This window comes from Collinsella aerofaciens (assembly GCF_018785245.1).
Lineage (GTDB): Bacteria > Actinomycetota > Coriobacteriia > Coriobacteriales > Coriobacteriaceae > Collinsella > Collinsella aerofaciens_AD.
In genome coordinates this window covers 1-50173 of the sequence record NZ_WQPL01000017.1, presented here as the reverse complement: position 1 = coordinate 50173, position 50173 = coordinate 1, and the positions used below count along the sequence as shown (strand labels likewise).

General features: G+C 60.8%; 46 protein-coding genes. 19 read left to right on the top strand and 27 right to left on the bottom strand.

Annotation, left to right across the window (positions count from 1 at the left end):
* Window positions 1–118 precede the first annotated feature (118 nt).
* The gene (locus GPK39_RS03920) at window positions 119–1057 is read right to left on the bottom strand and encodes a radical SAM protein (protein WP_138374925.1); all 939 of its coding nucleotides are present in this window, start codon (window positions 1055–1057) and stop codon (window positions 119–121) included.
* 525 nt (window positions 1058–1582) lie between these two features.
* On the opposite strand from GPK39_RS03920, the gene GPK39_RS03915 reads away from it, so the two are divergent.
* Window positions 1583–2782 (top strand): MraY family glycosyltransferase, encoded by a 1200-nt coding sequence (locus GPK39_RS03915; RefSeq protein ID WP_195235025.1) that lies wholly within the window; start codon window positions 1583–1585, stop codon window positions 2780–2782.
* Between the two features lie 159 nt (window positions 2783–2941).
* On the top strand, window positions 2942–3991 hold the full coding sequence (gene trpS, locus GPK39_RS03910; RefSeq protein ID WP_022094797.1) for a tryptophan--tRNA ligase: 1050 nt from the start codon (window positions 2942–2944) through the stop codon (window positions 3989–3991).
* A 336-nt stretch (window positions 3992–4327) separates the two neighbouring features.
* Here the strand turns inward: trpS and GPK39_RS03905 are convergent, their stop codons facing one another.
* The 6 genes from GPK39_RS03905 to GPK39_RS03880 all read right to left on the bottom strand — a co-directional run bounded on the left by GPK39_RS03905 (window position 4328) and on the right by GPK39_RS03880 (window position 10783).
* Window positions 4328–4651, bottom strand: coding sequence for an MGMT family protein (locus GPK39_RS03905; protein WP_171021528.1), 324 nt, complete (start codon window positions 4649–4651; stop codon window positions 4328–4330).
* A 76-nt stretch (window positions 4652–4727) separates the two neighbouring features.
* Complete coding sequence (locus tag GPK39_RS03900; protein ID WP_138374923.1) at window positions 4728–5582, bottom strand: DegV family protein; 855 nt, start codon at window positions 5580–5582, stop codon at window positions 4728–4730.
* A gap of 119 nt (window positions 5583–5701) precedes the next feature.
* Window positions 5702–6151 (bottom strand): MarR family winged helix-turn-helix transcriptional regulator, encoded by a 450-nt coding sequence (locus GPK39_RS03895; protein WP_022093866.1) that lies wholly within the window; start codon window positions 6149–6151, stop codon window positions 5702–5704.
* A 168-nt stretch (window positions 6152–6319) separates the two neighbouring features.
* Window positions 6320–7039, bottom strand: a complete 720-nt coding sequence (locus tag GPK39_RS03890; protein WP_215673939.1) for a B3/B4 domain-containing protein — start codon at window positions 7037–7039, stop codon at window positions 6320–6322.
* A 223-nt stretch (window positions 7040–7262) separates the two neighbouring features.
* Window positions 7263–8933, bottom strand: a complete 1671-nt coding sequence (gene pckA, locus GPK39_RS03885; RefSeq protein WP_215673937.1) for a phosphoenolpyruvate carboxykinase (ATP) — start codon at window positions 8931–8933, stop codon at window positions 7263–7265.
* A gap of 278 nt (window positions 8934–9211) precedes the next feature.
* Window positions 9212–10783 (bottom strand): L-lactate permease, encoded by a 1572-nt coding sequence (locus GPK39_RS03880; RefSeq protein WP_215673935.1) that lies wholly within the window; start codon window positions 10781–10783, stop codon window positions 9212–9214.
* 180 nt (window positions 10784–10963) lie between these two features.
* On the opposite strand from GPK39_RS03880, the gene GPK39_RS03875 reads away from it, so the two are divergent.
* Window positions 10964–12544, top strand: a complete 1581-nt coding sequence (locus GPK39_RS03875) for a lipopolysaccharide biosynthesis protein (RefSeq protein WP_423237416.1) — start codon at window positions 10964–10966, stop codon at window positions 12542–12544.
* 57 nt (window positions 12545–12601) lie between these two features.
* On the opposite strand, the gene GPK39_RS03870 is transcribed toward GPK39_RS03875, so the two are convergent.
* Entirely contained in the window at window positions 12602–13441 is an 840-nt protein-coding gene (locus GPK39_RS03870) for a metallophosphoesterase family protein (RefSeq protein ID WP_215673932.1), read from the bottom strand.
* 253 nt (window positions 13442–13694) lie between these two features.
* Here GPK39_RS03870 and GPK39_RS03865 point away from each other — a divergent pair, with 253 nt between their 5' ends.
* Complete coding sequence (locus GPK39_RS03865; RefSeq protein ID WP_215673930.1) at window positions 13695–15296, top strand: potassium/proton antiporter; 1602 nt, start codon at window positions 13695–13697, stop codon at window positions 15294–15296.
* A gap of 41 nt (window positions 15297–15337) precedes the next feature.
* Here GPK39_RS03865 and GPK39_RS03860 read toward each other — a convergent pair whose 3' ends face one another.
* Window positions 15338–15589: a hypothetical protein gene (locus GPK39_RS03860; protein ID WP_252204654.1), complete on the bottom strand. Its 252-nt coding sequence runs from the start codon at window positions 15587–15589 to the stop codon at window positions 15338–15340.
* Between the two features lie 54 nt (window positions 15590–15643).
* Here GPK39_RS03860 and GPK39_RS03855 point away from each other — a divergent pair, with 54 nt between their 5' ends.
* The 6 genes from GPK39_RS03855 (at window position 15644) to GPK39_RS03830 (ending at window position 22357) form a co-directional block, all read left to right on the top strand.
* On the top strand, window positions 15644–16000 hold the full coding sequence (locus GPK39_RS03855; protein ID WP_215673928.1) for a nucleotide pyrophosphohydrolase: 357 nt from the start codon (window positions 15644–15646) through the stop codon (window positions 15998–16000).
* Window positions 15993–17735: a DUF2075 domain-containing protein gene (locus GPK39_RS03850; protein ID WP_215673926.1), complete on the top strand. Its 1743-nt coding sequence runs from the start codon at window positions 15993–15995 to the stop codon at window positions 17733–17735. Before GPK39_RS03855 ends, GPK39_RS03850 begins: the two co-directional genes overlap by 8 nt.
* A 140-nt stretch (window positions 17736–17875) precedes the next feature.
* A complete protein-coding gene (gene serC / locus GPK39_RS03845; RefSeq protein ID WP_215673924.1) occupies window positions 17876–19000 on the top strand; it encodes a 3-phosphoserine/phosphohydroxythreonine transaminase in 1125 nt (374 codons plus the stop codon).
* Between the two features lie 72 nt (window positions 19001–19072).
* Entirely contained in the window at window positions 19073–20236 is a 1164-nt protein-coding gene (locus tag GPK39_RS03840; RefSeq protein WP_215673923.1) for a phosphoglycerate dehydrogenase, read from the top strand.
* Window positions 20237–20455: 219 nt separating this feature from the next.
* Window positions 20456–21634: a M20 family metallopeptidase gene (locus GPK39_RS03835; RefSeq protein ID WP_252204652.1), complete on the top strand. Its 1179-nt coding sequence runs from the start codon at window positions 20456–20458 to the stop codon at window positions 21632–21634.
* Between the two features lie 39 nt (window positions 21635–21673).
* Entirely contained in the window at window positions 21674–22357 is a 684-nt protein-coding gene (locus GPK39_RS03830; protein ID WP_215673919.1) for a DUF1015 family protein, read from the top strand.
* A gap of 129 nt (window positions 22358–22486) precedes the next feature.
* Here the strand turns inward: GPK39_RS03830 and GPK39_RS03825 are convergent, their stop codons facing one another.
* From GPK39_RS03825 to GPK39_RS03815, 3 genes are all read right to left on the bottom strand, one after another.
* On the bottom strand, window positions 22487–23122 hold the full coding sequence (locus GPK39_RS03825; RefSeq protein WP_215673917.1) for a histidine phosphatase family protein: 636 nt from the start codon (window positions 23120–23122) through the stop codon (window positions 22487–22489).
* A 17-nt stretch (window positions 23123–23139) separates the two neighbouring features.
* On the bottom strand, window positions 23140–23682 hold the full coding sequence (locus GPK39_RS03820; RefSeq protein ID WP_215673915.1) for a histidine phosphatase family protein: 543 nt from the start codon (window positions 23680–23682) through the stop codon (window positions 23140–23142).
* Window positions 23683–23764: 82 nt separating this feature from the next.
* Entirely contained in the window at window positions 23765–24436 is a 672-nt protein-coding gene (locus GPK39_RS03815; protein WP_215673913.1) for a nitroreductase family protein, read from the bottom strand.
* Between the two features lie 264 nt (window positions 24437–24700).
* Between GPK39_RS03815 and GPK39_RS03810 the strand changes: the two genes are divergently transcribed.
* Window positions 24701–25303, top strand: coding sequence for an HdeD family acid-resistance protein (locus GPK39_RS03810; RefSeq protein WP_215673911.1), 603 nt, complete (start codon window positions 24701–24703; stop codon window positions 25301–25303).
* Window positions 25304–25786, top strand: coding sequence for a YaiI/YqxD family protein (locus GPK39_RS03805; protein ID WP_215673909.1), 483 nt, complete (start codon window positions 25304–25306; stop codon window positions 25784–25786). It begins immediately after the preceding gene.
* Between the two features lie 105 nt (window positions 25787–25891).
* Here the strand turns inward: GPK39_RS03805 and GPK39_RS03800 are convergent, their stop codons facing one another.
* Window positions 25892–26992, bottom strand: a complete 1101-nt coding sequence (locus GPK39_RS03800) for a putative manganese transporter (protein WP_215673907.1) — start codon at window positions 26990–26992, stop codon at window positions 25892–25894.
* 172 nt (window positions 26993–27164) lie between these two features.
* Between GPK39_RS03800 and GPK39_RS03795 the strand changes: the two genes are divergently transcribed.
* From GPK39_RS03795 to GPK39_RS03775, 5 genes are all read left to right on the top strand, one after another.
* Entirely contained in the window at window positions 27165–28133 is a 969-nt protein-coding gene (locus GPK39_RS03795) for a 3'-5' exonuclease (protein ID WP_006235437.1), read from the top strand.
* 350 nt (window positions 28134–28483) lie between these two features.
* Window positions 28484–29674 (top strand): hypothetical protein, encoded by a 1191-nt coding sequence (locus tag GPK39_RS03790; RefSeq protein WP_215673905.1) that lies wholly within the window; start codon window positions 28484–28486, stop codon window positions 29672–29674.
* A gap of 419 nt (window positions 29675–30093) precedes the next feature.
* On the top strand, window positions 30094–30459 hold the full coding sequence (locus GPK39_RS03785; protein WP_055285819.1) for an ArsR/SmtB family transcription factor: 366 nt from the start codon (window positions 30094–30096) through the stop codon (window positions 30457–30459).
* A gap of 63 nt (window positions 30460–30522) precedes the next feature.
* Entirely contained in the window at window positions 30523–30741 is a 219-nt protein-coding gene (locus tag GPK39_RS03780) for a cation transporter (protein ID WP_215673904.1), read from the top strand.
* Between the two features lie 100 nt (window positions 30742–30841).
* Window positions 30842–32794: a heavy metal translocating P-type ATPase gene (locus tag GPK39_RS03775; protein ID WP_215673902.1), complete on the top strand. Its 1953-nt coding sequence runs from the start codon at window positions 30842–30844 to the stop codon at window positions 32792–32794.
* A 283-nt stretch (window positions 32795–33077) separates the two neighbouring features.
* Here GPK39_RS03775 and GPK39_RS03770 read toward each other — a convergent pair whose 3' ends face one another.
* The 9 genes from GPK39_RS03770 to GPK39_RS03730 form a co-directional block, all read right to left on the bottom strand.
* The gene (locus GPK39_RS03770) at window positions 33078–33467 is read right to left on the bottom strand and encodes a metal-dependent transcriptional regulator (protein WP_215673900.1); all 390 of its coding nucleotides are present in this window, start codon (window positions 33465–33467) and stop codon (window positions 33078–33080) included.
* A 213-nt stretch (window positions 33468–33680) separates the two neighbouring features.
* Window positions 33681–34451, bottom strand: coding sequence for a Cof-type HAD-IIB family hydrolase (locus GPK39_RS03765; protein WP_215673898.1), 771 nt, complete (start codon window positions 34449–34451; stop codon window positions 33681–33683).
* Between the two features lie 6 nt (window positions 34452–34457).
* Window positions 34458–36317 carry an ABC-F family ATP-binding cassette domain-containing protein gene (locus GPK39_RS03760; RefSeq protein WP_215673896.1) on the bottom strand — a complete coding sequence of 620 codons (1860 nt, stop codon included), beginning with the start codon at window positions 36315–36317 and terminating at the stop codon, window positions 34458–34460.
* 204 nt (window positions 36318–36521) lie between these two features.
* Window positions 36522–37394 carry a phosphate ABC transporter ATP-binding protein PstB gene (gene pstB, locus GPK39_RS03755; RefSeq protein ID WP_215673894.1) on the bottom strand — a complete coding sequence of 291 codons (873 nt, stop codon included), beginning with the start codon at window positions 37392–37394 and terminating at the stop codon, window positions 36522–36524.
* On the bottom strand, window positions 37391–38317 hold the full coding sequence (pstA, locus tag GPK39_RS03750; protein WP_215673892.1) for a phosphate ABC transporter permease PstA: 927 nt from the start codon (window positions 38315–38317) through the stop codon (window positions 37391–37393). The genes pstB and pstA overlap by 4 nt, the downstream gene beginning before the upstream one ends.
* Window positions 38310–39218, bottom strand: a complete 909-nt coding sequence (pstC, locus tag GPK39_RS03745) for a phosphate ABC transporter permease subunit PstC (RefSeq protein WP_117735919.1) — start codon at window positions 39216–39218, stop codon at window positions 38310–38312. Before pstC ends, pstA begins: the two co-directional genes overlap by 8 nt.
* Before the next feature lie 26 nt (window positions 39219–39244).
* Window positions 39245–40183, bottom strand: coding sequence for a phosphate ABC transporter substrate-binding protein (locus GPK39_RS03740; protein ID WP_215673890.1), 939 nt, complete (start codon window positions 40181–40183; stop codon window positions 39245–39247).
* 432 nt (window positions 40184–40615) lie between these two features.
* Window positions 40616–42052, bottom strand: coding sequence for a M20 family metallopeptidase (locus GPK39_RS03735; protein WP_215673888.1), 1437 nt, complete (start codon window positions 42050–42052; stop codon window positions 40616–40618).
* 55 nt (window positions 42053–42107) lie between these two features.
* Window positions 42108–42770 (bottom strand): HAD hydrolase-like protein, encoded by a 663-nt coding sequence (locus GPK39_RS03730; RefSeq protein ID WP_252204650.1) that lies wholly within the window; start codon window positions 42768–42770, stop codon window positions 42108–42110.
* Between the two features lie 156 nt (window positions 42771–42926).
* Between GPK39_RS03730 and GPK39_RS03725 the strand changes: the two genes are divergently transcribed.
* Window positions 42927–43787: a DegV family protein gene (locus GPK39_RS03725; protein WP_215673886.1), complete on the top strand. Its 861-nt coding sequence runs from the start codon at window positions 42927–42929 to the stop codon at window positions 43785–43787.
* A gap of 93 nt (window positions 43788–43880) precedes the next feature.
* Here GPK39_RS03725 and GPK39_RS03720 read toward each other — a convergent pair whose 3' ends face one another.
* The 5 genes from GPK39_RS03720 to GPK39_RS03700 form a co-directional block, all read right to left on the bottom strand.
* Entirely contained in the window at window positions 43881–44189 is a 309-nt protein-coding gene (locus tag GPK39_RS03720) for a type II toxin-antitoxin system RelE/ParE family toxin (RefSeq protein WP_035137310.1), read from the bottom strand.
* Between the two features lie 2 nt (window positions 44190–44191).
* Window positions 44192–44491 carry a type II toxin-antitoxin system RelB/DinJ family antitoxin gene (locus tag GPK39_RS03715; protein WP_215673884.1) on the bottom strand — a complete coding sequence of 100 codons (300 nt, stop codon included), beginning with the start codon at window positions 44489–44491 and terminating at the stop codon, window positions 44192–44194.
* Window positions 44492–44604: 113 nt separating this feature from the next.
* Window positions 44605–45363, bottom strand: a complete 759-nt coding sequence (locus GPK39_RS03710) for an LOG family protein (protein WP_215673882.1) — start codon at window positions 45361–45363, stop codon at window positions 44605–44607.
* A 213-nt stretch (window positions 45364–45576) separates the two neighbouring features.
* Window positions 45577–46716 (bottom strand): tRNA guanosine(34) transglycosylase Tgt, encoded by a 1140-nt coding sequence (gene tgt / locus GPK39_RS03705; RefSeq protein ID WP_055285790.1) that lies wholly within the window; start codon window positions 46714–46716, stop codon window positions 45577–45579.
* 422 nt (window positions 46717–47138) lie between these two features.
* Window positions 47139–47939 (bottom strand): SDR family NAD(P)-dependent oxidoreductase, encoded by an 801-nt coding sequence (locus GPK39_RS03700; protein ID WP_195544915.1) that lies wholly within the window; start codon window positions 47937–47939, stop codon window positions 47139–47141.
* Window positions 47940–48233: 294 nt separating this feature from the next.
* Between GPK39_RS03700 and GPK39_RS03695 the strand changes: the two genes are divergently transcribed.
* A complete protein-coding gene (locus tag GPK39_RS03695; protein ID WP_215673880.1) occupies window positions 48234–49997 on the top strand; it encodes a coiled-coil domain-containing protein in 1764 nt (587 codons plus the stop codon).
* Window positions 49998–50173: the final 176 nt, after the last annotated feature.

Sequence of the window (50173 nt, the reverse complement as noted above, 5' to 3'; positions counted from 1 at the left end):
CCCCATCATCGCGGTCTATGGGGTCAACGATATGGCACCGTGGGGACACATGTATGTCAATCCTGGTCTAACAGAGCCTTTTTTAATCCCCGTCCCAGAAAAATCATCAGCGTGCGCTCTACTTTGCGCTGGTGAGGACGCCGGTGGTGTCGAAGGCGGGGGTGAAGCTCTCGTCTACCGCGCCGCCCTCTTGCCAGAACATTGTCGTAAAGCCCAGGTCGTCGGCATGGTCGAGCACCTGCTCGTACTCCTCGCGCGTCACGGCGCGCGCCAACTCGCCGCCCTGCTCGCGCATGAGCGCATTGGGCGTGTACTGGTTCATGACCGAGATCGGCACGTCGCCCACCGTCTGCCACACCAGGTCTAACACGCGGCACGAGTCATCCGCATGCCCCGGCAGCACCAGGTGGCGTACGATGATGCCGCGCTTCATGAGCCCGTCGTCATCCACCAGCTCTCCCCCGCGGCGATCGATCTCGCGCGCCATCTGGGCCAGACCCGACACGGCCACACGCGGGTAATCCTTTATATGGGAGAGCGACTGCGCAAGCGCCGCATCGGCATATTTAAAGTCGGTGAGCCACACATCGACCAGGTCGCCCAGCGCCGCCACGGCACTCGCGCGCTCGTAACCACTCGTGTTGTAGACGATTGGGATAACCAGTCCGCGCGCCCGTGCCGCGGCAATCGCGGCAGGCAACAGGTGCGCATAGTGCGTCGCCGTCACCAAATTGATGTTGTTGGCACCCTGGTCCTGCAGTTCCAGCATAATCTCGACCAGGCGCTCAGGCGAAATCTCAAGGCCAAAATTGCCGGTCGAGATCTCGTGGTTCTGGCAGTAGATACATTTGAGCGAGCAGCCGCTAAAGAAGATCGTGCCCGAACCGGCCTCGCCCGAGATAGGCGGCTCCTCCCACATATGAAGCGCGGCGCGGGCCACCTTGAGCGTGTCGTTAGCACCGCAGACGCCGTGCGCGCCCTCATCGCGCGCCGCACCGCAACGGCGCGGACACAAATGGCAGGCGGGCGAAAAAAGTTCGGTCAACGACGTCGGCATAAAACCATGCTCCAAAACAACGATTCAGCAGCTCAAACGTAAAGGGATCAACCCCACAGACGGCTCGAGCCCAAGGCGCCGTAATCGTCCGACACGATTTTTGTAATGTCAAGACTGGAATCGATAAAGTGCCGCTTTATGATGTAGGTATTCCGCCCCCCGCGGAGCAACTGGGTGAACCGTCGCGTTTATTTAGGGAGCCCACACAGTCGTACCTAGTACAGGTATCCTTCGTTGTTAAGGACGCTGGAACAGTCGATGAGGGCACCCACCTGTTTTAGGTGGGTTCATTTTCGTAACGTGGGGGGTGGTTTTCTTTTGCCGAAAATCACCATTACAGTCCATATGGATCCCCGCCGGCATCCCGACAAGCCATCGACAACATCCCAATATCTGGTAAGCGCGTGATTATCGCTGCGTGCAATTCCATGTACCCCCCTTGATCGAGTATTATGGTTCGGCTATGCCCTTTGCGCATGGCGTTCTTCTGACCTTTTCCTTCGACGCTTGGCGGTTTTTAGATTCATGGCTTCATCCCCGAGCTACATACCGTACCTATGCGTGGCAGCGGCGGCCTTTATCACGACCTTCCTCGCGGTGCCCCTGGTCAAGCGCTTGGCAATTAAGCTCGATGCCGTCGACTATCCTTCTAAGCGCCGCATCAACACCAAGCCCATCCCGCGTTTGGGCGGAACGGCGGTGTTTTTGGGCCTGGTCGTCGCCTGCACTGTGCAAATCCTAGGCACCTGGTACCTGGGTTGGCCGCCCGTTTTGGTGCCCCACCCCCGTCTGCACATCAGCTACCCCATGCTGGCGCTCTCCTTTACCGTCATCTTTGCGACCGGCGCTATCGACGACGTCTTCCAGCTCACGCCCAAGCAAAAGCTGGCCGGACAAGTCCTCGCCGCGCTTATCGCCTGTATCGGCGGCCTAAAAATCGGCGTCATCGTCAACCCGTTTGCCCCCGGCGAGATCATGCTCGGATGGCTCGCCTACCCCATCACCGTAATCTATCTGGTGGCATTCACCAACATCATTAACCTCATCGACGGCCTCGACGGCTTGGCCACGGGCATCTGCGGCATCGCGTCGTTCACCATGTTTTCGATGGCCGTTCTCTCGGGCCGCATCGACGCCGCCGCGCTCTCCATTGCGCTCTTTGGCGCCTGTCTGGCCTTTTTGCGCTACAACTTCAACCCCGCAAGCATCTTCTTGGGCGACTCGGGGTCGCTGCTTCTGGGCTTTGCGCTGGGCTCCATCTCGCTGCTCAACGTGAGCCGCACCGCCGCACTTACCTCGCTTATCATCCCGCTCATCGTTGCCGGCGTGCCCATCATCGACACGTTTAGCGCCATTGTGCGCCGCAAGCGCGCCCACATTAGCATCGGGCAGGCCGACAAGGGCCACATCCACCACCGCCTGATCCAAGAAGGCTACAACCAAAAACAGGCCGTGCTGCTCATCTATGCCTGGTGCATCATGCTTTCGGCCGGCGCCGCCGCGATTAACCAGGTCGAGGTGCCCATGCGCGTACTCATCTTTACCGTGCTCGCCATTGGCTCGGCGGCCTTTGCCAAGCATCTGCATCTGTTTGAGCCCGTGCTGCGCCACCATTACAACAAGCGCACGCACGAGGACGAGCTCGTCACCCCCGACGACCCCGCTTTTAAGCAGGAGGAGCAGGCAGCCGAGGAGCGCAAAGAAGAGCGCCACCACAAGCTCTAGGGCAAGCTGCCAAGGATGTGCCAAGGCACCGTTGGCCAAGCGCGGCCGCGCCGCACCCACCGCACAAGCCACCCCTCTCCCGCCCCTCGCCTACTTACGTCCCGCCCCTCCAATAAACGCGTTATCATCTTGACCCATGAACATACGTTAGGAGCAATCATGCCAAACGAGAACAGCTACGAAGTCGCGCTGCAAAAGAGCAACGCCATTCGCGAGGGCCTGGCCAATACGCCCGAGAAGTTCACCATGCTCACCGGTGATCGCCCCACCGGCCGTCTGCACCTGGGCCACTACTTCGGTACCCTCAAGGGCCGTGTTGAGCTGCAGGACATGGGCGCCAAGACCAACGTGCTCATCGCCGACTACCAGGTCATCACTGACCGCGACACCACCGAGCACATCCAGGACAACGTGTACAACATGGTCATGGACTACCTTGCCTGCGGCATCGACCCCGACAAGACCATGATCTACGCGCACTCCGCCGTGCCCGCCGCCAACCAGCTCATGCTGCCGTTCCTGTCGCTGGTGTCCGAGGCCGAGCTGGCGCGCAACCCCACGGTCAAGGCCGAGATGGAGGCCTCGGGCCACGAGCTTACCGGCCTCCTGCTCACCTACCCGGTGCACCAGGCCTGCGACATCCTGTTCTGCAAGGGCAACGTGGTGCCGGTCGGTCGCGACCAGCTGCCGCACATCGAGCTCACCCGCACCATCGCCCGCCGCTTTAACAACCGCTACGGCAAGGTGTTCCCCGAGGTCGAGGCGCTGCTGTCCGAGACCCCGCTGCTGCCCGGCCTGGACGGCCGCAAGATGAGCAAGAGCTACGGCAACGCCATCAATATTTCGATGACCGCCGAGGAGACGGCCAAACGCATCAAGAAGAGCCAGACCGACTCCGAGCGCATGATCACGTTCGATCCCGAGAACCGCCCCGGCGTGTCCGGCCTGCTTTCGACCGCCGCCATCTGCACCGGTCGCTCCGAGGTCGAGATTGCCGAGGAGATCGGCATGGGCGGCTCCGGCCAGCTCAAGAAGTACGTGACCGAGGCCGTCAACGAGTACTTCGCGCCGATCCGCGAGCGCCGTCAGCGCTACGAGAACGATCTGGACTATGTAAAGGACGTCCTGCACGAGGGCAACCGTCGCGCCAACGAGATCGCCGATCAGACCCTGGCCGAGGTTCAGGACGCCATGGGCATGGTGTACTAGGCAAAGCGCTTTCGCACAACATAGACGGTGAGATTAGATTTCTCCCCGAAACAGGAACAGGCCCGCTGGCAGTTAGTTGCCAGCGGGCCTGTTCCCGAAGTACACCGTTGAATCGCACAGAGGGGAGGAATGCGAATCAAACTCAACAGGGCAGGCTTTTTCATCGCCTATTGCCTGCTCCGTTGCTGAAACCAATATAGTTCACCATGGTTTACTTTCTAGCGTCAATATGCACCGCCATAGCTTCTCCATAAGTTAACCCAGGTAAACCTGCAACGGAAAACCACCACAAAGGGGACAGGCACCTTTGTGGTGGTTTTGGCCACGGTAGAGCCGCTAGAGCCCTACTGGCCAGCGACAGGCGGCCAAGTCGACGTGCATGGGATCGGTAAACGTCACGCCCTCCCCCATTAAGAGCTCACGCTGGGCATCGGGGCCGCCAAACGCAAAGCCCTCGCAAATGCGACCATCGGCAAACACCACACGATGGCAGGGAATCTGACCAGGGCGCGGATTGCTATGCAGGGCATACCCCACGTACCGCGCACTTCGTGGACGACCGGCAAGCAGCGCCACCTGACCATACGTGGCGACCATCCCCTCGGGAATCTGCTCGACCACCTCGTACACACGCTCAAAAAAGCCCTCAGACGCCAACATGCGCTCCTTTCAACCGGAACCAGCATAAACCACCACAAAGGTGCCTGTCCCCTTTGTGGTGGTTTTGACCGGATAGTTAGTTGGCGGGGCGGAAGAAGGCTACGGCTACGGCGCCGGGACCCACGTGGGTGCCGATGGTGGCGCCAATGGTGTGGATGGGCAGCTCGTTCTCGGCATGGCCGGCCCACAGCGCGGCGCTGTCCTCGATATACTTCTTGAGCACCGCGTCCGAAAGACCCGTATAACCAAGCGCCAGCGGCATGGAGAAGTCGACGCCGCCAGCCTGCTCAACCTTCTGGTTCAACAGGTTTCGACCGTTCTTGGAACCGCGCGCCTTGCCCAACTGCACGATGAGGCCGTCCTCGGCGGCCACGACCGGCTTCACGTTGAGCAGCGTACCCACAGCGCCCGCCGCAGCAGACAGGCGGCCGCCGCGCACCAGGTATTCCAGCGTCTCGAGCAGGCCGATGACGACCACGCGGTCACGAACGGCCTCGACGGCCGCCGCAATCTGGGCCGCACTACGGCCCTCGTCCACCAGGCGCAGCGCATACTCAACCAGCACGCGCTCGCCCAAGGTCACGTTATTGCTGTCCACAACGAACACGTCGCCGCCCGGCGCCTCGGCAAGTGCGGTACGGGCGCTCTGATTGGTGCCCGAAAGCTTGGCGCCCACGGTAATAATCACGGCCTCGTCGCCGGCCTCACGCGCTTCGGCAATTGCCTGTGAAAAGGCATACGGGTTGACCTGACCGGTCTTGGGCAGCTCATCGCGCTCCACGAGCATCTCGTAAAAGCGCTGGTGATCGATGTCGACGCCATCCATATACACGTCGGAGCCAAAGGTGACGGACAGCGGCAGAACACGTAGAGCGGGGTGCTCCGCCGGAGACATATCGCTGGCGGAATCGGTAATAATGCGGACGGACATAGCGAATCCTTTCTTGCGCAGATCTCGCGCAGGGAATTTTGACAACAATGTCCCGACACGGCGTGCGCGCTCAAACGGGACGATGCAGTTGTTAATTGGAAGCAAATGCCTTGGCGGCCTTAGATCTCGCGCAGGGTGTTGAGAATCGTACGCAGCGACGCGTACATCTGCTCGCGTTGCTCCACGCCCATGGCCTTACCGGTGGTGTCGAGCACTTCGCGAATGATGCGATCGGCCTCGCTCATGCTCTCGCCGCCCAGGGCAGTCAGGCGCACCGGGGCACGGTACTTGACGGCCGCATCACCCGAATCATCGACCTCGACGTAGCCGCCCTCCTCCAGATGTGCCAGCGTGCGCGAAACGGCGGCACGGGTAACGCCGGCCATGCGGGCGAGGTCGGCGCCGGTCAGGCCGTCCTTGCTGCGCTCAAGATAGTACAGGCACATGACGTCGGAGCCCTTAAGGCCGAGCCTTGCGCCTTCGGACGTCTTGATGCGCTGAATCTCCTTGTAGAGCCCGCTGATCAGTCCGACAAAATCCTCAAAACGTGTCTCGTCGTTCTGCTGCATGGGAGACGACCGCCTTTCGCTTGCATGATGCTAACGGGTTAACATCTTAACCGTACCCAGCGGACGCCAGCCCTGCGTGCCTCATTTGTTGACCCATCAACATAAAAACCACCACAAAGGACAGGCGCCTTTGTGGTGGTTTTGGGCATCAATAGGTTCTAGGCGCCGCTACAGCTCCACACAGGGATTGTCGCGGGTCACAAGCGTCTTAACGACAACCGTCGCTCCCAGATAGCGCTCAAGCAGCTCGGCCAAGCGATCGATGGCAGCCTGGCAGTCCCCCATTCGCTCGGGCTCTACGCACTCAATCGCCAGGAATGCGTCGGCCGAATCGTCGGATAGAGCCGTTCGAACGCCATCGCGCCAGTTCCAGCAGCGGCACACGGCGCCCGCATCGTCAATGTAGGCGAGCTCGCCGGGCAGCGTCGGGTCATCCGCTTCCTCGCCAAGTGGCAAGAACGCATCGCCACCGTCGGTCACCTTCAAGCGAAAATCTCCCTCAATCGCATGCAGGTCCTCGCCGCCAACGGGCAGCGCGTAGGACAGCGACACCGTGTTATAGATGTCCACCGCCGGCGTGATGTGGCCCACCGGCTTCCCTTTGAGCACGCGTTTGAGCAGGTTCTCAACTGAGCAACGCGCGCCCTTCTTGGTCTTGAACAGCCGGTACGCGTCACGCCAAGCCTTAACCGGCGCATTCTCGCTGATGGTATCACTCGTCAGGTGGCGTTCCGCATCGATGTTGGCGCGATCGAGCAGCGCCGCAATCGCGTCCACGTCCTCTTGAGGAATCTGAGCCGCGGGCTTCATGCCCTTCACAACCACAACGCCGACCGCTGCCCGCGGAAACAGCTCCCAGAATGAATCCTCGGCAATAAAGCTCTTCATACGCTCTCCCTTCATCGTGCGCGCCCGAGCGAGGGCACCTAAAAAGCGCCCTTACGACGGCCACCTTCAAAGTCCTACGGTGCCGCCACAAGAGCGCTTACGCTGCCCCCATCCGGAGAAGGGGGCGATATGTCAGGCGTATTGTAACCTGAGTCATCCGCGCGAGCAAAACCACCACAAAGGTGCCTGTCCCCTTTGTGGTGGTTTTGGGTCTGAGGCGACGCTAGTGGCGGAGCCCCAGCAAGCCGCGGCCGCGATGGCGGGCGTCGGCGGACACCTGGGCGTGCGGACCGGCAGCCTTGACGGACTCGGGCAGGTGCGAGTACTTCTTCTCGAAGTTCTCCTCGAACATCACCGCCAGGTTGTGCGCTGCCTCGTCGTAGCGCGCGGTGCTCTGCCAGTACTGGCGCGGCACCAGGATGCCATCGGGCACACCGTGGCACGTAGTGGGAATGTCGACATTAAAGATATCGTCGTGCACAAACTCGCTGTCCTCGATGGTGCCGTCGAGGGCGCGAGCGACCAGTGAGCGCGTGTAGGCCAGCTCGATGCGATGACCCACGCCGTAGCCGCCGCCAATCCAGCCGGTGTTGACCAGATAGACGCGCGTGCGGCCGTCGGCGATACGCTCACCGAGCATCTTGGCGTAGACCATAGGATCGAGCGGCATAAACGGCTCACCAAACAGCGAGGAGAACGTGGGCGTGGGCTCGGTGACGCCGACCTCGGTGCCAGGGATCTTGGCGGTGAAGCCCGTCACAAAGTGATACATGGCGGCGTCGGCCGTCAGGCGCGAGATGGGCGGCAGCACGCCAAAGGCATCGCAGGTCAAAAACAGCACGACGCTCGGGGTGGTGCCCATGCCCTTGGTCCACGCGTTGGGAATGTGCTCCACAGGGTAGGCCACGCGCGTATTGTGCGTGATCGAGACGTCGTCGTAGTTGGGCTTGCGATTCTCGTCGAGCACCACGTTTTCGCAGATGGCGCCAAAGCGGACGGCGTTGAAGATCTCGGGCTCGTGGAACACGTCCAGGCCCTCGCACTTGGCGTAGCAGCCGCCCTCGACGTTAAAGATGCCCATGTCGGACCAACCGTGCTCGTCGTCGCCGATCAGCAGGCGCGTGGGGTTGGCCGAAAGCGTGGTCTTGCCGGTGCCCGACAGGCCAAAGAAAATCGCGGTCTCGTGCGTGACGGGATCCATGCTGGCCGAGCAATGCATGGGCAGTACGTCATCCTCGACGGGCAGCAGGTAATTCATGACGCTGAAGATGGACTTTTTGATCTCACCGGAGTAGCCGGTGCCCGCGACCAGAATCACGCGCTCCTGGAAGTTGATGACCACGGCGGCGCTGGAGTTGAGGCCCTTGATGGCAGGGTCGCACTGGTAGCCGGGTGCCGCGAGCACGCAGAAGTCGGGCTCGCCGGTGCGCGCGATTTCACGGGCGAGCGGACGGGCAAGCATTTGCTTAATGAAGAGTGCCTGGCTGGCACGCTCGCAGGCAACAAGCAGGCGACGCGTGTGGTTGCGGTCGGCGCCCGCCATGCCGCGCGTGACGAACACATCGCGCTCGTTGAGATAGTCGACGATGCCGGCTTTGATGACCTCGTAGCTTTCGACGGACAGCGGGCGGTTGACGGCGCCCCAGGCAATCTTGTCGTGGACATCGGGGGTGTCAACGATAAAGCGGTCGTTGGGCGAACGTCCGGTACGCTCCCCCGTCTCGATCACCAGCGCGCCGTTGGATGCCATGCGGCCTTCGTTGCGGCGGATGGCATGCTCGACGAGCTCGGCTGCCGGCAGGTCAACCAGCAGGCGGGGCTGGTTCTCAGCGGGGTCTTCGACCAGCGTAATGCCAAAATTGGACAGAACTTCTGCAGGGGTAACACCAGGCATGGGGCCTCCTTTAAAAACGCGGCACGTGGACGCGGCGCGCACTTTACTCACGTAAAGCCCGTTGTACCCGATATGCAAAAACGTTTTTGCGGCAAGGGCGGCAAGCCCGCCCAACGGTCAAAAATCGCAGGCAAGCGGCCCAGTCATTGGGGACGTTCTTAAACGACTAGTCATTGGGGACACTCTTGAACAGGCAACATTCAAGGAGCGTCCCCGGATGCCGGCACTTAGGGACGTTCCCAAAGTGCCGGCACATAAGGAACGTCCCTAAGTGCCGACTACAGCGGCAGGTTTTGGCCGAGCATGGCTATGACGCTCATGAGGACCAGCATGCCGGCAGCGTAGGGTAGCACCGCGCCCAGGAGTTCGGCATCCTTACCGCGCACGTGCACGGCGGCAAGACCAATGGCGAGGGTCTGCGGCGAGATCATCTTGCCGGCGGCAACGCCAAGCGCGTTCAGCGCAACCATCCAGTAGTCACTCACGCCCAGCGCGGTGGCAGCCTGGCTCTGGATGGGGCCAAACAGCATGCCCGAGGACGTGCCCGAACCGGTCACGAAAGCACCGACCGCACCAATCCACGGAGCCAGAATCGGGTACAGACCGCCAGCGACCGCAATGCAAAATGCGCTGATTGACGAAATCATGCCGGCATAGCCCATCACCTTGGCGCAGCCCAGCACCGAAAGCATGGTGATAACCGTCGGCATCATCTGCTTCACAGTCGCGGCCAGCACCTCGCCCATCATGCGCGGCGAAGCGCCCTGAATGGCACCGCCGACAAACGCCGCCAGGAAAATCCAGGCGCCTGGCGTGTTGATCCACGAAAACGTAAGCATACCGGGATTCTCACCGCAATACACCTGCACATGGCTCGCAAACGGCGCGAGCGCAGCATGTACAGCGGGCACCAGATTAGACGTGCCCAGCAGCAACACAAAGATCAGGATGAAGCACGACCAGGCCGAAAGCGCCGACTTAACGGTGAGCTTCTCCCCCGCCTCGATATTCATGTGAAAGCGTGCGTCCAGATGCCCCGACTTCTCGGCACGCATGGCAAGTGCAGCTGTCAGCGCGAGCGAAACGATGGATCCTACGACCACGGCCAGCTCGGGGCCCACAAACATGGCAACGACCAGAGCCGCGCCGACAAACGACACGCCGGAGAGCAACGCCACGCCGGCAACACCGTGCAGACGCTCGCCCACACTCGCGGCATTGCCCTGGTCATCGGCAACACGGCCCGCAACCAGCACAATAAATAGCGGCATCACCACAAAGAACGGTGCGAGCTGCACCAGCTGAACGGTCGCTAGGTGAAGGGAATCCAAACCCACCAGGTCGGCAACGGACACCGTGGGGATGCCGATGGAGCCGTAGGGCGTGGGCACGCCGTTGGCCAGCAGGCAGATGAGCACGGCAGGCACGGCCTCAAAGCCCAGGCCCGCGAGCATGCCGGCGGGAATGGCGACAGCGGTACCGAAGCCGGCCATGCCCTCCATAAAGCCACCGAAGCACCAAGCCACGAGCAGCGCCAGCAGACGGCGGTCGCTGCTGATGGAGGTGATCATGCTGCCGATCACGTCCATGGCGCCCGTACGAACGCACAGGTTATACGTGAACACCGCGGCGATGATCACCAGGACGATGGGCCACAGAGCCATCAAAAAACCTTCGAGCGAGGCGGTCGCGATCTGCGCTGCCGGCAGGTGCCACCATGCGAAGGCAAGCAAGCACGAAAGGACAAACGATCCGATAGCGGCCTTCCAAGCTGGCCATTTAAAGCACAGCAGCATCACGACCAGCCAAATAATCGGCACAAGAGCCAGTAAGAATGCGGCGACGTCCATAGGTAGAAGCTCCTTGGTACCGCATGGGCGGCATCGGGGGTGTCACAAAACTTCAACAGGATACCGCACGTTTACCGACAAATTACAGCCGCCCGCCGAAATTATTGAACAATCCGTTCAAAAACACGAACGAACACCGTCGCGTCTATACTAAAGCGCAGCAATAGAAAGGACTCCGCTTTGAGCATCACGCCCCTCGATAGCATTCGCCGCGCCATCGCCCGCCGCAACGGCGTCTCCAACCCCGCTGCATCGAGAGACGGCGCCGCGAAGGCCCAGGGCGGCCGCATCGAGAACGGCCTCTTCCCTGCCTCGCACACTGCCGAGGAACTCGCACGCATCCAAGAGCTGAGTCAGCGCAACGCCGGCGGGCCCGATAGCAGCCAAGCCACACGTCGCCGGCGCGAACGCGATCGCAAGCCCGGCCCCGTCCGCCGCACGGTCAACGCTTGGTGGAACCGTCTGCTCGGCGCCGTCTACGGCGGCGGCTTCTCCATGCAGGAAGCGGAATACGAGGAGCACGCCACCAGTCGCGACTATCTTTGGAACACCCTGGGCACCGCCGTATGGGGCATGGCGTTTCCGCTGCTCACCATTGTGTCGACGCAGCTCGTGGGCGCCGAGGAGGCCGGCAAGTTCTCCATCGCCTTTGTTACCGGCACGCTCATCATGATCGCGTGCAACTACGGCGTGCGCAACTTTCAGGTCTCGGACATCGACGAAAAAACCTCCTTCGCCTCCTACCAGCTCAACCGTTGGCTTTGCGGAGCGCTCGCACTAGGCTGCGGCCTCACGTACAGCAGCGCACGCGGCTACGATGCGCAGATGGCCACGATCGGCCTGGGCGTCTACCTCTATAAGGTGATCGACGGCATCGCCGACGTGTACGAGGGCCGCCTGCAGCAGGCCGACAAGCTCTATTTGGCCGGCATGAGCCAAACGCTGCGTTCCGCCGGCGTCATCGCGGTCTTTAGCGTGGCACTGTTCCTCACGCGCAGCATGCCCATCGCGGCCATGGCCATGGGCATCGCCGCGATTGCCTCGCTCGTGCTGGTCACCGCCCCGCTCGCCCTGCTCGAGACCGAAAAATCACGCCGCATGAGCCTGCGCGAGGCTGGCCACCTGTTTATCCAGTGCGCCCCGCTCTTTGGCGCACTGTTCCTGTTTAACCTTATCGAGAGCATGCCCAAGTTCGTGATGGAAGGCGCGCTGGCCTACAAGTATCAGCTGTACTTTAATGCCCTGTTCTTTCCGGCGCAGGGAATTTTGTTGAGCATTGGATTTATCTATAAACCGCAGCTCCTGCGTCTGTCGAGCATTTGGGCGAATCCGCGCAAGCGTCGCCGCTTTGACCTGATTATTGTTGCCGTTATGGCGCTGATCGTGGTCATCACCGGCGTGTGCGCCGCATTTATGGCAGGTCCCGGTATTCCCCTCATGAGCTTTATGTACGGTCTCAGCTTTGAACGCTACCGTACGCTGGCGCTGCTGATGGTCGTCGCCGGCGGCGTCACCGCGGCCATCGACTTTATCTACGCCATCATCACGGTGCTGCGCCACGCTGGAGACGTCACCAAGATCTACCTGATCTGCTTTGCCGTGAGCGTGGTGCTCCCGGTGATTCTGATCAATCTGCTCGGCCTGATGGGCGCCGTCGTGAGCTACCTAGCCATCATGGCCCTACTGCTGGTACTGTTGATTATCGAGTACGCCCACATCCGCCAACGCATAGAGAGGGACCGAAATCCGTACGGCGCCTAATTCGAATCAATTTGAAGAAAAGAAACGTCGATGTTTTGGCACCAACCTCTTGCGCCGTTATTCCCCGGGGCGAATATTAGCGTAGAACTCCGCCCCGTCGTCCAGGCGCAGGATGCCCACGCGGCCGAACTCGGAGCCGGTGGCGGCGGCGCAGTCGATGTCGATGCGATCGGGCACACCGGCAGTGTCCTCGCCGCCCAAGCGCACGATCTGCCCGCGTCCCGATTCCTCATCGAGTCCCGCCAGACCACCGACCTCGCAATAGCGCCCAAGCGATACCGTGGGCGTGTGGCCGCTCACCACGACCGGGCCCTTGCCCTCGGCAGAAAGCAGCCCGGTCGGCACATCCCAATAGCCGTGACGAATCCATAGCAGGTCATCGGACGACTGCACCGCGAGCATCTGCTGCAGCAGCTCGCGATCGGCACCCACCGCTCCGACGCCATCGGCACAATCGACGCCATGCTCAAGCAAAAACGCGCGCGCCGCCTTCATCTCGATTCCAGCATGTACCAGCAGATACGGGCGCTCCTCGGTCTCGATCACCGCGTAGAGCGGCAGCGCGGCCATCCAACGCACGAGCTCCTCGTATGCCTCAAATTCCATGTCGTTGAGCTGCTCGCGCGTCGTCCAGCCACCGTTGATATCCCAGGTCTCGGCATCGAGCGGATCCTGACCAATGATGGCATCGAGCATGATCTGCTCGTGATTACCCTTGAGCACGTGGGCGTTGGGCAGCGAGCGCACGAGCTTAATAACGCCGACCGGATCGGGCCCGCGATCAATCATGTCGCCCAGCACGTACAGCGTGTCGTCGGACGTCAACGAGATCTTAGACAGGGCCTCGTCAAGCGCACGCACGTGCCCGTGAGCATCAGATGTCACATAGATCGCCATGGTACGCCTCTCCTTGCATTGCGGCCGAAGCCCGGCTCCGCAACTAAAACTTCAAGTTGAACTTAAACGTTACCCATTGTACTCCGTTGCAATAAAGCTGGAAAGGGTTTCCGAGCAGAGGCAAAGACGGCAGTCGTCTATGACGATATCGCGCACGCCCGCAATCCAACCCCATAAACCCACCATCTTTGGGTACAAATAACCGCAGGCAACTGACCGTGCCACGCCAACCACCCAGGAGCGGACACTCCCTATGAACCAGATTCTTCTCTTTATCGGCCTCGTCATTATTCTGTGCCTGACCATCAAACCCGTCGGCAAAAAGCTCCCCTTCCCCACCCTGCTCATCTTTATCGCGCTCGGCATGCTGTTGGGCGTCAACGGCCCGGCGCATATCGACTTTAGCGACTATGCGCTCACCGAAACCGTCTGCAGCACGGCGCTGCTGTTCATCATGTTCTACGGCGGCTTTAACACCAATATCGACCGCGCCAAGCCCGTCGCTGCGCCGGCGGTGCTGCTGAGCACGCTCGGCGTCGTCATCACTGCCGGCATCACCGGCGTATTCGCCCACTTTGTGCTGGGTTTCGACTGGATCGGCGGCCTGCTGCTGGGATCGGTCGTGGCGTCCACCGACGCGGCCAGCGTCTTTAGCGTTCTGCGCGAGCACAGCCTTTCGCTGAGGGGCGGCACCGACTCGCTGCTCGAGGTCGAATCGGGCTCCAACGACCCCGTCGCCTACATGCTCACCGCTGTGCTCGCTACACTCGCGGCCGGCGGCGACATCAACATTCCCGCACTGCTGGCCAAGCAGATTATCCTGGGCGTGGGCCTGGGCCTTGCCATCGGCTGGGCGGCGGGCCGCCTGATTGAACGCGCGCACGCAACGGCCAAGGACGCGCAGACCATCTTTTTGTTCGCCGTGGCCATCGTCGCCTACGCGCTGCCGAGCTACCTGGGCGGCAACGGCTTTTTGGCTGTATACCTGGCCGGCATTGTGCTGGGTGCCAGCGACATCACCGGCAAAGTCGAGATGGCGCACTTCTTTGACACCCTCACCGAGATGGCAGAGATGACCATCTTCTTTTTGCTGGGCCTGCTCGTTACACCCGCACGCCTGCCGCAAATGCTGCTACCGGGCCTGGCACTCATGGCGTTTATGCTCTTTGCGAGCCGCCCCATCGCCGTAGGCATGCTGCTGGCGCCGTTTAGGACGAACCCTCGCCAGGTTGCGCTCGTAAGCTGGGCGGGTCTGCGCGGAGCAGCTTCGGTCGTCTTTAGTCTCTTTGCCGTGGTGGCCGGCGTTCCCGGCGGACACGACCTATTTGACCTGGTGTTTGTGATTGCCGTGTCGAGCATTGTGGTGCAGGGCTCGCTTCTGCCGGCGGTGGCGAAGAAGCTCGATATGATCGATGCGACCGGCGACGTGCGCCGCACCTTTAACGACTACCGCGACGAGGACGGCATGTCGTTTGTAAAGCTCAAGGTGGGCGCTGGACATCCGTTTGCCGGACGCTCGCTCGCGGACATTGGCAGCGCCACAGATATGCTCGTGGTCCTGGTGCTGCGCGACGGTGCGCACCCGGTACTGCCCAATGGCGACACCGTGATCCAGGAAGGCGATCTGCTGGTGATGGCCGCCCCAACGTTCGAAGAGCGTGCCGAGGTTACACTGCGCGAGGTCACCGTGACACCCCACGGTCGCTGGGCCGGCCAGCGCCTGTGCGATGTGTCGCAAGGCAAGCATCCGTTTATTGTGGTGATGCTCAAGCGCGAAGGCCAGACGATCATCCCCGATGGCAACACCCTAATATACGCCGGCGACGAAGCCGTCATTGCCACGCTGGCGTCGTAGCAGCCCGTCCCAAATTAGCTGCCCCCATCCCTCTTCAGCTACTAGCTGTCACCCACGGCAAAGTCGCGGAGGTCGAGGCCCTCGCGTTCGGCTCGGGCCAGGAGCTCTTGGGGCGACTCGTCCTCGATATCCACCACGTCGAGCAGGGCGGCGGGAAAGTCCACGCCGGCCGCACTCCCCGCGCGATCGAGCAAGCTCTCGTGCAGCTGACCTACATCGACATTGATTTTAATGCCGCAGCTTCCCACCGGGTAACCGCTGTTGATTAATCGAGCACCATAAATGAGATGCACTAAATCTCAGACAACGCCATAATTAAACATTGGCCATCAGGGGGGTTGCGGACAATGGACAAGCTCAATGCCATGACGGAACAAGTCAGAGATTTTTGTGATGCGCGCGATTGGCGCAAATATCACACGCCAAAAGAGCTCGCCATCGGCATGGCAACCGAAGCCTCCGAACTGCTGCAGCTTTTCCGCTTTATGAGCGACGAGCGCATTGCAGAAATGTTCGATAACCCTGATCAGCGCCAAGCCATCGAAGACGAAGTCGCTGACACGCTCCTCTTTCTCCTGCGTTTCGCCGACCTAAACGGAATCGACCTCCCAAAGGCGCTCTCGTCCAAACTCAAACGCAATGGCGAGCGCTATCCCGTCGACACCAGCTCCAGCGAATATAGAAAGGCGGACCACCATGAGTAACGAGTTCGCCCTTCGGCAATACACGCTTCCCCTACCCCAGCCCTTCGAGACAAGCAAATCGCTGCAAGACTTTGGCACGCCAAAGCCAGGGTCGCACCACGACGAAAGCTGGCCTGTTCTCTACATCCTGACCAACAGCAAAAACAAAACGGCGTACATCGGTCAAACGACCAATTATCGACGCCGCATGAAGCAACACGCCGCAAACGTGGACAAAGACTTCGACCGGACCCTTCTGATTGACAACCCAACCTTCAATCAATCAGCAACATTTGAGTTTGAGAATCGACTTATCGAGCTGTTCTGCGCTGACGAAAAATACCAAGTAACCAACGCCAACAATGGCTATGCCCAGTTCGATTATTTTGAGCGACCTCAGTATCGCCAGAAGTTCAGAGACCTCTGGACGAAGCTTCGCGAAGAGAACTATGCGATCCACCCCATCGAAGAGCACGAGAACACTGACCTGTTCAAATTCTCGCCCTTTAAAACGCTCACGCCCGATCAATACGAAACGATTGAGGCGATTTACAGGCGGCTCGAGCAAGAGCATGAAGACATTAAACACGGCGGTCCCAAGAAAGAGCGCGTAACCGTCGTGAACGGCGCGCCGGGAACAGGCAAAACAATCCTCGCCATCAGTCTCATGTTCAAAATCAAAAATGAGCCGAACCTTTCCGGTCTGCGGGTCGGCTTCGTGACGCCCATGGAGTCTCTGAGCAAGACGCTCAAAAAACTCACGCACTTCCTCCCCGGGCTAAAGCCCGGCGACATCCTGAGCCCCAGCGATGTCGCAAAAAACGATCGGTATGACATCTTGCTTGTCGACGAGGCGCACCGACTGGGAAACTACTTGACCGCCGGCGCCGGCATCGGAGCTTTCTACAACACATGCGAACGACTCAACTTGCCGCGCACGAGTAACCAGGTGGATTGGATTTTCAAATGCTGCGACAAGGCGTACCTGTTCTATGACCCCAAACAGCAAGTCCGCGCATCGGGACTCAACCGAGATGGCCTTGAGCAGCGACTCAACCAACTCGAAGAAGCTGGCATCGAGACCGAAGAATTCAACTTGAGTACCCAAATGCGTGTGCGTGGCGGCGATGAGTACCTCGATTTCGTCTACGACCTGCTTGATAACAAAGCGTACATGCATGCCGGCATGAAGTTTGATGAGCTCTTTGCCTCTCAGCCTTACGACTCGCAAGCCGGCGATCCTGACAGTGATATCCCCAGGTACCAGTTTGGCATAGTCGACCGGTTTGAAGATTTCTGCTCCCTACAGCAGGCCAAAGAAAAAGAAGTTGGGCTGTCCCGTATGACAGCCGGTTTTGCTTGGAAATGGGAAAGCAAGAGCAATAAAGATGCGTTCGATATCGTCATCGAGGGCATTCCCAAACGCTGGAACTCGACCCAGAAGGATTGGGTTAACTCCGCCAACGCCGTCAACGAAGTCGGATGCATTCATACGGTACAAGGCTACGATCTCAACTACGGATTCGTAATTCTGGGTCCCGACATTTACTACGATTCGAACAAAGATGCAGTCTACGTTAACAGAGCGAACTTCAAAGATGCCGTTGCCAAGAAAAAGGCAAGCGACGATGATTTGCAAAAGATCATCGTCAACGCCTACTACGTCCTCATGACGCGCGGCATGCTGGGAACGTTCCTCTATGTGTGCGATCCGGCGCTCAAGGAGTACCTGTCACGGTATATCCCGGTGATATAGACCTAGCGACCGCCTTTCCCATGTAAGCATCCTGTAAATCATAGCAGCGCACTCGAGTTTTACCGTGATGCGGTCGCGCCTGACGCTCCACTGTGCTAAAGTATCCCGAACGTTCAAACGACTACGAGGGGAACTAGAAGATGGCACGTGTGCACAACTTCTCAGCTGGCCCGGCCGCACTGCCCACAAGCGTGCTCGCCGAGATCGCCGACGAGATGATGGACTACCGCGGTTGCGGCATGTCCGTGCTCGAGATGAGCCATCGATCTAGCATGTACCAGCAGATCATCGACGACGCCGAGACAACCCTGCGCCGTCTGCTGAGCATCCCGGACAACTACCGCGTCCTGTTTTTGCAGGGCGGCGCCACGCTGCAGTTTGCGGGCATCCCCATGAACCTCATGCGCCGCGGCCGCGCCGGCTACGTCGTGACCGGCAACTTTGCCAACAAGGCGTACAAGGAGGCCGCCAAGTACGGCGAGGCCGTGCTCCTCGCGAGCTCCGAGGACACCAATTTCGACCGCATCCCCGACATGGCCGACATCAACGCGCGCATTGCCGCCGAGGCCGCGGGCGACGGGCTCGACTACGTCTACATCTGCCAGAACAACACCATCTTTGGCACCATGTACCGCGAGCTGCCCGCTTGCGGCGATGTGCCGCTGGTCGCCGATGTCTCGAGCTGCTTTCTGTCGCAGCCGCTCAATGTTGAGCGCTACGGGCTCATTTACGCCGGCGCGCAGAAAAACGCCGGTGCCGCGGGCGTGACCGTGGTCATCGTGCGCGACGACCTCATCGCAGATGGCCCCGCTTTTGCGCAGACGCCGCAGTACATGGACCTTAAGACCCAGGCCGCCAAGGGCTCTATGCTCAACACGCCCAACACCTTTGGCATCTACGTGTGCGGCAAGGTGTTCCGCTGGGTCGAGGAGACCGGCGGACTTGCCGCCATGGCCGAGCGCAACTGGGCCAAAGCCAACCTGCTCTACGACCTGCTCGAGCACAGCGTGCTGTTCCATGGCACCACGCAGGTCGACAGCCGCTCCATCGCCAACGTCACCTTCCGCACCGGCGACGCCGAGCTCGACGCGGCCTTTGTCGCTGGCGCGGCCGAGCACCAGATTCAAAATGTCAAGGGCCATCGCCTGGTGGGCGGCATGCGCGCCAGCGTCTACAACGCCGTAACTATGGAAGACGTGCAGGCACTGGCCTCGTACATGAAAGACTTCGAAGCGCAGCATAGTTTGAGTCCGCGATCTAACTAGCCCGCAACCCGCGGGCCGACCAGCCACCTCAGACCACCTTGTTTAGATCAAAACCTGCTAAGGAGTTTTTCCATGCGTAAGATTAAGACCATCGATGACATCACTAAAGACGGCAAAGTCGAGTTTGGCGAAGGCTACGAGTTTGTAAGCACCGCCGAGGAGGCCGACGCGATCCTGATGCGCTCGACCGACCTGCACGGCTACGAGCTGCCCGAGGGCATCCGCGCCATCGCCCGCTGCGGCGCCGGCGTCAACAACATCCCCGTCGAGGAGTACGCCAAGAAGGGCGTCGTCGTCTTTAACTCCCCCGGCGCCAACAGCAACGCCGTCAAGGAGCTCGTCCTGGGCATGCTGGTGCTCTCGAGCCGCGGCGTAGTACAGTCGATGAACTGGGTGCGCGACAACGCCGACGACCCCGAGATTCAGGTCGATGCCGAAAAGGCCAAGAAGGCCTTTGTGGGCCGAGAGCTTAAAGGCAAGCGCATCGGCGTCATCGGTCTGGGCAACGTAGGCTCCAAGGTCGCCAACGCCTGCGTCGACCTGGGCATGGATGTCTACGGCTACGACCCGTTCATTTCCGTTGAGCACGCGTGGGTGCTGAGCCGCGAGGTGCAGCGCGTGGGCACGCTCGAGGATCTCTGCCGCGGCTGCGACTACCTCACCGTGCACGTGCCCAGCAAGGCCGACACCATCGGCATGATCAGCACCGAGCAGATCAACCTGATGGCCCCGGACGCCGTGCTGATCAACTACGCACGCGAGACCATCATTGACGAGGACGCCGTCGACGCCGCCCTGCGCGAGGGCAAGCTGAACTGGTTTAGCTGCGACTTTGCCACGCCCAAGACCGTCAAGATGCCCAACACGTTTATCACCACGCACTCGGGCGCCGGCACCGGTGAGGCCGAGGCCAACTGCGCCGATATGGCCATCAGCGAGCTCAAGGATTACCTGGAGAACGGTAACATCGCCCACAGCGTCAACTACCCCGCTTGCAGCATGGGCAAGGCGCGCGCTGCAAGCCGCATTGCCTGCCTGCATGCCAACGTGCCCAACATGATCGGCCAGATCACGGCCATCCTGGCCAAGGACAACGCCAACGTGCAGCGTATGACCAACGAGTCTGCCGGCGAGAACGCCTACACCATGTTCGACACCGACGAGCACCTGGACAGCAGCACCATCGAGGCGCTCAAGCAGATTCCGTCGATGTATCGCGTGCGCGTGATCAAATAGCGCCGGCTGATCTGACGGGCAGTTCCCCATGTGGCCTGCCCGTCGCTGACATTGAATGCCCGCGGGGGCGCCTTTCGCACGAGAGGCGTCCCCGTTTTTGTGAGCCCTCCATTAAATGCACCGAGCCGCTTCTTGGCATACAATCTGTATGTTGACCTAACTATCTGTGAGGTGCCTATGGTTGATACAGATTTTGCTTGGCGGCTTACGCAAGGACTCATGCGGATCGACAGTTCCGACCCAGGTGCGTATGAGGACGAAATTGAGCGCTATATCAAAGCGTTGGTTGAGGAACGGGTGGCGCAGCTGAGCCATCCGGTGCTCCATGCCGTGCAAATTGCAGAGCTCGAAGTACTCCCCGGGCGCCGCAACCTCATGGTCACCGTGCCGGGCCAAAGCGACGAGCCGCGACTCGTCTATATCTGCCATATGGATACCGTAACCTTGGGCGATGGCTGGGACGCGGACACGCCGCCGCTCGGGGCGGTTGTGCGCAACAACAAACTCTATGGCCGCGGCGCCTGCGACATGAAGGGTGGACTGGCTTGCGCCATTGCCGCACTGGTCCATACGCTCGAGCGCGTGGTGGCGGATGGCGCGCTGCCCCGCCACGGCTTTTCGCTCATCTGCTCGGTCGACGAGGAAGATTTTATGCGCGGCTCAGAAGCCGCGATCGATGCTGACTGGGTCGGCTCGCGTGAATGGGTGCTGGACACCGAGCCCACCGACGGACAGATCCAGGTGGCGCACAAGGGGCGTACGTGGTTCGAGATTGAAATGGCTGGCGTGACGGCGCATGCGAGCCAGCCCTGGAAGGGCGCGGATGCCGTCGCCGCCATGGCCGAGGCCGTATGCTCGCTTCGCCGCGCGTTTGCGGCGCTGCCCGCGCACAGTGAGTTGGGACCCTCGACCATTACGTTTGGGCAGATCGAGGGCGGCTATCGTCCCTATGTGGTGCCAGACCATGCCAAGGTCTGGGTCGACATGCGCCTGACCCCGCCGACCGATACGGCCGCCGCGACGCGCATGGTAGAGCAGGCCATCGCCGTTGCCGAAGCCGCCGTTCCCGGTTGCCGCGGCACCTATACCGTGACGGGCGACCGCCCCGCCATCGAGCGTGACCCGAACTCTCCCCTTCTAGCAGCGCTCAAGCGTGCAGCCGATGACGTGACGGACGCGGACACGACCGTCGGCTTCTTTACCGGCTACACCGACACCGCCGTCATCGCCGGCAAGACAGGCAACCGCAATTGCATGAGCTACGGTCCCGGGTCGCTCGCGCTCGCGCACAAGCCCAACGAATATGTGCCCCACGCCGATATCGTTCGTTGTCAGCAGGTGCTAATCGCGCTCGCCGATAACGTGCTCTGGGACGCGAGCGGCCAAGTTGGGGCATAATAAGCCGCGAACAAACCGACTCGTGCGTTAGGACCGCCCATGAAAGCACTTCCGTTTCCCTGCATCCGCCCAGCTCAGGACCGCGTGCTCGAGGCGCTGCCTGCAATGGGCAGCATCCTGAGCGGCAACGATGCTCTGCGCGGATCCATTGCCGATGGTCTGATGCTCAAGGACCCGGGTGCGGCGTATTACGTGTACGAATGTTCGGGGGAGCCGGGGCGCGTGACGGGTGTTGTGGCGATTTGCCCGACGAGTGTACTTGCAGGCGACAAGGGCGATGCCAGCGCTGACGTGGCCGCCGCCGCGCGCGCGATCGCCGAGCTCAAGGTGCAGCCGCGCCCCGTGTCGCTCGCCTACGAGGCCTCGCCCGTCATGGATATCATCCTGGGCGCCGCCAAAGAGGGCGCGTCGCTCTACGCCGTCACCGACCCCGCGGGCATTACGCACCGCGCGTGGGAGGTCAAGCGCGAGGACGCCGTCGGAGCCATCCGCGCTATGCTCGACCAAGCACCGGAGCCGGCACTGGCCGACGACCCCGCCTACGCCGCCGCTCTGACCGGGGCGTCGCAGCTGCTGGCCGATGAGGCCCGTGCCGCCGGAACGTACACCGGCAAGGAGCCGTTCAACTTTACCGTTGCCGCGCTCTTCCCCGCCGCGCAGGTCAGCGGCGCCGCGCCGCAAGTTCCGACAGGTCTGCTCACGCACCAGGTCGCGCGGTTCTAGCAAGACCAGACCGCCCAGCACAAAAATCGGCAGCTCAACAAACAGGGGGGCGGAGATGCAGCAGGTACATGCATCTCCGCCCCTTTTGCGTCGAGAAGTATGCCGGCGACCCGTGCCGTCGCGCTCGCGTTATCCGCGCTGCGGACCCGCAGTAGCCACGAGCGGTTCAAGCCCCAGCTCGCGCGCGTAATCCTCCTGCGTAAAGACTTCGACCAGCTCAAACGTGTCGGATTCGTCGTCAAACGCAAAGTGTAGCACCGAGCAGTTGCCCGGAACGCGATCGCGTTCATCGGCCGCCGCGCCCTTGGTATGGTCCATGAACTCCTTGATGGCCGAGCCGTGGCTCACCGCGAGCACGCGCTCGTGGTCCGGGCGACGCATAAGATCGGTCAACGTCGCCACCATGCGCTCTCGCACCTGCATCTGTCCCTCGCCGCCAAACTGGCGGTAGAAGTCGCGCCATGGGCGCTCGGGCATGAGCACCACGCGCTCAGCCTCAAAATCGCCAAAGAACCACTCGCGCAGACCGTCTAGGCGCTCGTAGGTAAGACCCGGCCACAGGTTGGCGATGGTCTGCTCGGTGCGGTGCAGCGTCGAGGTGTAGGCGTGGTCGGGCTCAATGCCGTGCGCACGCAAAAACATGCCGGCGCGCGCCGCCTGGTCGCAGCCCAACTGCGTAAGCGGCGAGTCACTCCACCCCTGAATGATACGCTTAAGGTTGAATATCGTCTGTCCATGACGGACCAGATACAGATCTTTATTCATAGGGGTCCTTTCGTTCGTTACCAACCCAAGAGCGAAAACGCCCCGTCGCAATAGCCAAAATGAAGCACGGCACCGTTGTCGGGCAGCTCTCCCTCGCCAGTCACATACTCAAGAAACTCCTGGCAGGCTGAGCCGTGGGAAACCGCCAGCACGCAGTCGTGCTGCGGCCTGGCCATGATGCGGGACAGCGCCGCGACCATGCGCGACTGAAGCTGCACTTCCGACTCGCCACCAAAGGCAACCGGATAATCACCCCAGGGCTGCGGCGGCATCTCGCGATTTGATGTGCCCTCCAGCGAGCCAAAATGCCACTCACGCAGGTCATCGACCAGCTCAATGGAACGGCCCTCGCCAACGATAAGCTCGGCCGTATGCCGCGCCCGGCCCAACGGCGAGGAATACACATGATCAAAGGCCACGCCACGCGCCGCAAACGCCGCGCGCGTCGCCAGCGCCTGCTGACGCCCGCGCGCCGTAAGCGGCGAATCGTGCCAGCCCTGCAAAATGCTCTGCACATTGAGCTCAGTCTGCCCATGCCGCACCAAATACAGATCGGCCACATGTCCTCCTCTCGTACCACCACAAAGGGGACAGGCACCTTTGTGGTGGTTCACCGCCGGATCACACCACGGCGACGCTCAGCTACACCAGTACGTCGGCAAGCGGGCGCTTGGGTACGTGGTGCACCTGTGCCTCGTCGCGCCAGTAATTAATTGAACCGTCGGGGTTGGAATCGATCGCATCGATCACCTGCGTCTCGGCCGGAACGCCAAACGCCATGATCAGCTTGAGCTCATACTTGTCGTTATCGAGCTCCATGGCATCGATCGCGTGGGGCGTAAAGGCTTTGAACATGCAGGCTGCCACCTCGGGCGTGGCGCTGCGAGCGGCGAGCATCATCGTCTGCGCGGCAATGCCCGTGTCGGCCTCGGTAATGGGAGCGGCGGGCTTACCCGGAACGGCGCGCTCGGCCAAAATCGCGATGTAGCCGGTCGGGCGCTCACCCTCGGCAGGACCCGGCCAATCCTTAAGCGCACCGGCCCACGCGAGCTCATCAAATACGCGCGCGCAATCCTCGGCACCGCTCACCACATGAAAACGAAGACGCTGAGCATTGGCACCACAGGGAGTCAGGTGCGCCAGCTCCGCCAGCTCAAGCAAAAGCTCACGCGGCACGCGCATGGACTCGTCAAAGCGACGGCACGTACGGGCGCGGCGAACCAACGCATCAAACGCGTTCAAGCCGAGCTTTTCGCAACCCTGCTTTGCCATCGACTCGGCGCTTACCGGCGCCGTGGGAACTGCTTCGTTCATAGGGACCCCCAATACAAGTCAATTGTCCTTAGGAGAATCTAACCTAAAACGTAGGCAATTACATACAGCGGCGCAATGTTCTACAGCTGTTGAATATCCCACATCCAAACGGGAACAAAAGTAACAATTCGGGAATGTGGGGCGGCAATTCGTCCTTCCCGCCCCATGCATCGGCACCCTTGGGCGATACTTGTTGCAGCACTTTTGGCGTACGCCGCACGGAGAGCAACGAACGCGACGTACACCACACGGAAAGGAGACATTATGGGCATCTTTAAGAACGATGACCAAAAATCGAGCCAGTTTGGATTTGACGAGAAAAGCATGGCGGGCAAAGCCGTCAAGGCCGTGCGATGGATCTACGCCATCACGGGCGTCGTGGCGCTCATTGCTGGTATCGCGCTGCTTTTTGCACCCGCCAAGTCCCTCATCTTTTTGACGACTGTCCTGGGTTTTTACTTTGTAATCACTGCTGCCATCAGGCTGTTCACTGCCATTTTTGAGCCGCTGCTGCCCACCGGCTGGCGCGTGACGAGCATCATCTCCAACCTACTCATTATCTTGGGCGGCGTCATAATCCTGCGCAACCAGGCCTTCTCGACCGCGACGCTCACCACGATGGTGGTTATCGTGGCCGGCTTTGGCTGGATCGTCGAAGGTGTCATGTCCATTCTGGAGTCCGAGCTTTCGTCCAACCGTGCCCTCGCCATCCTGAGCGGCGCGCTCTCCATCATCGCCGGCATGTTCGTGTTTATCTATCCGCTGTGGTCGGCCAAGATGCTCGTCATCTTTAGCGGCGCCGCACTGCTGGTGTTTGGCGTAACGCTGATTGTTCGCGCTATTCAATTTGGCAAACTGGTGCACTAGATGCCGCGAACGCTCTTTATTGATGCCGACGCCTGCCCGGTCACGCGCGAGTCGATTGACTGCGCGCGGCGGACGGGTGTCGCCGTTGTTATCGCCGGCAACAGCACGCAAAACCTGGAACGGCACATTCGCCGCGACGATCCGCGCGACGCCGAGCATGCGCGACGCGGATTTTGGGTCACGACGCTCGATGTGAGCGTGGGCGCCGACAGCGCCGACTTTGCCATTGTCGAACGCCTGCAGGCGGGCGACGTGGTCGTGACGCAGGACATTGGCTTGGCGAGCATGGTGCTCGGGCGCGATGCCGCCGCCATCGGCGTGCGCGGGCGCGTCTACGATAAGGCGACCATCGACATGCAACTGTTTATTCGCCACGAGGAAAAGAAGGTACGCCGCGCCGGCGGACGCACTCGCGGACCGGCGGCATTTACCAGCGAAGACCGCGCCCGCTTTAAACGCAACCTCACCGAGCTGTTACGCTAAACAAGGTAGATTTTTGGGATATACCTAAAAATCTACCTTTTTGTTTTGGCAGCGGAAATGCCCTGGTCACAGGGGTAGATCGTAAGACATGTCCCAATAATCTACTTAAAGGCCAACGGCGGAGAGGATGAGGCCCCAGCCAGCACCGATGACGTACATCATGATCAGGAACAGGACGTTTTCGCGGGCGCTGCGGTTGGTGCGGAACAGCACCAGGTAGCCCACACCGGCAGAGATGAGCGTGCCGGCGAGCATCGGGGCCAGCTGCAGCGCGCCTTCCAGGTACAGTTGCGTGATGACGACGCTGGCCGAGCAGTTGGGGATCAGGCCGACGAGTGCCGAGCCCAGGACCGCAAGCGTCTCGTTGCCGCGCAGGAACTGCTCGATTGCGGACTCGCCGAAGGTCTCGAGCACGGCGACCAGAATCAGCGTCACCAGAAAAATGAATACCGAGACCTGCACGGTGTGCGAGATCGCGCTGCGGATGATCGACAGGACAGGCGTCCCTTCGTGGGAGTGGGAGTGACCGTGGCCATGGCCGTGGTGGTGCTCATGTTCGCCCGTGTGACCGTGGTCATGGCTGTGTCCGTGGTCGCGCTCGTGTTCATCTTCATCATCATTGCAACCGCAATGGTCGCGCTCGCACAACTCGTGGATGTGGTCGGCGCTCACGCCCGCCTCGGCCACCTCGTCGATGATGTCACCGCCAGTGTGGTCGTCGTGCGCGCAGTTCACGTGGGCCGGGTTGGCCGCGGTTCCCAGCACGGTACGGCGAATCGCCGCATGCGCGCGAGCGTTACGACGCAGGCCGCGAATGGCGGTATCTACGATAAAGCCCGTGACCAGTGCGATCAGCGCTTTCGAAGCCAAAAGCATCGCCATAGTCTGCACGGGAACCTGCTCGGCAAGTAGCAGCGGCAGCATCTCGTCGGAGGTCGAGAGAAACACCGCCACCAAGGTGCCCAGCGTCACGACGCGACCGGCGTACAGCGTTGCCGCCATGGCCGAAAAGCCGCACTGCGGCACCATGCCCAGCAACGAGCCAACCACGGGACCCGCGGCGCCGGCGCGCTTGATGGCCCCGTTAACGCGGTCGCCCGCGACGTGCTCCAAGGTCTCGAGGGCCAGATACGTCACCAACAAAAACGGCACCAGCGACAGCGTGTCCTTGCCGGCGTCGAGCAGAATATCAATCAGCAAATCCATGACGGATGGAACCTTTCGTGTCTTTCGGCAGCATTGTAAAAGTCCTAGCGGTCAACTAGGGTATTGTAGTTGTCCTAGGCGCGATGCCAATAGTTGCCCATGGTAAACTATCATCTCGCCACATCTTAATGACCCTGAGCCGCACGACGCGGCCCATCCAAGGAGCAGTTATATGAACGTTTCACAAGCACTCGAATACGAGCGCCAGCCGTTTATTCCCATGTTTATCTATGGCGATCACGGCGCCATGGAGTCCGAGCGCCAGAAGGGCGAGGAGGCCCTCAAGGTGCTCGAAACCGAGTACTTTACCGCCGAGGGCGACCCCAGCTTCGACTTTGCCACCGTGCGCGACCTGGCTGACCGCAACCGCGACCTGTGCGACCAGATTGGCGAGGCGCGCCTGCGCAACGTAACGCCCGCGACGCTTTCGCGCGGCCTGTCCGATGCCGACACCTGCGCCGCCATCGGTAAGATGCAAAAGCGCACCGCCGCGTCGGTCATGCGCGAGATCCGCGGCGACCGCGACGCGCTCGGCGTGGCCTACGCCCGCAAGCCCATCCAGGGCACCGTGCTCGGTATCGACATCGAGACCACCGGCCGTGCACCCGAGCGCGGTTATATCATCAATGTGGGTTGGGAAATCATGGAGCTCACCAGCGACGCCGTCCCGCACGACGCCGAGGCGCACTACTGTGGCCTGCCCGACATCTACCGCGGCGAGGACGTACCGCTGTCGAATATCCACCACATCACCTGGGACGACATCGATGGCAAAAAGCCGTTCCGCGAGAACAAGGAGCTGCAGAAGCAGTTACTCAAGCTCATGAAGAAGTATCCCTATATGGCGCACAATGCCGCCTTCGAGGACAGCTGGTTCAAAATCCACCTGGACGGTTACGCCGAGGCACGCCGCGCAGGCAAGATCATCGTCATCGACTCGCGCCAGATCTGCCGCAGCCTGGACGCCGACGTACGCTCGCTCCCCCGCGAGTCCGCGCCCGCCGCGCTCGAGAACTGGGCCCGCCGACGCGGCACCCTCGCTGCCGACGCCAACGAGCAGCACCTAGGCCTGGACGACACCGACCTCATGCTCCGCACGGTCCAAGCCGAGTTCAACCTCAAGAACCTGTTTGCCAAGTAGAAACGTCTACGACAAACACGGCGTAGATCACGAGCGGCCTCGAAGCGGGAAACCTCGCGGCGGGGCCGCCCTACGTTCCATAAGCAGGCCCGCCATCACAAATTTTGAACGCTCATTCTGAACGATTTCAGCCTTTTCTCAACACGTGATTTGTTTTCGGATATCGATGAATTAATATCGAATGTGCAGCAATTGAGTATTTCTATGCTATAGCCGAGCAGCGAAAACATTGATTTAAGGTGAACGGGCCCATAATCGCGTCAAGCTTTTGGACAGCATTTGGTTAGACCCCAAAAACGGCTTTCCCACTCAGCACCATCGACACGGTATTTTCTGACACGATACTTACCATGAGTATCGTATTGTCACATAACACGGCAAAAGCGGTCTACCAGGCCGCCCGCTCAATGTCTGCAAAAGGCATCGGGTCCTGTAGCCCTGCCGCGATTTACGGATCATGTCCCACCGGAACGCTCCTCGATACGGCCGCAGAATGGCTTACAAAACATGATGTTGCCCTCGACGCAAATGAATCCCTCGAGGTCATGGTGTTTGATCGCAGGAACGCGCGCTACGCGACGGACTGTCGATGCCATGTTTCGTCAAAGCGATTCTCATGCTCGCGTTTTATAGAGCTAGAAGATGACATCTACATTGTTGGCGTTGAGCTTTGCGCACTTCAGGCCGCCACCTATCTCCCTTTTCGCGAACTGGTGGAGTACTACTTTGAATTGTGCAGCGCTTACTCCCTTGGAACCGGCTCTTCCACCTCTTATAACGAGCGTTTCGCGCTCACCTCGACCGAGAGGCTAAAACAGTTCTTTAATTCCATTACCAGATGCGACGGTCTGGCCCTTGCCCGAAAGGCGATCCAATGTGTGCGCGACGGATGCCGGTCTCCTATGGAAACAGCCTTTGTCATGATGCTAACGCTGCCCAAAAGCGAAGGAGGGCTTGGTATTAAGGGAATTGAGACCGATTACGAGGTGCAGGTCACCGCTGCCGCAAAGAATCTCACGAGACGCAAAAAGTTCTTTATGGATGCATATCTAAAGAAATCTCGCACAGACATTGAATACAACGGTTTTTATCATGACGCGGAAGAAGACCGCGCCATCGATGAGGAGCGCAAGAATGCACTTGCGTCCATGGGGTACGGAATCATCACCGTCAGTCGTTATTCCTTTATGCATGCCAGCTCTTTCGTTAGGGTCATGGAAGCAATCCAGCGGAAAGAGGGCGTACGCCCCTCGCGTCTGCCAAAAGACTTTCAAATCATGCAAGAGGACCTGAGACAGTTTGTGCTCAGAAGGTTTATAGAAGAGAAAAAGCGAATTCAGAAGCAGCTTCGCCAGGATTCCGAAGATCGTCAACGAATCGACCTCGAAAAAGCAACGCTCGAAGGCATCACGCTGGATGACCCGACAATTAATGAAGTTCCGGCAATCGATGACATGCAGACAGTCGAATCCGACAGCCCATCATTTGCCCAAACAAGCAGCCTCGCGCCCGAGGGCAGGATCTTCGGGGCCGGGAGCTAGACCGGCTAACAAGGTGGGCACCTTAGCGACGTGCAAAATTGCGAGTATTCAGCAGAGCCGGGTGTCTATCACCCTCGAGTGGATCCAAATGTGAAGCGAAATCACTCTTGCGTGAGAGCGTTAGGCAACATTTGAGGAAGAACTCATCGGATTAACACCCTAAGATAACTCTTTAGCTGCATTATTTGGCCTGCGATAAATTAACGGACCCCCTATCGTTGCAGAATACTCCAATTTTTGCACGGCTCAAGGGCACCCACCCCGGCATCGGCTATCAAAACCGCTCAGTCCGGGATCTCGTCCACTATTCCCCATCATTTTGTGCAACGAATTACCTGAACGTCATTGACATATGAACATACACTCATATAATCGGAAGCAAGTTATATGAGCGCATGTTCATATGAAAGGATATTGCAATGAGCATTCGCGTTGATGAAACGAAACCCGACATCGAGGCCACCGAACCCGCGATCCCCACCACCTGCTCGCCCGAGGACCTTCCCGACGAGGAACTTCTCTACGACCTCGCCGACCTGTTCAAGGTCTTCAGCGACACCACGCGTATCAAGATCCTTTACGCCCTCATGGGCCGCGAGCTCTGCGTGGCAGACATCGCCGAAGCGACCGAAACCTCGCAGTCGGCAGTATCGCACCAGCTGCGCACACTCAAGCAGTCGCACCTGGTTAAATTCCGGCGCGACGGGCGCAATATCCTCTACTCGCTCGCCGACGACCACGTCTACACCATGCTCAACCAGGGCATGAGCCACATCTGCGAATAGCAGCCAACCACGGTACCAGCGCGGCCTGCACCCAAGCCGCAAATACGGGGAAAGGAATCCACCATGAAAAAGCAGTTCAAGCTCGACGAGATCGACTGCGCCAACTGCGCGCGTAAGCTTCAGGACGAGCTGGCCAAGCTCGATGGCGTCAAGTCCGTTTCGGTCAACTTTATGACCCAGAAGCTGACGCTCGAGGCCGATGATGCTGAGTTCGACGAGGTGCTCAACCGCGTTGTTGAGTTTACGGCCGACGCCGAGCCGGACTGCGAGATCATTCTCTAGCCCAGGTTTACGCCAACCTGCAAGGCCGCGCTTGCCGCGGCCTTTGCTCGCGAAATTATATGAGCGAGTGTTCATTCATTCAAATGGGAGGATACGAGTCATGGCCACCGCCGACCCCAAAAAGAAAAAGAAGAAGCGCAAAAAAAAAGAATCACTCGAGCATAAGCGCAACCGCATCCTGGTAGCGCTGGGCATTTTTGTCGTGGTGTACGCCCTCGATGAGTTCGGCACCCTTACCGCCGCATTCGGCACCCCGGGCGACATCTACGCCAGCTTTGTGCTGTTCCTCGTGCCGTTTTTGATTGCCGGCTACGACGTACTGCAAAAGGCATTCAATAACATCCGCCGCGGCAAGGCCTTCGACGAGAGCTTCCTCATGGCCGTCGCGACCATCGGCGCGTTTGCCATGGTGCTCTTCCCCGATACCGACCCGCACATGGCCGAAGGCGCCGCCGTCATGCTGTTCTACCAGGTCGGCGAGCTGTTTCAGGCGTACGCCGTGGGCAAGAGCCGCAAGTCAATCAGTGCCATGATGGACATCGCGCCCGACTACGCTAACGTCGAGCAGCCCGACGGCACACTCGAGCAGGTCTTCCCCGATGACATCGCCGTCGGCACCGTGATCGTGGTCAAGCCCGGTGAGCGCGTGCCTATCGACGGCGTCATCGTCGAGGGCGAAACCCAGCTCGACACCGCCGCTCTCACGGGCGAGTCGGTCCCCCGCCCGGCCAAAACTGGAGACGATATCATCAGCGGCTGCATCAACATGACGGGTCTCCTCCACGTGCGCACCACCAAGCCCTTTGGCGAGTCCACCGTCGCGCGCGTCCTGGAGCTCGTAGAAAACGCTAGTGAGAAGAAGGCACGCACCGAGAACTTCATCACGCGCTTCGCCCGCGTCTACACGCCCGCTGTCACCGGCGCGGCCGCGGTACTCGCGCTCGGCGGTGGCTTGGTCACCGGCGCCTGGTCCGACTGGATCCTGCGCGGCCTGACCTTCCTCGTCGTCAGTTGCCCATGCGCGCTCGTGATCAGCGTGCCGCTCAGCTTTTTTGGCGGCATCGGTGGCGCATCCAAGCTGGGCGTCCTCATCAAGGGCTCTAACTACCTCGAGACGCTCGCGGATGTGGACACCGTCGTCTTTGACAAGACCGGCACGCTCACCAACGGCACGTTTTCGGTCGTGGCGGTACACCCCGAGGCAGGCTATACCGAGCAGTCGCTGCTCGAAGTCGCGGCCCTTGCCGAGTCGTTCTCCGATCACCCCATCGCGCAGTCCGTGCGTGTCGCCTACCAGGGCGAGGTCGACCCCAAGCGCGTTAGCAACTCCGCCAACGACGCGGGCCACGGCGTGACGGCAACCATCGACGGCAAGCACGTCGTCGTTGGCAACGCAAAGATGCTCGCCGCGGCCGGAGTCGAAGCGCCCGATTGCGAGGTCGTCGGCACCATCCTCCATGTGCTAGTCGATGGCATCTATGCCGGCCACATTGTAATTGCCGACACCATAAAGGCCGATGCCGAGCAGACGATTCGCGACCTGCACGCCGCCGGTGTCAAGCGCACCGTCATGCTCACGGGCGACCGCGAGGAGGTTGCGGCGTCTGTGGCCAAGCAACTCAGTCTCGACGAGTTCCACGCGCAGCTGCTGCCGGGCGATAAGGTCGAGCGCGTCGAGGCGCTGCTTGCAACCGAGAGTGGCAAGGGCAAGCTCGCCTTTGTGGGCGACGGCATCAACGATGCGCCCGTGCTTACGCGCGCCGATGTGGGCATTGCCATGGGCGCTATGGGTTCTGACGCTGCGATCGAGGCCGCCGATGTCGTGCTCATGGACGACAAGCCGTCCAACATTTCCCGCGCGATCCGCGTGGCGCGCAAGACCATGTCGATTGTTTGGCAGAACATCATCTTTGCGCTGGGCATTAAGTTGCTGATTCTGGTGCTTGCGGCACTGGGCATCGCCAACATGTGGCTTGCCGTGTTCGGCGATGTGGGTGTGGCGATCATCGCCATCCTGAACGCCATGCGCGCGATGGGTGTCAAGAACCTGTAGCGTCCGTAGTCCCTCCGGCCGGGGCCGGGCTTGGTTTTGAAAACGTCCTCGACCAATGAAGTGCCCCCGTTCTGCTCCTTCGGAGCTACGAACGGGGGCACTTCTGGTCTGCGGAATGTTTTCAAAACCAAGCCCGGCCCCGGCCTGCGGTGACGTTGCTGGTGGTTCTTGGGCATCGCTTGCTGGCGGGGTTCCTTGTCTGAGTTGGACTTAGTTGGTAGGGCTACTGGTCCCGGTCGCTGTCCCGCGCCTTTGGCGCGGGAGGCGCGCCGCTGCGGGAACGCTAGTCGGTCGTTGTTGGCGCCGAAGCACCATCCCTCCCCAGCATCGACCTTAGCTTCTCAAAGCTCTCCTCGCTCAGGCAATGCTCCATGTGGCAGCCCTCTTGCGAGGCAACCTCAGGCGCTACGCCTGCGTCCTCGAGCAGCCCTACAAAAAAGCAATGGCGCTCCCACATTTGGCGGGCAACCTCAAGACCGCGTTCCGTCAGATGCACATCGCGTTTGCCCATCTCCACGTAGCCGTTGCTCTCCAAGGCCGCCATGGCTTTAGAGACGCTTGCCTTGGTTACGCCCAGGTATTCGGCAACGTCAATCGACCGAACGATGCCCTGGCGCTCCGAGAGCACATAGATCGATTCGAGATAGTCTTCTCCGGATTCACGTAGGGCCATGGGCCGCCTTTCGCGATGGCTTCTAGTTAGCCTTTGGATACTTTTGCCTGATTTACTTTACCGCAAAAGTTGCCCATGTCTTACTACGTTGTTTAAAAAGTTAACCGTGTTTCACAAAATGTACGGGTCAGGCAAGGCGACACGATACACAACGCGCAAGGAGTGTCCCCAGCCGCCGGCAGAAAAGGAACGTCCCTAAGTGCCGAGCCGCAGCTATAACAGTCCAAAGTGCTTCGCGGCGTTGTAGATCCCGTCGTCGTCCACGGCGGTCGTCACATAGGTCGCCGCAGCTTTCACCGTGCCCTGTGCGTTACCCATGGCTACGCTCGTGCCCACGGCGGAAAACATCGATAGGTCGTTCTCGCCGTCGCCAAAGGCGATCGCCTCGCTCGCGTCGATATCCAGGCGCTCCAGCGTCGCCGCCACACCCAGGTCCTTGCCGCCGTTAGCGGGAATAATGTCGCAGAACAGGTCGCACCAGCGCGTGGTGAGCGAATGCGACACGGCATCGGTCACGACATGCTCGTCGGCCGGGTCCACAAAGGCGCAGAACTGGTAGACCGGTGCGTCAAAGGCGTGCTCAAACGGCTCCTCGTGGTAGACGATTCCCGCGTTGCTGCCAGCCGTCACCACGCGCTCGGACAGGCGGTTCACAAACGAGTTCTCGCCCTGCATGCACAGCGAGTCGTAGCGCCCCTGCGCCACCTGGTCCACGATCACCGCAACGTCGTCCGGATCGATCGGACAGCTGCGGTAAACCCCCTCGGCATCAAAGCAGTGCTGACCCGAGAGCGTAATGTACGCATCCCAACCCAGGTCGAACAGCCAGTCCGGTATCTGGTAGGTCGGGCGACCCGTGGCAATTACGCACGCAATCCCCTGCTCGCGAAAGCTGTCGAGCACCTGCTGCGCCGACGCCGGAATCCGGTGGGTCTTAAAGCTCAGCAGCGTGCCGTCGATATCGAAAAACGCGGCTTTGATCATCCTCGTCTACTCCTCGCCCTCGAGCTTTTCGCTCGCCTCGAGCCACGCCATCTCCAGCTCGTCCATGGCAGCGTGAGCCTCGTCGATCTTTGCCTGCTGCTCGCCGAGCGCCGTGTAGTTGGTGGGATCGACTTGGGCCATTGCTGCCTCGGCCTCCTCAACGCGGGTGCGCTGCGTCTCCATCTTGCGCTCGAGCGAACTCACCTCGCGGCGGAGCTTCTGGCGCTCGGCGTTGGACAGGCCGTTGGGCTGACCGCTCGACTTGGGCTTTTCGGCCGCAGCTGCCGCGGCACCGGTGTCGAACGTGCCGGTCTTGGCGCTCGGCGCGCCCACGGGCTCGCCCTCGGCGGTAGCGTTGCACAGGCGCAGGTACTGGTCCACGCCACCGGGCATATGCGTCAGGTGGCCGTCGAGCAGCGCCCACTGCTGGTCGGTCACGCGCTCCATCAAAAAGCGGTCGTGCGTCACCAGGATCAGCGTGCCGGGCCAGCCGTCCAGCAGGTCCTCGACAATCGCGAGCATGTCGGTATCCAGGTCGTTGCCCGGCTCGTCCAGGATGAGCACGTTGGGCTCGTCCAGAATCGTCAGCAACAGCGACAGGCGACGGCGCTGGCCGCCCGAAAGATCGCCGATGCGGCTCCAGAGCTGCTGCGTCGTAAAGCCCAGACGCTCGCAGAGCTTCTCGGGCGAAGTCTCCTTGCCGTCGATGACGTAGTACTTCTTATAGTTGCCGAGCACCTCGCGGATCGTGTCGCCCATGTAGGGCTTGAGCTCCTCGAGCTGCTGCGACAGCACGCCAAAGCGCACTGTCTGGCCAATCTTCACGCGGCCGCGCGTGGGTTCAATCTTGCCCTGGATCACGTCGAGCAGCGTCGACTTACCGGCGCCGTTCTCGCCCAAAAGGCCATAGCGGTCGCCCGCACCAATGAGCCAGGTCACATCGGTGAGCACCTGCTTGGGCGCGCCGTCGGTATCGGCATAGCCGGCATCCACGTCGACCACATCGATAACCTGCTTGCCCAAGCGGCTCACGGCCAAGCGCTTGAGCTCCAGCTCGTCACGCACGGGCGGCACGTCGGCGATCAGCTCACGAGCGGCATCCACGCGAAACTTGGGCTTGGTGGAACGAGCCTGGGCACCGCGGCTCAGCCACGCGAGCTCCTTGCGCGCCATGTTGCGACGGCGCTCCTCGGTAACCGCGGCCATACGGTCGCGCTCTACGCGCTGCAGGATGTAGGCCGAATAGCCGCCCTCGAAGGGATCGACCTGGCCGTCGTGGACCTCCCACATGCTGGTGCAGACCTCGTCCAAGAACCAGCGGTCGTGCGTGACCACGAGCATGGCGCCCTGACCGCGCTGCCAGCGGGCCTTAAGGTGACGCGCGAGCCAGTTGATGGTGCGCATGTCCAGGTGGTTGGTGGGCTCGTCGAGCATGAGCACGTCGTAGTCACCAATCAGCAGGCGCGCGAGGTCCACGCGACGGCGCTGGCCGCCCGAAAGCTCGCCAACCGTGCCCTCCCAGGCCACATCGCTAATAAGACCGGCGAGAATCTGGCGCGTGCGGGGGCTCGACGCCCACTCGTACTCAGGCGCGTCGCCCACAACGGCATGATGCACGGTATCGGTGTCGACAAGCTGGTCCTTTTGGCCGAGCAGACCAATCGTGGTGCCGCGACGGTGCGTCACGCGGCCGTCGTCGGGCTCCAGCGTGCCGGCGAGCACGCTCAGCAGCGTCGACTTGCCGTCGCCGTTTTTGCCGACAATACCAATGCGGTCGCCCTCGCCCACGCCGAGCGTCACGCTATCGAAAATATGCTTGGTGGGAAACTCTAGGCTGACGGAATCGCATCCCAAAAGAATCGCCATATGCCCTGCTCCTTCTTAGAAATTCAACGTTGTCCATGATAGCAGCGAGCCCCACCCCAAACCACCACGAAGGCGCCTGTCCCCTTTGTGGTGGTCGTTTCGGTCGCAGAGCAAAAGGCGGGCCATCTCCCACAAGAGATGACCCGCCTCTCCAATCAGTCCCGCGGCAACCGTGGCCGCCGCGGGCCTCAAGCATGTCCCGGACTAGGAGAACATGCCGATGAGGTAATCATTCAGCCGCTTATCCTTGGGCCGTTGGAAAATCTCGTCGGTCTCGTCGTACTCGACCATATCGCCCATGTAGAAGAACGCCGTGCGGTTGGACACGCGCGACGCCTGCTCCATGTTGTGCGTCACGATGACGATGGCGCGGTCAGCCACGATCGATGACATGAGGTCCTCGATCGCCAGCGTCGAGATGGGGTCGAGCGCCGAGCAGGGCTCGTCGAACAGAATCACGTCGGGGTTGAGCGCCAGCGTGCGCGCGATGCACAGACGCTGCTGCTGACCGCCCGAAAGCGCATAGGCGCTCTTATCGAGCTTGTCTTTGACCTCGTCCCACAGCGCCGCGCCGCGTAAGCTTTCCTCGACCATGCGGTCGAGCTCGTCACAGTCGGTGATGCCGTGGCGCTTGGGCGCAAACGTGATGTTGTCGCGAATGGACTTGCGGAACGGGTTGGGCTGCTGGAACACCATGCCAATGGAACGGCGCAGCTCGTAGGTGTTTTCGGTCTTGGTGTTCACGTTGCGCCCGCGATAGTTGATCTCGCCCTCCACGCGGCAGCCGCGAATCTCGCGATTCATGAGGTTGAGGCTACGCAAGAAGGTCGACTTACCGCAGCCCGAAGGCCCAATGAGCGCCGTGATCTCGCCCTTGTGGAAGTCGAGCGACGTATTGTGCAGTGCATGGTGGTCGCCATAGTACACGTTGACGTCCTTGGTGGAGAGCACGACCTCGTCGCTCACGGCCTTGCCGCTCACGCGCACGCGCTTCTCGCTCTCCCCCACGCTCGACAGGAAGTCCCGGGTGTCGGACGATGCCGCTTCGGTTGCGGGCGTTACATTCATCTCGCTCATTCGGCCGTCATCTTCCTTGCCAGTTGCTTGCCCACAATGCGGGCGATTACGTTAAACAGCAGCACGCAAATCATCAGCAGTGCCGCGGTACCCCAAACGATCTGCTGGGCCTCGGGGCTGCCTTCGCCATAGATCTTGTAGATATGCACGGCGAGCGACTCACCGGGGCGGAACACGTTCCAGGCGCAAGTAGGGCTCGACAGGTTAAGGCTCAAGAAGTTGAGGCGAACCGGCGAGCTCATGCCCGAGGTAAAGAGCAGCGCCGCGGCCTCGCCAAAGACGCGGCCGGCCGAAAGCACGATGCCGGTCACGATAGCGGGCATGGCCTCGGGAATCAGGATGTGCAGCGTGGCCTCCCAGCGGGTGAGGCCCATGGCCAGGCACGCATCGCGCTGGGCCTGCGGCACGTCCTCGAGCGCCTGCTGGATCACGCGCACCAGAATGGGGATATTGAACATGGTGAGCGCGACGGCGCCGGAGATGATGGAGTACTTCCAGCCCAGCTGCACCGAGAACACCAGAAAACCGAACATGCCGACAACGATGGAAGGCAGCGAGGACAGCGTCTCGATGGCGGTGGAGGCAATGTCGCGGACGGGTCCGTCGGGTGCGTACTCAACCAAAAAGACTGCGCCACCCAGGCTGATGGGCACCGAGATGATCAGGGTGATCAGCAGCAGGTAGAACGAGTCGAATAGCTGGTAGAGCACGCCGCCCTGCGTTCCGTTGGCGCGCGACGGCTCCGTGAGAAAGCCCGGCTGGAACAGCGTCGAGATGCCCTCGAACAGGATATAGGCCACCATGGAGACGACGATGAGCATGACGATGGCGACGATCGCCGTCAACACGCCCGTGGCGAAGCGGTCCTGCTTTTGGACACGCCCGAGCCTCGCCTCGTCGATGTGGATACGCGTGCTAGCCACGAGCCTTCGCCCCCTTGCGGCCGATAAGGTGGATGATCAGGATGAAGATGAGACTCATGCCCATCAGCAGCAGACCGAGCGCCCACAGAACATCGTCCTGGGCCGAGCCCTCGGCATAGACCGCCATGGACGTGGTGAGCGTGGTGGTGATGGTGGACGCCGGCGACAGCAGCGACGTCGGCATGGCCTCGATACCGCCGATAACCATGCGCACGGCGAGCGTCTCGCCAAAGGCGCGGGTCATGCCAAGGATGACCGCGGTCATGAGCGACGGCATGGCAGACTTGAGCACCACGTGCCAGATGGTCTGCCAGCGGGTGTAGCCCAGCGCGAGCGAGCCCTGACGGTAGCTGTCGGGCACGGCACGCAGGCCATCGACCGAAAGCGTGGTCATAGTCGGCAGGATCATGACGGCCAGCACGATGGCGCCGGGCAAGATGCCCAGACCCGTACTCACGTGGAAAACGCTCTTCATAAGGCCGACGACCACGTGAAAGCCAATCAGGCCAAAGACGACCGAGGGAATGCCGGTCAAAAGCTCAATAAGCGGTTGAAAGACCTTGGAGCCAAATTTGGGTTGGATCTCGACCGCAAAGATGGCAGAGCCGATGGCGATGGGCAGCGCGATAAGTGTGGAGAGCACCATGACCGCAAACGAGGTGACGATCAGGGGCAGGGCGCCGGTATAAGGTAGGCCGTTTTCGGCCGTGTTGGCCAGGTCCCACTTGGTGCCGGTAAAGAACTCGACGACCGAGACGCCGTCCTTGAGAAAAGCCGAGAGGCCCTTTTGGGCGACCATAAAGATGAGCGCGGCAACGACAAGCGTCACGAGCGCAACGCACGCACCCGTGACGCCCAGGCCCACGTTCTCAAGGTCGCGTTTTGGCAGCTGTTTTGCCATTGCAAACCTTTCCGGGGGGCGATTATTTATTTAGCGGAGACCTTGCCGCTGGCGTCCTTGACGACCTTCATGGCAGAGACGGGGATAAAGCCCTGCTCCTCGACGAGCTTGCCCTGGACGTCGTCGGAGAGCATGAACTCCAGGAAGGCCTTGGTGGCCTCGTCGGCGTCCTTGGAGCAGTACATGTGCTCGGTAGCCCAGATCTTAAAGGAGTCGTCGGTGACGTTTGCACTCTTGGGCTCCACACCCTCGACCTTGATGGCGTTGAACTTGGAGTCATCGAAGTGCGAGAAGTCCAGGTAGGAGATGGCGTTGTCGGTACTGCCCATCTGAGTCTGGACATCGCCGGACTTGTCGAGCTCGGCGTCGCCCTTAAAGTCGACGGCCTCGTCGCCAAAGACGGCAGCCTCGAAGGTGGCGCGGGTACCGGAACCGGCCTTGCGGTTGAGAACGACGATCTTGGCGTCGTCGCCGCCGACCTCCTTCCAGTTGGTGATCTGGCCGGAGAAGATGCCCTTGAGCTGCTCGAGGGACAGGTCGTCGACCTTCACGTTCTTAGAGACGACGGGACCCATGCCCACGACGGCGACCTCGTGGTCGACGAGGTTCTTGACCTGGTCGGCCTCGAGCTTGGTCTCGGCGAAGACGTCGGAGTTACCGATGGTGACGGTGCCGGCGGCAACAGCGGTCAGACCTTTGCCCGAACCGTTGCCCGAGCCGGAGACGGAGACGTCGGGGTTGGCATCCATGAACTTCTCGGCAGCGGCCTCGACGAGAGCCTGGAACGAGGAGGCACCGTCGTAGGTCACCTCGCCGGAGACGGACTCGGCAGCAGCGGCGCTACCCTTGTCGGCGGCGTCGGATGCGCCTGCGCCGCCGCAGCCAACGAGACCGAGACCGACGATGCTGGCAAGACCACCAGCAAGGCCGAGGAACTGACGACGAGAATAAGCCTGATCGAGCATGATCTTCCTTTCATACATGCGAATCGCGGGCACCCTGCCCGCTTTGCTGTTTGGAAAGATACGGCCTCGATCGGGCAGTGCCCGCGCCAACTGCGGTTTCTTACGGGCTATTGATAGACCCTTACCGCAAGCTCTGCCCAGCCTTTACAAACGGATAACAATCCAGCGCCGAACATGGCGCACCTTTTACACCAGAGCAAAGTAGTCATTGGGGACGTTCTTGTTTGACTAGTCATTTTAGAACGTCCCCAATGACTACCCCAGCAACGCCGATGTTTTGGCGACGACAGCGAAAGCCCGCCAGAGCGAGCAAGGTGCCTTGAAACAAGGTGGCATTGATCTTTTGATCATGCCACCGAAGTTGAAAGGCAGATTGCCGCTCTGGCGGGCTTGTAGCGTCGACTGGTTACGCGGTTTGGTAAAACCGCGTAACTATAGTTCGAGTTCGTTCAAGCGCAGGATTGCCACGATGTAAATCTTGAGCGCTTGCTTAAGCTGTTCTTCGTTGGCGCACTCGTTGGGGCCGTGCATCTGGCCGCCCCATGCGGGCAGCTCCAGGCCGGTCTCCTCGGGGCCAAACGATACGGCGCGGGCAAAGTTGCGCGCGTACGTGCCGCCGCCCATGGCAAAGGGCTCGGCATGCTTGCCCGTAAACTCGTTATAGGTATCGATAAGCGCCTTCACGGCCGGATCGTCGGCAGACACCGAGAACGGCACCTTTGCACGACCCACACGACACGTCACGTCAAAGCGGCCCACGAGCGGCTCGAGCTGCTCGCAGATGGTATCGGCACTGGTGCTATCGGGGAAGCGCACGTCGATGACCTGCTCAATGTAGCCATCCACCACGTGGATGACGCTGGGGTTGCAGGTGAGCGGGCCAAACGCCGGACTCGTCGCATCGATACCCAGGCCGCGGCCATAGGCATCCGCATGCACAAAGGCCAGGAACTTGACAAACTCGTGCTCGGCAGGCGTCAGCAGGCGCTCGTCGCGCGCACCAAACGCGTCCTCGGCCTCACGCAGATACGCCACGATCAGGCCGACGGCATTGATCGTTCCCTCGGGCATCGAGGCATGACCGCCAATGCCGTGGGCGAAAATCTGCGCATGCCCGTTATCGAGTGCGGTGATCTCCAGGCGGTCGGCATTCTCAGCGGGTGCCGGCAGCTCATCGGCGGCAATCGCAAGCTCGCAGATAGACTGCGACGGAATGGCGTTGCTCGCCTCGGCACCGCTCCACGATACGATGCGTCCGCCGTCGATCTTGGGACTCACAAACGTCGCCCCAAACTGGCCCTTCTCGGCATTGCAGACCGGGAACTCGGCATCGGGCGTAAACAGAAACTCGGGGTTCGCGTGGTTCTCCAGATAATGGTGAACGTCGGACATGCCCACTTCCTCATCGCAGCCCAGCAGCGCACGGAAGGTATAGCGCGGCACAATGCCGTGCTTGAGCAGGTACGCGCCGGCGTAGAGCGACAGCACCGCCGGGCCCTTGTCGTCGATCACGCCGCGGCCGAGCAGCCAGCCCTCGCGACGCTCCATCGCAAACGGGTCGGTATTCCAGCCGGGGCCGGCGGGAACCACGTCCACGTGGCAGATAGTCGCGAGCTGCTTGTCGCCGCGGCCCGGGATATCGGCGATTCCCGCATAGCCCTCGTCGTCGCTCGTCTGATAGCCGAGCTTCTGCGCGATGCCGAGCGCGCAATCGAGCGCGTCACGGACCGGGCGGCCAAACGGCACACCGGGCTCCGCATCGGCAGAAACTGCCACGGAAGGATAGCTCACCAGCTGCTCGATATCAGCGACGACATCCTCCCAGACCTCGTCGACATACTCAGCGACGCTCTGCTCCACCTGATTCATGGACGACCTCCTTACCAATGAGCGACGGGTACGCCCGCCCCTCACATTACGTCTATTAGATAGCGAAAAGTTTAGCAAGCTCGGCCACCGAGTGCACCACCGCATCGGCACCCGCCGCCTCGTGCTCGCCCGGCGCCGCCGCGCCTGAATAGATGCCGATGCACGGCACGCCCATCGCGTGCGCGCCCTCGACGTCGTTAAAGCGATCGCCGATCATCACGGCATCGTCCGCCGTCGCGCTGAGCGCCGTCAGAGCATCGCGAACCGAATCGGCCTTGGTCTCGCGCCCCTGCGGAGGGTTCATGCCGACAACCGCCTCAAACTGCGAAAGCCCCAGCTCGCCCACCATGTCAATGCACTTTGCCTCCATGCGTGACGTCGCCACGGCCAAGCGATGCCCCTGTGCGACAAGGCCATCGAGCAGCTCGGGGATTCCATCGAACACGGGATACTCTTCCGGTCCCAGCTCATCAAAAAAGGCACGGTACTCATCAGCCACCACAAGCGACTCCTCGCGGGAAAAGCCATAAAAGTCGTGAAAGCTCTTCCACAGGGGCGGCCCGATCATGCGGCGCAGGTCACCCATCTGCGCCTCCGAAAACCCGCGCGCGGCCAACGCCTTGCGCGTCGAGGTCATCACCGCCCGACCCGTATAGGCCACCGTGCCGTCAAAATCGAACAACACAATCGGCCGCTCGCATAGCTGTAATGCCGCCATCGGCATCCCTCTTCCCCAGTTGATGATTTCCACACCGTCACTTCAAACTGTTGACTATTCAACAATTGAACCTAGCAATGTAGAGCAACTCAACTATACTTGTCGCACTTTGCTCTAAGAAGGCGGCGCGCAAGCGCCCCAACGAAAGGTGCAATAATGTCTTTTGCCATCATAACCGACTCCACGTCGGACATCTCCCCCGCCCGCGCTCAAGAACTCGGCATTTACGTGATTCCGCTGCATGTGATTATCGAGGGCGAGGACCTGCTCGACCAGGTACAGATTACCGCCCAGGAGTACGTCGCGCGCATGGCCGGCTCCGAGCAGCTGCCGCACACCTCGCAGCCGAGTGCCGGCGAGTTCAAGGCACTCTTTGACCGCGTGCGTGCTGACGGCCACGACAGCGCGATCTTTATCTCGCTGTGCAGCGAATGGTCCGCCTGCTATTCCAACGCATGCCTGGTCGCCGAGACCCACGAGCTCGACGTGCGCTGCATCGATTCGCGCACTGGCTCGGGCGCCGAGGGCCTGCTGGTGGAGTACGCGCGGGCCATGCGCGAAGATGGCCGCAGCCTGGACGAGACCGAGGCGCAGATCCGCGCGACGCTGCCCGACGCCCACCTGCTGCTGATTCCCCGCACGCTCGAGAATCTCGTTAAGAACGGCCGCGCGCCCAAGCTCGCCGGCCAGCTCACGCAAATGCTCAACATTCGCCTGGCCGTTTCGCCGGAGTGGAAATCGGGCGAGATCAAGGCAATCAAAAAGGGCCGCGGCGCCAAGCGCATCGTCGCCAACACCATGGCAGATTGCCTCGCGTTTTTGGACGAGCACCCGGGCTCAAGCGTGCGCGTGCTCACGACCGGCGCCGCCGAGGAGCAGGAACTTGTCAACGAGGCGCTCGCGGGTCAGGACTACGTAGACGCCGGCACCGGCCCCATCGGCTGCACCATCGCCACCCACGTAGGCGTCGACGCCATCGCCATCAGCTACTGCCCCCGCTACCAGCCCATCCACTAGGGGCACCTTTACCTCTTGCGGTGGAATAGGGACTGTTTTTGGCTTATTAGCCGCCAATCAATCCCTATTCCACCACAACTTGGAAATCGGCGATCAGCCCAGCGGACCCTGAAACAGCTCCTGATGAGTGCCCATTCTCACCAGCCTAATCATTGGGTTAGTCTTATGGGGAAGATAAAGAACGACCACATCGACCAAGCCATCGGATAGGTGGAAATCGATGTGGCCGTTGTAGTTTCCGCCCGGGTTTGAGAGCTCGTGGGCGCCATACTCCGCCGGAAGTGACCCATGAGCCACAAGCTCTGCAACCGCCGCTTTAAACTCACTTTTTAGCTGCGGATGCATGCGCATCGTTCGTTTGTAGTCCACCTTAAATTGAGCCTCGACTTTAATCTCGAACATCGCTATTCCTCATCGAGGAATGACATAAGCTCATCAGCGTTATTGAATGACGGGCTATCGTCCGGCAAAATCCCCAACTCATGAGCCTCGGCGATCACCATGGCACGCCTCGTCGCCTCGTTGGGCACCTCCGCCCTTCCTACAATCTCAAAAGGAATCTTTCGCTGATTTACCAGCTGCCGAACGGCAAGATTGAGATAGGAATTGAGGCTGAGGCCGACCGAATCCAAGAACTCAGTCGCCTGCTCCTTGAGCCCCTCTTCGATTCGAACCGTCGTAGGCTTAACTGTTGCTGCAGACATTTGCGACCTCCTCGCCCTCGTCTTTTACACCAGTATACCCAATATAAATGGCAATCTGATGTTAAATAACATCAGATTGCCATGCGTATTCATGTCGCGTGGGCACGATTGATCTACATCAGCCCGCTCAGGGCGATGTCGACGGCTTCGTTGAGGTCGTCGGTGATGTGCACGGGCTCGGGATCGAGCGGGCTGATCATACCGGCGTCCATCACCGGGCCGTTGAGCCAGTCGAACAGGCCCTGCCAGTACTCGCTGCCCACCAGCACGAGCGGCATGCGCTTGACCTTGTGTGTCTGCACCAGCGTGAGCACCTCAAACATTTCGTCGAGCGTACCAAAACCTCCGGGAAACACGATGGCACCCGAGCTGTATTTGACGAACATGGTCTTGCGCACAAAGAAGTAACGGAAGTCCATGCCGAGGTTCACGTATTTATTGAGCCCCTGCTCGTGCGGCAATTCAATGCCCAGGCCAACTGACTTGCCGTTGACACTCGCCGCTCCCCTGTTGGCCGCCTCCATGATGCCGGGACCACCGCCGGTGATAACCGCCACGCCGCGCTGGGCGATTTTGCGCCCGACGGTGCGCGCCGCCTTGTAAAGCGGATCGGTCTTGGGCGTGCGGGCGCTACCGAAGATGGTCACCGCAGGACCAAGCTCGGCAAGCGCGCCGAAGCCATCGACAAACTCGGCCTGAATGCGCAGCACGCGCCACGGATCGGCATGCAACCAGTCGGTCGACTCCTCGGGCGCCAGCAGGTTGGCGTAGGTGTTGTCCTTAGGAATCATGGGACCGCGCATGACCACGGGACCGCGTCGGTACGTCTCGTCGTAGGCAGGCTCGCCCTCGACGTTCTCATTCTTAATCATGGGTACTCCTATCGAGAAAAAGAAAAGCGGGCGGGGTCGACGCCATGCGCCAAACACCCGCCCGAACATCAACTATTCGGTATGGTACCCACGTTGCATCAAGCGCTTGCAAGGCATCGGTCAGCGGTCGCGCAGCCGGCGTCAGCGAATGTGACGAGCAGCTGCCGCTCAACCTTTGCCGTTGCCCACGCTCTGCAAGCGTGCCTGTCGCCCTTAGTAATCCACCGCAGCAGGACTGTTCATCCAGTCGCTCACGAATGCACCGTAACGGCCCTCGATAATGGCCTGGCGGGCACGCTGCATAAGGTTGAGCAGGTAGTAGATGTTGTGCATCGACAGCAGAATGCCGCCGAGCATCTCCTTCTGCGTAACCATGTGGCGAATGAGCGCGCGGCTGTAGCCGCCCGTGCACACCGGGCAGGTGCAGGTGGGATCGATGGGGCCGTCGTCGTGCGCAAAACGCGCGTTGCGGAAGTTGAGGCGACCCTCGCTCGAGAACGCTGTGCCCATGCGGCCGGTGCGCGTCGGCAGCACGCAGTCGAACATGTCGATGCCCACGCCCACACCGCGCACGAGGGTGGTGGGGTTGCCGACGCCCATCAGGTAGCGCGGCTTGTGCTTGGGCATGTACTCGCTTACGAGCGGTGCCAGGGTCTCGAACATGGTCTCGTGGTCCTCGCCCACCGAGTAGCCGCCGATGCCGTAACCGGGGAAGTCGCCGCACTCCTCCAAATGGCGCAGCGAGCGCAGGCGCAGATCTAGGTGCATGCCGCCCTGAACAATGCCAAAGAGCGCCTGGTCGTCGCGGGTATGCGCCTTATAGCAGCGCTCGGCCCACATACTCGACAGCTCAACGGCGCGCTCAACGTAGGCGCGCGTGGCGGGATAGCCCGGGCACTGGTCCAGCTGCATGCAGATGTCGGAGCCGAGTTTCATGGCGATTTCCATGTTGTCCTCGGGCGTCCAGAACACGTGGCGGCCGTCGTAATCGTTGACGATAAAGCGCACGCCCTCATCGGTGAGCTTGACCGCGTCGTTGTGGCTGAACACCTGGAAACCGCCCGAGTCGGTGAGGATAGGACCGTGCCAGTTCATAAACTTGTGCAGGCCGCCCAGCTCGGCGATAGTGTCCTCGCCGGGACGCATGGACAGGTGATAGGTATTGGCAAGCACGATCTGGGCGCCGAGCTGTTTGACGGTCTCGGTAGGAATGCCCTTGACGTTTGCCTTGGTGCCCACGGGCATAAAGATCGGCGTCTCGATGTCGCCGTGCGGGGTGTGCAGCACGCCGGCACGCGCATGCGTCGTCGGGTCCTCGGCGATCAGATCGAATTTAAAAAGGCTCTGGTCCATAAACTGGAACTCCTTGGTTGCGGTTCATACGCAAACCATTATACGGGCAACCAGCAAACCGCACCGACTCGACAGAAACTGATGCATTAAACGACTAGTCGTCGAGGACAATCTTCAGCGCCATCTTGCAAAGGAGTGTCCCAATCTGCCGGCACTTAGGGACTGTCCCCAAGTGCCGGCAAGAGTGTCCCTTATGACTAGTCATTTAAGAACGTCCCCAACGACTACGAGATCATCTCCAACAGCCAAGGCAACGCCGATGCTCTGGCGACGTCAGCGAGCGGTCGCCAGGGCGAACAAATTGGCATGAAAAGAGGGCGGCATAGACCTTCTGGTCATGCCGCCCTCTTTGAATGACAAGTTGTCGCCCTGGTGACCGCGCAGCGTCGAGCCGTTACGCGGTTTGGAAAAACCGCGTAACCCTACGGCCGCTGGCCCATACCACCCTCGAGGGTGACGGTCTCGCCGTTCATGTACTTAAAGTCGGGACCGCAGAGCTGAACGACAACGCGGCCGATTTCCTTCTCGACGTCGCCGTAGTGACCCGCCGGCGGCATGTGGACGTTGGCCTTGAACGCCTCGGGATAGGCATCTTGGAAGTTCTCGAGCGCAGCGGTCCAAGCAAGCGGGCAAACGATATTGACGTTGATGCCGTCCTTGCCCCACTCGTTGGCGGCAACGCGGGTCAGGCCGCGGATGCCCTCCTTGGCGGCAGCATAGCTGCACTGGCCATAGTTGCCAAACAGGCCGGCGCCCGAGGCAAAGTTGACCACGGAGCCCTTGGTCTCCTTCAGGTGCGGATAGGCCTTCTGCATGTACAGATAGGTAGCATACAGACCGGAGTAAATGGCCAGGTTAAACTGGTCCATGGTGTGATCGGCGATGGTCACGCCCGAGGCGCTGGCCTGAGCATTGTTGACGACGGCGTCGATGCGGCCGAACTCCTCAATGGCCTTGTCGATGACGTTCTGGACGACGGCCTCGTTGTCCTGGCCAGCCGAGACATCGGCCTGAACAGGCAGAACCTTGACGCCGTGCTCGGCCTCGAGGGATTCCTTGGCAGCCTCGAGCTTGGCGACGTTGCGGCCGGTGATGACGAGGTTCGCGCCCTCCTTGGCAAATGCGATATCGATGCCGTAGCCGATGGAACCAGCGGAGCCGTCCTTAAGCGTGGCCTTGCCGCCGCCGGTGACGATCACGGTCTTACCAGTGAAAAGTCCCATACAAAGTCCTTTCAAATCGCGACGGGCACGCCCGCCGACTGCGCGTATCCAACTTCACGCGCCAAAAGCTGAGATGCAACTTTAGCGTGTTCAAGCGAAAATAAAAGACCGCGGTAGGCGAACGGCACCACGTCGTTCGGCGAAGGGATTGTCAAGTACAAACTGGATAAAACGGCCGAGTTATTGTTATCAAATCGAGCCATCGAACACGTTTTGAAACTTTGCTGCGGCGCGTGGGATGTCGGCGCGAAACTTTATCATAGGGTGACAAACAACGATGAGGAGCACATGCCTATGACAGACGAGCTGGACCCCCAGACTCAACAGCATATTGATGATTCCGCAGACGTCATCGCAGATACTGACGTTGTAACCTGCGATGGTATCGACATCGACGACCCCATCTTGGACGAAAGCGCTACGGCGGAAACCCCTGCCGCAGAAAACGCCGATGAGCAAAACGACGATGCGCCCGCTCAGGACGACGCCCCTGTACAGGACGACGTCCCGCAAGCAGCGGGCCCCATCGAGGTCTCTTCGGAAGAAGAGCTCGACGCCGTCATGGACTCCATGATGGATGCCGTCAAAGCGATGAAAGACGCCGTGGCCGACGCTGACGTTGACGCCGAGGAAGAGGAGGCTGCCGAGGCGGCCTCGACCTTTGTACCCGGCGAGACTCCGGTTGCCGACCAGGGCAGCACCATGCCCTCGTTTCTGCAGCTCGAGCACCCCACGATTGGCGCCGATGCGGTCGACCCGCACGCAGCAGGCTTTTCTGTGGTCGAGGGCGGCACCGGCAACATCTCCGTGCCGCAGGCTGCCGATGCGGATGCTGCTGACACCGCTCGCCCGACCGCCTCGCACTCCCCTGCCGCGAACCGCGATCTGGGGACCGCTGTCTCGAACACCGCGAACGCTGTGGGCACCTTTATTGCCCAGGGCGCCTCGGCCATGCGCGAGATGAACGCCGCGAAAAAGGCACTTGCCGATGCCCGCGCCCACCTGGCCGAACTTGAGCAGCGCATTGCCGATCAGGCCGAGGAACTCGAGACGCGCCAGGATATCGCAGGCCGCTACGACCAGATCGTCGCCGACCAGCGCCAGGCGATTGCCACGGCCCAAAAGACTGCAGCGGCCGCCGAGATTGACCGTGATGCCCACGCCGCCAAAGCGACAGAGCTCAAGGGTCAGTTCGAACAAATGAAGACAGAGGATGACGCGACTGAGCTCCGCCTGAAGGCCGCGCTCGACGCCGTGGAGGCCCGCGAGGCGAGCTCTCGCGAGACCGGCAACCGCCTCGTTCGACGTCTTGAGGATTCCAAGCGCATCCGCGACAAGGTGAAGGCCGAGCGAGACGCCGGCATTGCCGCCGCACAACAAACCGTCGACGCCACGCGCGCCCAGCTCGAGACGCTGCGTCATGAGTATGCCGAGCTGCAACGCAATCCCTCGGCAAATCCCGCCAACTATACGGTGCGCACCAGCGAGCTCTCGATGCAGATCTCCGACACGGCAGATGCCCTGCGTAAAGCCGAAGAAGATGTCCCGCGCATCACCGCCGACCTTGAGCACTCGCTTGCCGCAGCCGAGCAGGCCGTCGAGCAGGCTCAAGCCCCCATTGCCGAAGCCAAACGCGCGCACCAAGCCGTGACGACTGAGGCTGATGCCGCGCGCGACGAGCTGCAGACGGCGAAGACTGCCGCCGCGACGCGCCAGCGCGAACTGCGCGAGAAGATCGCTGCCGAGGACAAGGCACGCCGCGACCAAGAGCAGAGCATCGCCAACGCCCAAGCAGATGCCGCGCATGCGCAGTCGATTATCGAACAGGCGACCGAGGTACACGACCACCCAGAGATCACTGAGTCGCTTGCAGGGTCCTTGGCCCGAGACAAAGCCGAACACGCCGAGACCGAGCGAGAAGTCGCCCAGCTCGAGGCCACCGAGGACGCGGTGCGCGAGCGTACCCGCGACTCACGCATCAAATTCACCGGCGCCATCGTCTGCATCGTCGCTGCAATCCTGGTGATCATCCTAGTCTGGCTGTTCGCGAGCAAGTAACCACTCCCCAAAGACTACAAGGAGTGTCCCCAGGTGCCGGCACATAAGGAACGTCCCCAAGTACCAACAACGGCGGCGCCGATGCCTTGGCAAAGTCAGACACTATGACCCAATCCGAGGGCACGGAAACGACAGGAGCCCCCGCTCGTGACCGCGGGTCGGGGCTGCGACAATGT

Coding starts and splice junctions, on each gene's coding strand:
- GPK39_RS03920 (WP_138374925.1), bottom strand. CDS start 1,057: ATGCCGACGTCGTTGACCGAACTTTTTTCGCCCGCCTGCCATTTGTGT.
- GPK39_RS03915 (WP_195235025.1), top strand. CDS start 1,583: ATGGCTTCATCCCCGAGCTACATACCGTACCTATGCGTGGCAGCGGCG.
- trpS (WP_022094797.1), top strand. CDS start 2,942: ATGCCAAACGAGAACAGCTACGAAGTCGCGCTGCAAAAGAGCAACGCC.
- GPK39_RS03905 (WP_171021528.1), bottom strand. CDS start 4,651: ATGTTGGCGTCTGAGGGCTTTTTTGAGCGTGTGTACGAGGTGGTCGAG.
- GPK39_RS03900 (WP_138374923.1), bottom strand. CDS start 5,582: ATGTCCGTCCGCATTATTACCGATTCCGCCAGCGATATGTCTCCGGCG.
- GPK39_RS03895 (WP_022093866.1), bottom strand. CDS start 6,151: ATGCAGCAGAACGACGAGACACGTTTTGAGGATTTTGTCGGACTGATC.
- GPK39_RS03890 (WP_215673939.1), bottom strand. CDS start 7,039: ATGAAGAGCTTTATTGCCGAGGATTCATTCTGGGAGCTGTTTCCGCGG.
- pckA (WP_215673937.1), bottom strand. CDS start 8,933: ATGCCTGGTGTTACCCCTGCAGAAGTTCTGTCCAATTTTGGCATTACG.
- GPK39_RS03880 (WP_215673935.1), bottom strand. CDS start 10,783: ATGGACGTCGCCGCATTCTTACTGGCTCTTGTGCCGATTATTTGGCTG.
- GPK39_RS03870 (WP_215673932.1), bottom strand. CDS start 13,441: ATGGCGATCTATGTGACATCTGATGCTCACGGGCACGTGCGTGCGCTT.
- GPK39_RS03865 (WP_215673930.1), top strand. CDS start 13,695: ATGAACCAGATTCTTCTCTTTATCGGCCTCGTCATTATTCTGTGCCTG.
- GPK39_RS03855 (WP_215673928.1), top strand. CDS start 15,644: ATGGACAAGCTCAATGCCATGACGGAACAAGTCAGAGATTTTTGTGAT.
- GPK39_RS03850 (WP_215673926.1), top strand. CDS start 15,993: ATGAGTAACGAGTTCGCCCTTCGGCAATACACGCTTCCCCTACCCCAG.
- serC (WP_215673924.1), top strand. CDS start 17,876: ATGGCACGTGTGCACAACTTCTCAGCTGGCCCGGCCGCACTGCCCACA.
- GPK39_RS03840 (WP_215673923.1), top strand. CDS start 19,073: ATGCGTAAGATTAAGACCATCGATGACATCACTAAAGACGGCAAAGTC.
- GPK39_RS03835 (WP_252204652.1), top strand. CDS start 20,456: ATGCGGATCGACAGTTCCGACCCAGGTGCGTATGAGGACGAAATTGAG.
- GPK39_RS03830 (WP_215673919.1), top strand. CDS start 21,674: ATGAAAGCACTTCCGTTTCCCTGCATCCGCCCAGCTCAGGACCGCGTG.
- GPK39_RS03825 (WP_215673917.1), bottom strand. CDS start 23,122: ATGAATAAAGATCTGTATCTGGTCCGTCATGGACAGACGATATTCAAC.
- GPK39_RS03815 (WP_215673913.1), bottom strand. CDS start 24,436: ATGAACGAAGCAGTTCCCACGGCGCCGGTAAGCGCCGAGTCGATGGCA.
- GPK39_RS03810 (WP_215673911.1), top strand. CDS start 24,701: ATGGGCATCTTTAAGAACGATGACCAAAAATCGAGCCAGTTTGGATTT.
- GPK39_RS03805 (WP_215673909.1), top strand. CDS start 25,304: ATGCCGCGAACGCTCTTTATTGATGCCGACGCCTGCCCGGTCACGCGC.
- GPK39_RS03800 (WP_215673907.1), bottom strand. CDS start 26,992: ATGGATTTGCTGATTGATATTCTGCTCGACGCCGGCAAGGACACGCTG.
- GPK39_RS03795 (WP_006235437.1), top strand. CDS start 27,165: ATGAACGTTTCACAAGCACTCGAATACGAGCGCCAGCCGTTTATTCCC.
- GPK39_RS03790 (WP_215673905.1), top strand. CDS start 28,484: ATGAGTATCGTATTGTCACATAACACGGCAAAAGCGGTCTACCAGGCC.
- GPK39_RS03785 (WP_055285819.1), top strand. CDS start 30,094: ATGAGCATTCGCGTTGATGAAACGAAACCCGACATCGAGGCCACCGAA.
- GPK39_RS03780 (WP_215673904.1), top strand. CDS start 30,523: ATGAAAAAGCAGTTCAAGCTCGACGAGATCGACTGCGCCAACTGCGCG.
- GPK39_RS03775 (WP_215673902.1), top strand. CDS start 30,842: ATGGCCACCGCCGACCCCAAAAAGAAAAAGAAGAAGCGCAAAAAAAAA.
- GPK39_RS03770 (WP_215673900.1), bottom strand. CDS start 33,467: ATGGCCCTACGTGAATCCGGAGAAGACTATCTCGAATCGATCTATGTG.
- GPK39_RS03765 (WP_215673898.1), bottom strand. CDS start 34,451: ATGATCAAAGCCGCGTTTTTCGATATCGACGGCACGCTGCTGAGCTTT.
- GPK39_RS03760 (WP_215673896.1), bottom strand. CDS start 36,317: ATGGCGATTCTTTTGGGATGCGATTCCGTCAGCCTAGAGTTTCCCACC.
- pstB (WP_215673894.1), bottom strand. CDS start 37,394: ATGAGCGAGATGAATGTAACGCCCGCAACCGAAGCGGCATCGTCCGAC.
- pstC (WP_117735919.1), bottom strand. CDS start 39,218: ATGGCAAAACAGCTGCCAAAACGCGACCTTGAGAACGTGGGCCTGGGC.
- GPK39_RS03740 (WP_215673890.1), bottom strand. CDS start 40,183: ATGCTCGATCAGGCTTATTCTCGTCGTCAGTTCCTCGGCCTTGCTGGT.
- GPK39_RS03735 (WP_215673888.1), bottom strand. CDS start 42,052: ATGAATCAGGTGGAGCAGAGCGTCGCTGAGTATGTCGACGAGGTCTGG.
- GPK39_RS03730 (WP_252204650.1), bottom strand. CDS start 42,770: ATGGCGGCATTACAGCTATGCGAGCGGCCGATTGTGTTGTTCGATTTT.
- GPK39_RS03725 (WP_215673886.1), top strand. CDS start 42,927: ATGTCTTTTGCCATCATAACCGACTCCACGTCGGACATCTCCCCCGCC.
- GPK39_RS03720 (WP_035137310.1), bottom strand. CDS start 44,189: ATGTTCGAGATTAAAGTCGAGGCTCAATTTAAGGTGGACTACAAACGA.
- GPK39_RS03715 (WP_215673884.1), bottom strand. CDS start 44,491: ATGTCTGCAGCAACAGTTAAGCCTACGACGGTTCGAATCGAAGAGGGG.
- GPK39_RS03710 (WP_215673882.1), bottom strand. CDS start 45,363: ATGATTAAGAATGAGAACGTCGAGGGCGAGCCTGCCTACGACGAGACG.
- tgt (WP_055285790.1), bottom strand. CDS start 46,716: ATGGACCAGAGCCTTTTTAAATTCGATCTGATCGCCGAGGACCCGACG.
- GPK39_RS03700 (WP_195544915.1), bottom strand. CDS start 47,939: ATGGGACTTTTCACTGGTAAGACCGTGATCGTCACCGGCGGCGGCAAG.
- GPK39_RS03695 (WP_215673880.1), top strand. CDS start 48,234: ATGACAGACGAGCTGGACCCCCAGACTCAACAGCATATTGATGATTCC.